The organism is Bacillus sp. FSL K6-3149, from assembly GCF_038630515.1.
GTDB lineage: Bacteria > Bacillota > Bacilli > Bacillales > Bacillaceae > Bacillus > Bacillus pumilus.
Genome location: NZ_CP152034.1, coordinates 3,511,024 through 3,568,694, shown reverse-complemented (window position 1 = coordinate 3,568,694; position 57,671 = coordinate 3,511,024). Strand labels below are relative to the sequence as shown.

The 57,671-nt window shown below is 41.3% G+C and carries 54 protein-coding genes (2 of these 54 only partly in view); 35 read left to right on the top strand and 19 right to left on the bottom strand.

Going from position 1 to position 57,671, the window contains the following annotated elements; all coding sequences use genetic code 11:
- Window positions 1-761, bottom strand: partial view of a histidinol-phosphatase HisJ gene (hisJ, locus tag MHB83_RS18170; protein WP_342496530.1) — the 5' portion only. 55 nt of this gene lie to the left of the window's left edge; the window shows 761 of its 816 coding nt (coding positions 1-761); the start codon lies at window positions 759-761; its stop codon lies off the left edge, out of view.
- 340 nt (window positions 762-1,101) lie between these two features.
- Between hisJ and ezrA the strand changes: the two genes are divergently transcribed.
- On the top strand, window positions 1,102-2,805 hold the full coding sequence (gene ezrA / locus MHB83_RS18165) for a septation ring formation regulator EzrA (protein ID WP_342496529.1): 1,704 nt from the start codon (window positions 1,102-1,104) through the stop codon (window positions 2,803-2,805).
- Window positions 2,806-2,845: 40 nt separating this feature from the next.
- Here the strand turns inward: ezrA and brnQ (MHB83_RS18160) are convergent, their stop codons facing one another.
- A complete protein-coding gene (gene brnQ / locus MHB83_RS18160) occupies window positions 2,846-4,189 on the bottom strand; it encodes a branched-chain amino acid transport system II carrier protein (protein ID WP_003216733.1) in 1,344 nt (447 codons plus the stop codon).
- A gap of 208 nt (window positions 4,190-4,397) precedes the next feature.
- Window positions 4,398-5,741, bottom strand: a complete 1,344-nt coding sequence (gene brnQ / locus MHB83_RS18155; RefSeq protein WP_050943561.1) for a branched-chain amino acid transport system II carrier protein — start codon at window positions 5,739-5,741, stop codon at window positions 4,398-4,400.
- A gap of 200 nt (window positions 5,742-5,941) precedes the next feature.
- Between brnQ (MHB83_RS18155) and MHB83_RS18150 the strand changes: the two genes are divergently transcribed.
- From MHB83_RS18150 to MHB83_RS18130, 5 genes are all read left to right on the top strand, one after another.
- A complete protein-coding gene (locus tag MHB83_RS18150) occupies window positions 5,942-7,084 on the top strand; it encodes a cysteine desulfurase family protein (RefSeq protein ID WP_106033050.1) in 1,143 nt (380 codons plus the stop codon).
- A 4-nt stretch (window positions 7,085-7,088) separates the two neighbouring features.
- On the top strand, window positions 7,089-8,294 hold the full coding sequence (gene thiI / locus MHB83_RS18145) for a tRNA uracil 4-sulfurtransferase ThiI (protein ID WP_137055349.1): 1,206 nt from the start codon (window positions 7,089-7,091) through the stop codon (window positions 8,292-8,294).
- A gap of 89 nt (window positions 8,295-8,383) precedes the next feature.
- On the top strand, window positions 8,384-8,596 hold the full coding sequence (locus MHB83_RS18140) for an alpha/beta-type small acid-soluble spore protein (protein ID WP_003216385.1): 213 nt from the start codon (window positions 8,384-8,386) through the stop codon (window positions 8,594-8,596).
- A gap of 225 nt (window positions 8,597-8,821) precedes the next feature.
- Window positions 8,822-10,402, top strand: a complete 1,581-nt coding sequence (locus MHB83_RS18135; RefSeq protein WP_003216281.1) for an acyl--CoA ligase — start codon at window positions 8,822-8,824, stop codon at window positions 10,400-10,402.
- Window positions 10,403-10,532: 130 nt separating this feature from the next.
- The gene (locus MHB83_RS18130) at window positions 10,533-11,147 is read left to right on the top strand and encodes a LysE/ArgO family amino acid transporter (RefSeq protein WP_310024154.1); all 615 of its coding nucleotides are present in this window, start codon (window positions 10,533-10,535) and stop codon (window positions 11,145-11,147) included.
- Between the two features lie 111 nt (window positions 11,148-11,258).
- Here MHB83_RS18130 and MHB83_RS18125 read toward each other — a convergent pair whose 3' ends face one another.
- On the bottom strand, window positions 11,259-11,690 hold the full coding sequence (locus MHB83_RS18125; protein WP_034620625.1) for a MarR family transcriptional regulator: 432 nt from the start codon (window positions 11,688-11,690) through the stop codon (window positions 11,259-11,261).
- Window positions 11,691-11,807: 117 nt separating this feature from the next.
- On the opposite strand from MHB83_RS18125, the gene MHB83_RS18120 reads away from it, so the two are divergent.
- Window positions 11,808-12,395 carry an NAD(P)H-dependent oxidoreductase gene (locus tag MHB83_RS18120; protein ID WP_050943566.1) on the top strand — a complete coding sequence of 196 codons (588 nt, stop codon included), beginning with the start codon at window positions 11,808-11,810 and terminating at the stop codon, window positions 12,393-12,395.
- Between the two features lie 104 nt (window positions 12,396-12,499).
- On the top strand, window positions 12,500-13,852 hold the full coding sequence (locus MHB83_RS18115; protein WP_310024158.1) for an amidohydrolase family protein: 1,353 nt from the start codon (window positions 12,500-12,502) through the stop codon (window positions 13,850-13,852).
- A gap of 40 nt (window positions 13,853-13,892) precedes the next feature.
- On the opposite strand, the gene MHB83_RS18110 is transcribed toward MHB83_RS18115, so the two are convergent.
- Window positions 13,893-15,830 (bottom strand): ABC transporter permease, encoded by a 1,938-nt coding sequence (locus tag MHB83_RS18110; RefSeq protein WP_310024160.1) that lies wholly within the window; start codon window positions 15,828-15,830, stop codon window positions 13,893-13,895.
- Window positions 15,820-16,581 carry an ABC transporter ATP-binding protein gene (locus MHB83_RS18105; protein ID WP_003216695.1) on the bottom strand — a complete coding sequence of 254 codons (762 nt, stop codon included), beginning with the start codon at window positions 16,579-16,581 and terminating at the stop codon, window positions 15,820-15,822. The genes MHB83_RS18110 and MHB83_RS18105 overlap by 11 nt, the downstream gene beginning before the upstream one ends.
- A gap of 322 nt (window positions 16,582-16,903) precedes the next feature.
- On the opposite strand from MHB83_RS18105, the gene MHB83_RS18100 reads away from it, so the two are divergent.
- Together MHB83_RS18100 and MHB83_RS18095 are read left to right on the top strand one after the other, a co-directional pair.
- Entirely contained in the window at window positions 16,904-17,248 is a 345-nt protein-coding gene (locus tag MHB83_RS18100) for a PadR family transcriptional regulator (RefSeq protein WP_003216467.1), read from the top strand.
- Entirely contained in the window at window positions 17,239-18,486 is a 1,248-nt protein-coding gene (locus tag MHB83_RS18095; protein ID WP_335355726.1) for an FtsW/RodA/SpoVE family cell cycle protein, read from the top strand. The genes MHB83_RS18100 and MHB83_RS18095 overlap by 10 nt, the downstream gene beginning before the upstream one ends.
- A 70-nt stretch (window positions 18,487-18,556) precedes the next feature.
- Here MHB83_RS18095 and MHB83_RS18090 read toward each other — a convergent pair whose 3' ends face one another.
- From MHB83_RS18090 to MHB83_RS18055, 8 genes are all read right to left on the bottom strand, one after another.
- Window positions 18,557-19,561, bottom strand: a complete 1,005-nt coding sequence (locus MHB83_RS18090; protein WP_335355725.1) for a sensor histidine kinase — start codon at window positions 19,559-19,561, stop codon at window positions 18,557-18,559.
- Window positions 19,561-20,250, bottom strand: a complete 690-nt coding sequence (locus MHB83_RS18085) for a response regulator transcription factor (RefSeq protein WP_148660152.1) — start codon at window positions 20,248-20,250, stop codon at window positions 19,561-19,563. Before MHB83_RS18085 ends, MHB83_RS18090 begins: the two co-directional genes overlap by 1 nt.
- Before the next feature lie 110 nt (window positions 20,251-20,360).
- On the bottom strand, window positions 20,361-21,281 hold the full coding sequence (locus tag MHB83_RS18080) for an iron-hydroxamate ABC transporter substrate-binding protein (RefSeq protein ID WP_003216500.1): 921 nt from the start codon (window positions 21,279-21,281) through the stop codon (window positions 20,361-20,363).
- 201 nt (window positions 21,282-21,482) lie between these two features.
- Window positions 21,483-22,082, bottom strand: a complete 600-nt coding sequence (locus MHB83_RS18075; protein WP_058015072.1) for a response regulator transcription factor — start codon at window positions 22,080-22,082, stop codon at window positions 21,483-21,485.
- On the bottom strand, window positions 22,079-23,215 hold the full coding sequence (locus tag MHB83_RS18070) for a sensor histidine kinase (protein WP_003216252.1): 1,137 nt from the start codon (window positions 23,213-23,215) through the stop codon (window positions 22,079-22,081). Before MHB83_RS18070 ends, MHB83_RS18075 begins: the two co-directional genes overlap by 4 nt.
- Before the next feature lie 116 nt (window positions 23,216-23,331).
- A complete protein-coding gene (locus MHB83_RS18065; RefSeq protein WP_310426559.1) occupies window positions 23,332-24,387 on the bottom strand; it encodes a fatty acid desaturase in 1,056 nt (351 codons plus the stop codon).
- A gap of 189 nt (window positions 24,388-24,576) precedes the next feature.
- Window positions 24,577-26,019: a DEAD/DEAH box helicase gene (locus MHB83_RS18060; RefSeq protein ID WP_342496528.1), complete on the bottom strand. Its 1,443-nt coding sequence runs from the start codon at window positions 26,017-26,019 to the stop codon at window positions 24,577-24,579.
- 100 nt (window positions 26,020-26,119) lie between these two features.
- A complete protein-coding gene (locus MHB83_RS18055) occupies window positions 26,120-26,923 on the bottom strand; it encodes an NAD kinase (protein WP_003216672.1) in 804 nt (267 codons plus the stop codon).
- 445 nt (window positions 26,924-27,368) lie between these two features.
- Between MHB83_RS18055 and sppA the strand changes: the two genes are divergently transcribed.
- The 14 genes from sppA to MHB83_RS17985 all read left to right on the top strand — a co-directional run bounded on the left by sppA (window position 27,369) and on the right by MHB83_RS17985 (window position 40,924).
- Complete coding sequence (gene sppA / locus MHB83_RS18050) at window positions 27,369-28,370, top strand: signal peptide peptidase SppA (protein WP_050943576.1); 1,002 nt, start codon at window positions 27,369-27,371, stop codon at window positions 28,368-28,370.
- A 14-nt stretch (window positions 28,371-28,384) separates the two neighbouring features.
- A complete protein-coding gene (locus tag MHB83_RS18045) occupies window positions 28,385-28,906 on the top strand; it encodes an RDD family protein (protein WP_050943577.1) in 522 nt (173 codons plus the stop codon).
- A gap of 99 nt (window positions 28,907-29,005) precedes the next feature.
- Entirely contained in the window at window positions 29,006-29,713 is a 708-nt protein-coding gene (locus MHB83_RS18040) for a DUF2953 domain-containing protein (protein WP_106032619.1), read from the top strand.
- A gap of 14 nt (window positions 29,714-29,727) precedes the next feature.
- Entirely contained in the window at window positions 29,728-30,180 is a 453-nt protein-coding gene (ytfJ, locus tag MHB83_RS18035) for a GerW family sporulation protein (RefSeq protein WP_003216488.1), read from the top strand.
- Between the two features lie 112 nt (window positions 30,181-30,292).
- Window positions 30,293-30,793, top strand: coding sequence for a thiol peroxidase (tpx, locus tag MHB83_RS18030; protein WP_003216787.1), 501 nt, complete (start codon window positions 30,293-30,295; stop codon window positions 30,791-30,793).
- Window positions 30,794-30,881: 88 nt separating this feature from the next.
- On the top strand, window positions 30,882-31,856 hold the full coding sequence (locus MHB83_RS18025; RefSeq protein WP_003216620.1) for a class I SAM-dependent methyltransferase: 975 nt from the start codon (window positions 30,882-30,884) through the stop codon (window positions 31,854-31,856).
- 229 nt (window positions 31,857-32,085) lie between these two features.
- The gene (locus MHB83_RS18020; RefSeq protein WP_003216471.1) at window positions 32,086-33,270 is read left to right on the top strand and encodes an acetate kinase; all 1,185 of its coding nucleotides are present in this window, start codon (window positions 32,086-32,088) and stop codon (window positions 33,268-33,270) included.
- Window positions 33,271-33,553: 283 nt separating this feature from the next.
- Complete coding sequence (locus tag MHB83_RS18015) at window positions 33,554-34,069, top strand: molybdenum cofactor biosynthesis protein B (protein WP_342496527.1); 516 nt, start codon at window positions 33,554-33,556, stop codon at window positions 34,067-34,069.
- Window positions 34,070-34,241: 172 nt separating this feature from the next.
- Complete coding sequence (locus MHB83_RS18010; RefSeq protein WP_003216486.1) at window positions 34,242-35,453, top strand: argininosuccinate synthase; 1,212 nt, start codon at window positions 34,242-34,244, stop codon at window positions 35,451-35,453.
- On the top strand, window positions 35,450-36,823 hold the full coding sequence (argH, locus tag MHB83_RS18005; RefSeq protein WP_003216440.1) for an argininosuccinate lyase: 1,374 nt from the start codon (window positions 35,450-35,452) through the stop codon (window positions 36,821-36,823). The genes MHB83_RS18010 and argH overlap by 4 nt, the downstream gene beginning before the upstream one ends.
- Before the next feature lie 118 nt (window positions 36,824-36,941).
- The gene (locus tag MHB83_RS18000) at window positions 36,942-37,844 is read left to right on the top strand and encodes an aminoglycoside phosphotransferase family protein (protein ID WP_342496526.1); all 903 of its coding nucleotides are present in this window, start codon (window positions 36,942-36,944) and stop codon (window positions 37,842-37,844) included.
- A gap of 106 nt (window positions 37,845-37,950) precedes the next feature.
- On the top strand, window positions 37,951-38,706 hold the full coding sequence (locus MHB83_RS17995; RefSeq protein WP_050943582.1) for an SDR family oxidoreductase: 756 nt from the start codon (window positions 37,951-37,953) through the stop codon (window positions 38,704-38,706).
- Between the two features lie 66 nt (window positions 38,707-38,772).
- The gene (locus MHB83_RS17990; protein ID WP_321999455.1) at window positions 38,773-39,456 is read left to right on the top strand and encodes a metal-dependent hydrolase; all 684 of its coding nucleotides are present in this window, start codon (window positions 38,773-38,775) and stop codon (window positions 39,454-39,456) included.
- A 145-nt stretch (window positions 39,457-39,601) separates the two neighbouring features.
- Entirely contained in the window at window positions 39,602-40,924 is a 1,323-nt protein-coding gene (locus MHB83_RS17985; protein ID WP_003216834.1) for a CBS domain-containing protein, read from the top strand.
- 55 nt (window positions 40,925-40,979) lie between these two features.
- Here the strand turns inward: MHB83_RS17985 and MHB83_RS17980 are convergent, their stop codons facing one another.
- Window positions 40,980-41,282 (bottom strand): YtpI family protein, encoded by a 303-nt coding sequence (locus MHB83_RS17980; RefSeq protein WP_003216665.1) that lies wholly within the window; start codon window positions 41,280-41,282, stop codon window positions 40,980-40,982.
- 147 nt (window positions 41,283-41,429) lie between these two features.
- Between MHB83_RS17980 and MHB83_RS17975 the strand changes: the two genes are divergently transcribed.
- Window positions 41,430-42,371, top strand: a complete 942-nt coding sequence (locus tag MHB83_RS17975; protein WP_253622344.1) for a bifunctional oligoribonuclease/PAP phosphatase NrnA — start codon at window positions 41,430-41,432, stop codon at window positions 42,369-42,371.
- A gap of 51 nt (window positions 42,372-42,422) precedes the next feature.
- Here MHB83_RS17975 and MHB83_RS17970 read toward each other — a convergent pair whose 3' ends face one another.
- The 3 genes from MHB83_RS17970 to MHB83_RS17960 all read right to left on the bottom strand — a co-directional run bounded on the left by MHB83_RS17970 (window position 42,423) and on the right by MHB83_RS17960 (window position 43,559).
- Window positions 42,423-42,608 (bottom strand): hypothetical protein, encoded by a 186-nt coding sequence (locus MHB83_RS17970; RefSeq protein WP_003216400.1) that lies wholly within the window; start codon window positions 42,606-42,608, stop codon window positions 42,423-42,425.
- A 109-nt stretch (window positions 42,609-42,717) separates the two neighbouring features.
- The gene (ytrI, locus tag MHB83_RS17965) at window positions 42,718-43,221 is read right to left on the bottom strand and encodes a sporulation membrane protein YtrI (RefSeq protein ID WP_003216226.1); all 504 of its coding nucleotides are present in this window, start codon (window positions 43,219-43,221) and stop codon (window positions 42,718-42,720) included.
- Window positions 43,218-43,559: a YtrH family sporulation protein gene (locus tag MHB83_RS17960; protein WP_034661856.1), complete on the bottom strand. Its 342-nt coding sequence runs from the start codon at window positions 43,557-43,559 to the stop codon at window positions 43,218-43,220. The genes ytrI and MHB83_RS17960 overlap by 4 nt, the downstream gene beginning before the upstream one ends.
- 137 nt (window positions 43,560-43,696) lie before the next feature.
- Between MHB83_RS17960 and dnaE the strand changes: the two genes are divergently transcribed.
- The 7 genes from dnaE (at window position 43,697) to MHB83_RS17925 (ending at window position 54,131) form a co-directional block, all read left to right on the top strand.
- Window positions 43,697-47,032 carry a DNA polymerase III subunit alpha gene (gene dnaE / locus MHB83_RS17955; protein WP_342496525.1) on the top strand — a complete coding sequence of 1,112 codons (3,336 nt, stop codon included), beginning with the start codon at window positions 43,697-43,699 and terminating at the stop codon, window positions 47,030-47,032.
- 141 nt (window positions 47,033-47,173) lie between these two features.
- Window positions 47,174-48,406 (top strand): malic enzyme-like NAD(P)-binding protein, encoded by a 1,233-nt coding sequence (locus MHB83_RS17950; protein ID WP_050943586.1) that lies wholly within the window; start codon window positions 47,174-47,176, stop codon window positions 48,404-48,406.
- Window positions 48,407-48,710: 304 nt separating this feature from the next.
- On the top strand, window positions 48,711-49,586 hold the full coding sequence (gene accD / locus MHB83_RS17945; protein WP_050943587.1) for an acetyl-CoA carboxylase, carboxyltransferase subunit beta: 876 nt from the start codon (window positions 48,711-48,713) through the stop codon (window positions 49,584-49,586).
- On the top strand, window positions 49,571-50,548 hold the full coding sequence (accA, locus tag MHB83_RS17940) for an acetyl-CoA carboxylase carboxyl transferase subunit alpha (protein WP_003216264.1): 978 nt from the start codon (window positions 49,571-49,573) through the stop codon (window positions 50,546-50,548). The genes accD and accA overlap by 16 nt, the downstream gene beginning before the upstream one ends.
- A gap of 342 nt (window positions 50,549-50,890) precedes the next feature.
- The gene (pfkA, locus tag MHB83_RS17935) at window positions 50,891-51,850 is read left to right on the top strand and encodes a 6-phosphofructokinase (RefSeq protein ID WP_012010865.1); all 960 of its coding nucleotides are present in this window, start codon (window positions 50,891-50,893) and stop codon (window positions 51,848-51,850) included.
- A 27-nt stretch (window positions 51,851-51,877) separates the two neighbouring features.
- Complete coding sequence (gene pyk, locus MHB83_RS17930; RefSeq protein WP_003216573.1) at window positions 51,878-53,638, top strand: pyruvate kinase; 1,761 nt, start codon at window positions 51,878-51,880, stop codon at window positions 53,636-53,638.
- A gap of 103 nt (window positions 53,639-53,741) precedes the next feature.
- Entirely contained in the window at window positions 53,742-54,131 is a 390-nt protein-coding gene (locus tag MHB83_RS17925) for an FxsA family protein (RefSeq protein WP_003216718.1), read from the top strand.
- Between the two features lie 25 nt (window positions 54,132-54,156).
- Here the strand turns inward: MHB83_RS17925 and ytvI are convergent, their stop codons facing one another.
- Complete coding sequence (gene ytvI / locus MHB83_RS17920; RefSeq protein WP_106035235.1) at window positions 54,157-55,275, bottom strand: sporulation integral membrane protein YtvI; 1,119 nt, start codon at window positions 55,273-55,275, stop codon at window positions 54,157-54,159.
- Between the two features lie 100 nt (window positions 55,276-55,375).
- Between ytvI and MHB83_RS17915 the strand changes: the two genes are divergently transcribed.
- The 3 genes from MHB83_RS17915 to icd form a co-directional block, all read left to right on the top strand.
- Window positions 55,376-55,840 (top strand): DUF441 domain-containing protein, encoded by a 465-nt coding sequence (locus MHB83_RS17915; RefSeq protein WP_044139290.1) that lies wholly within the window; start codon window positions 55,376-55,378, stop codon window positions 55,838-55,840.
- Between the two features lie 375 nt (window positions 55,841-56,215).
- Window positions 56,216-57,334 (top strand): citrate synthase, encoded by a 1,119-nt coding sequence (gene citZ / locus MHB83_RS17910; RefSeq protein WP_008346063.1) that lies wholly within the window; start codon window positions 56,216-56,218, stop codon window positions 57,332-57,334.
- Between the two features lie 149 nt (window positions 57,335-57,483).
- Window positions 57,484-57,671, top strand: the beginning of a protein-coding gene (gene icd, locus MHB83_RS17905; RefSeq protein ID WP_003216780.1) for an NADP-dependent isocitrate dehydrogenase. Its footprint extends 1,084 nt past the window's final position; the window shows 188 of its 1,272 coding nt (coding positions 1-188); the start codon lies at window positions 57,484-57,486; the stop codon falls past the right edge of the window.

Here is a 57,671-nt window from a genome sequence, read left to right as displayed (position 1 = left end):
GCTTGATGGGCATCAGACCCAAAAATGAGCGGAATTTTTTTCTGTTTTGCAAGATCAATCATCCATTGATCTAAATAGATACTTCTGGCATATGTTTTACGAAGACCTGATGTATTAAAATCTAAGGACATGCCTTTTTTTGCCGTTTCTTCAAGACAAAGGGTGACCTTTTGACAAAGTGCAGAAGTCATCTCAAATGGGAAAAGCAGTTTGAATTTCTGCACAAGGGTGATATGACCGATTCTATTTGGCTTATAGCGACCTAAAGATGATAGAATAGAAGAATGAATTTGGTCATAGTAGCTTTGATAGACCTGTTCGATGCTGCCATAGAGGCTTATTAGCTGCTGGAAGGCATGCTCGTCAAAATCAAGGCAAATATAATCATCTCCAGCAGGAAGAAAGTGAACAGATAAAATGCTATCGTCTAGTTCTGGACCATAGCAGTCTAAAAAGGCACTTGTTTCCTCTTCATACTCTTTGATATAGTCAACCTCAAGCCCAGTTTTTACTATTAATTGGCCTTTGTATTCCTGTTTCAACTGATCCAATTTCGTTATATACGAGTCAAGTTCTTGGAGCTTCATGGCACTATCCTGCTCTGGTGTTGGATCTTGAAACGATGGAGGCAGAGGGGCATGCTCGGTAAAGGTTATGGAATCAAATCCCTTTTTGATGGCTTTTTCAATATAAGAATGAAAAGAATCAAGCGAGCCGTGAGGGCAAAACGGTGTATGTAGATGTGCATCTTGCTTCAGCATGTCGTCACCTCTTGTCGATATTTTGAAAAACGTCATGTTTATCAGCGAAAATAATGAAAAATCATGACCAAAAATGCTGGTTACATGGTATCATAATAACAATGAAAACGACAGCTTCCGCATACATAAAAGCAGGTCACATGGATACGTGTGATCAAATGATAGAAAGCGCTCAAATACTTTCTTGAAAAACATACTTACAACCGTGAATGGATGGTATTGGAAAACATACGATCCTGTTTATAAAAAGACAAATGCAAAGCGGACACGAAAGGGTTCTCAGGTCTACTCGGGACACTTTTACCCTGACATCACTTAGATCACAACAAGGGGGCTCATTATGGAGTTTATCATCGGTTTAATTGTCATTTTGCTTGCTTTGTTTTCAGTCGGTTATTTCCTCAGAAAAAATATATATAAAGAGATTGACCGATTGGAAGCATGGAAAATTGAAATTTTAAACAGATCAATTGTAGAAGAAATTTCAAAAATCAAACACTTAAAAATGACCGGAGAAACAGAGCAGTTTTTTGAAAGATGGCGTGCAGAGTGGGACGATATCGTCACAGCCCATCTTCCAAAGGTAGAGGAGCTATTATATGACGCAGAAGAGTATTCTGATAAATATCGATTCTCCAAAGCCAAGCAGGTTCTAACGCATATTGAGGATTTGCTGAGTGCTGCTGATTCGAACATTGAAGACATTTTAAAAGAAATTGCAGACCTTGTCACAAGCGAGGAGCAAAATCGCAAGGACATTGAAAAGGTCAAAGAGCAATATCAAACGGTTCGAAAAAATCTGCTTGCGTACAGCCATTTGTATGGCACCCTTTATGACAAAATGGAGCAGGACTTAGATGAGGCCTGGGAAGGGATTAAGCAGTACGAGGAAGAAACAGAAAACGGAAACTACATGAAAGCAAGAAAGATTTTGCTTGAGCAAGACCGCAGACTCGACCAGCTTCAACTATATATCAATGATGTACCAAAGCTTATTGCAGACTGCAAACAAACCGTACCAGGTCAGCTGACGAAGCTGAAAGACGGATATCAAGAAATGTCGGAAAAAGGCTACAAGCTGGAGCACATCCAGATCACGAAAGAGCTGGAGACTTTAAACAAACAGCTTGCGAGAGCGGAAAAATTGCTCATTGATGAACTCAATTTAGAAGAGGCATCAAGCATTCTGCAAATGATTGATGATGCGATTGAGACGCTGTATGATCAGCTAGAGGCGGAAGTAGAGGCAGGTCAGGAAATTAAAAGCAGAATGCCTGAGCTCACAGAAGCATTCGAAAAGCTCGAGCAAGATCACACACAAACAAAGGCAGAAACGGCTCTTGTGAAAGAAAGCTACAAGCTGACAGCAGGAGAACTCGATCAACAGAAGGCATTTGGAAAACGTTTAGAAGAAATTGAAAAGCTGATGAAACAAATCCGTGAGAAGCTTGATCGTGATCACGTGGCATATTCATTATTAATGGATGAAATCAATCAGCTGGACACCTTTATCGAGGATGCAAAAGCATTGCATGACACATTTAAAGGTCATCTCCAATCATTAAGAAAAGAAGAATTACAAGCGAGAGAAACACTGGCTGAGCTCAAAACCATGCTGACAGATACAGTACGCCAGCTGCATAAAAGCAATATTCCAGGTGTACCTGCTGAGATGAAAGAGCGGGCTGAAAAAGCGCAGGAGATGATTCATCAAGTGCACGAGCAGCTGGAAAACCTGCCACTCAACATGCCGGCTGTAAATCAGCAATTAAAAGATGCTTCTGACACAGTCAAAAATGTTGTGGATGAGACAGAAGAAATACTTGGTAAAGTGGATCAAATTGAACGAATCATTCAATATGGCAATCGCTTTAGAAGTCAAAACCACATTCTTTCAGAACAATTGAAAGAGGCTGAACGAAGATTTTACGCCTATGATTACAACGGATCATTTGATATAGCAGCAGCGGCTGTTGAAAAAGCATCACCCGGAGCTGTTCAAAAGCTGTTAGCTCAGCAAGAAAAAGAGTATCAGCATCAATAAAAAAGCTGAAGTCCTATCAATGGACTTCAGCTTTTTTATATTATGACGCTTGTTTTTGACGCTCTTCTGAAGCAGAAGAAGTGAAAAGAGAGATTACAAATCCGATCACGATTCCAAGTATTGCAGGGACAATCCAGCCTATGCCAAGGTCATATAAAGGCAGTATTGATTGGAAGACGTCTTTTATTGGATCGATTGGAAGTTTCGCTGCTGCTAAGCCGTCAAATAAGCTAACGCAGCCTGTTAAAATTAAAGAGAGAGCATATACAGGTCTTCTATGTCCAAGCCACTTATCAGCAAGTGACAAAACAATGATCACAATCGCTAGCGGATAAATCGCAGTTAAAACTGGTACAGAGAAAGCGATAATATGAGCAAGTCCAAAATTCGAAATGATAAAACTGAATAATGTCACGAGTGTAACGACCATTTTATACGAAAGCTTAGGTAGTAACTTCGAGAAATACTCTCCGCATGATGTAACGAGGCCGATACTTGTTGTTAAACAAGCAACCGTAATCGCAGCACCCAACACAATATTTCCTAAACTGCCAAATAGGAATTGAGAAGACTGAGCCAAGATTTTACTGCCATCTCCAACAAAACCAATGGCGTGTGTACTTGAAGCACCTAAATAAGCAAGAGATAGATAAACAAACGTTAATCCGCAAGCTGCAATCAGACCTGCTTTGATACAAGCAGATGTCAGTGCCTTTTTACTTGTCACACCGCGTCCTTTAATGGCGTTGATGACAACAACCCCAAACACTATAGAAGCAAGAGCATCCATGGTTTTATAGCCCTCTAAAAATCCTTTGAAAAATGATCCGTTGCTATAGGATACATCAGGTGTGCCAATGACGCCCATCGGCGTTAAAATGGCTTTGACAATAATTATAAGAATGATCGTAAATTTAATCGGTGTTAACACTTTCCCTACACGATCTACAATCTTCGTTGGATTTAGAGCAAGATAATACGTAATACCAAAAAAGACAAGTGTGAATAAAAGAAGGGAGAGCCAAGCTGGTACACCTGCTAAAAAGGGTAATGCACCAATTTCATATGAAACCGTTCCTGTTCGAGGAATAGCGAAAAGCGGCCCAATAGATAAATATAAAATGACGGTAAACGCTGTTCCAAAAGCTGGGTGAGCTTTATCAGCTAATCCTTTCGCATCTCGACCTGTTAAAGCGATCGCAATAATCCCTAGAAGAGGTAAACCGACACCTGTTAATAAAAATCCGCCCATTGCTTTCCATACATTTGTGCCAGCATATTGCCCAAGTTCTGGTGGATAAATCATATTTCCGGCGCCGAAGAATAGAGCAAATAACATAAAACCTATAATAACTGTATCTTTCGTCGACAATGTTGCCTTCATTGAATATAAAGCCTCCAATATTATGTTGAAATATTCTGTTAATTAGTTGCTAAAACCGTTCTTCATTAACATTCACTAATTATAAAGGATGTGCGTCTGATGTCAACATGTGTTTTCGTACAAAAGTCATGAATTTTTCTATTTTAGTATATGGAGGACAATAAAAAAACATCCCCTTCATCTTTGGAAGGGGATGCTTGAAGCATGATTATGATGCGAGCTGTTTAGGCGGGCTAGTCAACATAGAGATGAGTACGCCAATACCTGCGCCGATAATTGCTGGTACGACCCATCCAATGCCCAAATCGTAAAATGGAATGAATGCATCTAAGAAGGCAGGCAACCCACCGAGATTGATTTTGGCAGCTAATAATCCATCAATGATGGCAAAGAAACCAGTAAAGATGAGGGATACTACATAAATCACTCGTCTACCGTTAATCCAGCGGTCAAGGAATGACAATAAAATAATGACAATTGCCAGTGGATATATCGCTACGAGTACAGGGACCGATAGAGAGATGATTTGTGCCAGTCCAAGGTTTGCAACCAATGTGCTAAATAAAGAAACAATGAGTACGACTGTGCGATAAGAAAGTGCTGGGAAAAGCTTAGAAAAATATTCGCCGCATGATGAGACAAGCCCAACACTTGTTGTGAGACAAGCAAATAAAATGGCTACACCAAGGACAATGTTACCAGCAGAACCAAATAAAAAGTTTGCTGATAGTGAAAGCAGTTTGCCGCCTTCATTTGCCCCAACCATTCCGGTTGTATCAGGACTTGAAGCACCGACATAAGCAAGCGAGATATACACTAGTGCTAGTCCAGCTGCTGCAACAAGGCCAGCTTTTATACAGGCCGCCGCAAGAGATTTGCGCTCTGTGATACCTCTTTCTTTAACAGCTGTCACAACAACGATTCCAAATACGAGAGAAGCGAGAGCATCCATTGTTTTATAGCCCTCTAAAAACCCAGTGAAGAGAGGGTTTGCTTTATAAGTCGCATCAGGCGCACCGATTATTCCCATCGGTGTAGCTATGGCTTTAAATACAATAATTGCAATGACCGTTAATAAGATAGGTGTCAACACTTTGCCGATTCGATCAACAAGCTTTGAAGGGTTCAAAGCGAGCAGATACGTAATCGTGAAAAACACAAGGGTGAATAAGAAAAGCGGTACCCATGAAGAGGTTTGTGTTTCAGATAGAAACGGTGCTAAACCAATCTCGTAAGAAACCGTACCTGTTCGCGGGATAGCAAAAAATGGTCCTATGGATAAATACAGAATGACAGTGAAAATGGTTCCAAATATAGGATGGGCTTTATCCGCAAGGCCTTTCGCACCGGTACCTGTAAGGGCGATAGCAATAACTCCTAGAAGCGGAAGACCAACTCCTGTGAGTAAAAATCCACCGATAGCAAGCCAAACATTCTCACCTGCATATTGTCCAAGGACAGGCGGGAAAATCATATTTCCTGCGCCAAAGAATAATGCAAAAAGCATTAAACCAATGGCTAATGTCTCTTTTATACTTAAACTATTTTTCAAAATAGTTCCTCCTTATCCAATGTAATGTGCTAAATTTAAATATTCTGACAATTTAGGTGTTTATGTGCCAATTGCACTATGCATGATATAGTGAAAATGAAAAGTTGTCAACTGCCATTTTCAGAAAATTCTCTGTCTGACTTCATTATGGTAACATATAAATGCATTTATTTTTAAAGCTTTTTGTAAGGAGTCCAAGTATGATTTATCTCGATAATAGTGCAACAACAAAACCGTACCCTGAGGTTTTACAAGTATATCAGCAAGTGAGTGAACGTTTTTTTGGGAATCCGTCTTCGCTACATCAGCTTGGAATTGATGCGAGCCGCTTGCTAAGTGAAACGAGAAAACAAATCCTTCACTATACAGGTTTGAAACAATATGAGGTTATTTTTACTTCTGGTGCAACAGAAGCAAATAACATCGCCATTAAAGGAGCAGCTCTCGCCAAAATGAATCGGGGGAAACATATTGTGACAACAGCAATTGAACACCCGTCTGTCATCGAATCGTTTGAACAGCTGAAGGCTTTATTTGGTTTTGACATCTCCTATATTCAAGTAAATGAGCATGGCCATGCAGATATGAATCATTTAAAAGAAGTGCTTCGCCCTGATACAGTGCTTGTCAGCATGATGCACGTCAATAACGAAACGGGTGCCACCCAGCCAATTGAAGAAGCTGCTGGCATGATTCGTGAGCATGCTGAAAATGCCCTATTTCATGTCGACGGGGTGCAGGGAATGTGCAGAGTAGCACTTAATAAACAACTGGATGTGGATCTTTTGACGATATCTGGCCATAAAATTCATGGCTTAAAAGGCACAGGAGCGCTCTTTTTAAAGAAAGGTGTAGTGCTTGCCCCTTTTATCACAGGAGGAGAGCAGGAATTAGGCCTACGTTCAGGTACCGAAAACCCTGCTGGTGCTGTCAGCTTAGCAAAAGCCATGAAACAATCATTCGAGCTGCAAAAAAAACATCATGATGAAATGTTAAACTTAAAAACGCAGCTGCAAAAGCAGCTTGGAGAAATAGAAGGTATTGTCATCAACACACCGCTGACGCAAAGTGCGCCGCACATTGTGAATTTTTCAGTACCAGGTATTCAAATTGAGGTCCTTCTTCATATGCTTGAAAAAGAAGGCATGTATGTTTCGACAACATCTGCCTGTTCAGCCAAGAAAAAAGAGCCAAGCCAAGTTCTCCTAGCGATGGGGAGGCCGGAAGAAGTGGCAAAAAGCAGTATGAGAATCAGTTTGACGTATGGACAAGGACCCGAACTAGCGCCGCAAATCATCACATCGATCGCACAAAGTGTGAAAAAATTAAAAGGAATGAGATAACAGCATGAAATATGATCATATTTTAGTCCGTTTTGGTGAAATTTCAACAAAAGGAAAAAATAGAAAGAAATTTATTGAAAAACTAAGGCAGCATATCCGGTTTGTATTAAAAGACTTTGAAGCATTAAAGTATGCATCTGACAGAGACCGCATCACGATCATGCTGAACGGTGAAGACCCTGAACCGATTTCAGAACAGCTTAAAGGTGTATTTGGCATTCAGAGCTTTAGTCTGGCGGTGAAATGTGAGACAAATCTCGATGCCATCAAAGAAGCGGCACTCACAGCGGTACAGGAAGTATATGAACAAGGAGATACATTTAAGGTCTCAACGAAACGCTCTTATAAGCAATTTGAACTTGATTCAAATGAAATGAACCGGGAAATTGGCGGACATGTGCTGAAGAATACGGAAAACTTAACGGTCAATGTCAAACAGCCGGATGTACATTTGCGCATTGAAATAAGAGAACATGCGACATACATTACATTTAAAGATGTCAAGGGTGCAGGCGGACTGCCAGTGGGTTCAAGCGGAAGAGCGATGCTCATGCTTTCAGGCGGCTTTGACAGCCCAGTTGCCGGCTACCAAGCGATGAAACGCGGAATTCAAATTGAGGCCGTCCATTTCTTTAGTCCCCCATATACAAGTGAACGTGCCAAACAAAAGGTCATTGATCTTACAGAATGCTTAGCTGCATATGGGGGCGAAGTGAAGCTTCACATCGTACCTTTCACAAAAATTCAAGAGCTGATTCACAAACAAGTACCTGAAAACTATACGATGACATCAACAAGAAGAATGATGCTGAAAATCGCAGATAAAATAAGAGAGAAGCGTGATGCTCTTGCGATTATTACCGGTGAAAGCCTTGGACAAGTCGCAAGTCAGACACTTGAAAGCATGTATGCCATTAACCATGTAACCAATACACCAATCATTCGCCCGCTTATTGCGGTTGATAAGAATGACATTATTGAAGAAGCGAGACGAATTGGCACATACGATACAAGTATTCAACCTTTCGAGGATTGCTGTACGATCTTTACGCCGCCGTCTCCTAAAACAAAACCAAAGCTTGAGAAAGTAGAACGCTACGAAAGCTTTGCTGATTTCGAGCCAATGCTTGATGAGGCAGTGGATCAAATCGAAACGATCATCGTCACAAATGAGAAGAAAACGGCAGACGAATTCGCTGATTTATTCTAAAATAAAAATTTCATAATAATTACCATAAAATCGATCGCATGAAGTCATGTGTTTCTACACATTCTATATTCACAAGGAGGTGAGAACACATGGCTCAACAAAACAGACAAAGCAGTTCTAATCAATTAGTCGTTCCAGGCGCTGCACAAGCGATCGACCAAATGAAGTATGAAATCGCTTCAGAATTTGGTGTAAACCTTGGACCAGAAACAACAGCTCGCGCTAACGGATCAGTTGGTGGAGAAATCACTAAACGTCTTGTATCTTACGCTCAACAACATATGGGTGGCGGATCTTTCTAAGACACACAATTAAAAAGCTATGGCTTAGGAGCGGGATCATTCCCGCTCTTTTCTTTTTGTACATAAAAATAGTTTGAATATTTACAAAAAAGAAGACGGAATGAAAAAATTATGGCATAATACTAGGAGTAGGTCCTAATTCAAGCATTTTTCAGTTATGAATGTTAGAATAGGTAAATTGAAACATGTTTCGTTTCATAGAAAGAGGCTAAAAGGAGCTGTACCATGAAAAGAGAAGACTTAATTGCACCAGAACAATATAACTTAGTCAGTGAGATTGAAGCGTTCAGTCATGACAAGGAGAAAAAGGCCCTGCACTGGCAGGATGGAAATGGCTACGAAGCACATGTGACGTATGCATCTTTAGTGGAAGAAGCAAATAAAATTGGTCATGTATTATTAAATGCAGGCTTTAAAAAAGGCGATAAAATCATTGTGATGGTGCCGCGCATGCTAGAGGCATACAGCATTTATTTAGCGATCTTGAAAACAGGAATGGTCGTCATTCCTTGTTCAGAAATGCTGCGTGCAAAAGATTTAGATTACCGAATTGAACATGCAGAAGCAAAGGGAGCGATCGTTTACTCTTCATTCATTCAATCGTTCGACGGAACCAATCAGCCAAACGATTTTAAAACATTCTCAATCGGTGAAAACGATCATGGCTGGACAAATATTCTTGCGGAAAAGGATCACCAATCAAGCGAGCTTCCAATGGCTCCAACAACACGCACAGACATGGCGTTCTTATCCTATACATCTGGTACAACAGGCAACCCAAAAGGGGTTGTTCATACACATGGCTGGGCATATGCACATTTACGCACCGCTGCCAAAGCATGGCTCTCCATTAATGAAGGAGATAAAGTATGGGCGACAGCAGGACCAGGCTGGCAAAAATGGGTGTGGAGCCCACTCTTATCTGTGTTAGGAAGTGGCGCAGAAGGCTTTGTATACGGAGGAAAATTCAATCCAAATACGTACTTAGAGCTGCTTCAAAAAAATGAAATCAATGTCCTATGCTGTACGCCGACAGAATACCGATTTATGGCGAAAGTAGATGACTTAAGTCAGTACGAGCTGCCAAAATTGCATAGTGCCGTTTCTGCGGGAGAGCCACTGAACCGTGAAGTCATTGATACATTCAAAAAGCATTTCGATATAGAAGTACGAGATGGCTATGGCCAAACAGAAAGCACACTGCTCGTAGGGGTGCTAAAAGGAATGGACATCAAGCCAGGCAGTATGGGAAAACCAACACCTGGAAACGAAGTCGAGATCATTGATGAGGACGGCAGCGTATGCGCTCCTGGAGAAATTGGTGATATTGCGGTTCATCTTGAAACGCCGGCTTTATTTAAGGAATACTACAAAGATGAAGAGCGTACAAAGGCGCAGCGCCGCGGGAATTACTTTATTACGGGTGACCGCGCAAAAAAAGACGAAGATGGGTACTTTTGGTTTGAAAGCCGTAGAGATGATATCATCGTCAGCTCAGGCTATACCATTGGACCGTTTGAAGTAGAAGATGCACTGATCAAACACGCAGCAGTCAAAGAATGTGCGGTCGTGGCTAGCCCTGATGAAATCAGAGGATCAATCGTCAAAGCATATGTCGTCCTACGTGATGGAACTGCACAAAGTGACGAGCTAATCAAAGAGCTGCAAACGCATGTGAAAAACACAACAGCACCTTACAAATACCCAAGAGAAATCGAATTCATCGACGAGCTGCCAAAAACACCGTCAGCGAAAATTCGCCGTGTCGAGCTGAGAGAAAGAGAACTTGCACGAAAAGGATCTTGATGAATAAACGAAAAGCGTTTGGATGAAAGCATCCAGCGCTTTTTTTATGGAAAATCAAATCTGCTGGAAGCGATCATGATGTTTTATGTTAAAATGTGAAGAAATTGCTGGAAAAGGAGAATGTTAGAAGATGTTCATTGCCATCATTCATGGAATCGTGCTTGCTTTTGGCCTCATCTTACCATTGGGCGCACAAAATGTATTTGTGTTTCAGCAAGGAGCGCTTCAGCCGCGATTATATCAGGCTTTACCTGTCGTTATCACTGCTGCTCTTTGTGATACACTATTAATTGCATTAGCTGTCATTGGTGTTTCTGTTGTGGTGTTCACCATTCCTGTACTGCAAATCGGTCTTTATATCATTGGGTTTTGTTTTTTAGTTTATATGGGATGGTCCGTGTGGAACACAAGCTCATCAACAGATGCTAAAGAGAAGCAGGAATTCATGCCTGCGAGAAAACAAATTGTCTTTGCCTGTTCAGTTTCACTTTTAAATCCCCACGCCATTCTCGATACCATTGGTGTGATTGGAACAAATTCGCTTCAATATAACGGGGCAGAAAAATGGGCATTTACACTCGCTTGTATCATCGTGTCCTGGTTATGGTTTATTGGGCTCGCTCTTTTAGGGAAAATGCTAGGGAAGTTAGATACAAACGGTAAGTGGATGAACCGTATCAATAAAGCTTCAGCGGTCATGATCTGGCTTGTCGCGTTATACATTGCCTATCAATTGATTGTATAAAAGTACATAGAGAAAAAAGCGAGAAGCGTTTGGGTAGATGAGAGCCCGCGCTTTTTTGTATTTTGACGTTTAGCCACCTTTGCATGAGCGTATCGCTCATGCCTTTTTAGGTTATTTTTTGAAAATCGTTTGATTTAAAAGACGGAAAGCTTGTACGATATCATCCATTTGTTCTATATCCGAGGAAGTTAGGCTGTCTAATAGCATCCCTTCGATATGCTGAAAGGCTTCGTTCATACAGGCACGGCCTTTGTCAGACAGCATAATGACATGTTTTCGTTTGTCATCACGGTCTTCTTCTCTATCAATGAATTGTTTCTCGTGCAGTTTTTTAAGTTCTCTGCTGACATTCGGAAGAGACATGTGCTGACAGTCGGCAATTTCACTAGGCGTAAGCGGTTCGCTGACAGCTAGTTGCTCTAGTATTAAGTATTGTAAGGTCGTTAAGTTAGCTGGTTTGACTTTGTTCATCAGGTCATGTTTTAGTTCTGAAAAAGTAGAAGCAAATGCTACGAATTCCTTGAAGAAATGGGGATGTTTCATGTTTATCACCTCCTACGTAACATACCAAAATTATTATCAAAAAACAATTATCATTTGACAACTATTTAACGGAGGTATATCATTTGGTTATCAAATGATAATAAAAGGAGATCATACATGAATGTACTCATTATTTATACTCACCCCCATCACAATAGTTTAAATGGTGCTTTTTTAAAAGAAATCATGAAAGGCAGTGAAGAAAATCCACTAGTTCATGAAGTGAAAATCATCGATTTATACAAAGAAGAATTTGATCCTGTGCTGATTTTTAATAAAGAGAAAAAAAGGCGTGACATGCATAAAGACCCTGACATTCGGATGTATCAGGAGAAGATCAAATGGGCGGACAAAATCGTGTTCGTATATCCTATTTGGTGGGGAAGACCTCCAGCCATGCTGCTTGGCTTTATTGACCGCATGTTTGCTGCGAATTTTGCTTATCGTCAAACAGGCGGGCTGTTTCCAGAAGGATTGTTAAAAGGAAAAAGTGCTGTTTGTGTATCGACGATGCAAGGGCCAACCAACTACCCTTTGTTCTTTTTGCAAAATGCACACAAGATCTTAATGAAACGAGCCCTTTTACACTATGTCGGAATCAAACCTGTGAAGTTCTTTGAGTTCGGCATGATGGAAAGCCCAAAAGGAAAACATGACGTCAAATTAAAACGTATCTACAACTATTTCAGAAAAATCAGCTCATAAAATAGTTAGCGAAGTCACTTTTCTTCTAATTCAATCCTTTTATGTTTTAAAATAACAGTGAGGGTGGGAGAACTCTTCCTCGTCATTTGAAAAGGGGGATAGGGATGAAGAAAACATTGTTTAAAGATGCAGCGCTTTTAACACTTGATCCAACTTTAGGTTTTTTAGAAAAAGGAGATTTATTAATTGAAGGGACACACATTTTAGAGGTCGGACCTTTCATTGAAGCAAATGATGCTGACATCGTCGATGCGTCCGATATGGTGATCATGCCAGGGCTTGTGGATACACATCGCCATGTGTGGCAGTCTGTCATCAGAGGCATAGGCACAGATTGGTCGTTGCAGACATATTTGAGCAAAATCTATTATGGAAACTATGGTGCGATGAGACGCCTATCCGATGATCGAATCGCAAATTATTTAGGGGCATTAGAGGCATTAGATGCAGGAGTGACCACATTTCTAGACTGGACGATGATCAATTCAATGGATCATACAGAAGAACTCATCGGAGGTTTGAAAGATGCGGGCATTCGAGCTGTTTTTGCTTTCGGTTCCTCTGGAGATGCCGAGTATTGGGATAGGGAGAGCACGCTCACCAATATGGAGGACGCAGCACGCGTGAAAAAAGCGCATTTTCAATCATCAGATCAGCTTTTGACGATGGGGCTTGCGATTCGTGGACCAGAGTTTTCTTCATGGGAAACTTCAGTATTTGAAATTGAAACAGCCCGGTCTCTAGATGCTCTATGCAGTATGCATATTGGCTTTGGGAACTGGGGAGCGGAGGATCGTTCAATTGAGCGGCTTCACAAAGCGGGATTACTTGGACCTGATCTCAACATGGTGCATATCAATGCAATCGATGCGGATCAAATGAAGATGCTGGCAGACAGCGGAAGCTCCATATCCATTACACCTGAAATTGAGATGATGATGGGTCACGGTTATCCTGTCACAGGACTTGCGATCGAACAAGGTGTTCTTCCAACGCTCGGTGTAGACGTGGTCACAGCGACAGGCGGTGATTTGTTTGCTCAAATGAAATTTGGACTTCAGGCAGAGCGCGCGCTCCAAAATCAATCATTGCTGATGGAGGGCATTATGCCAGGACCTGAACTTGGGATTTCTGCTCATCAAATGCTTGAAGCTGCGACGATCAATGGAGCTCGTGCATTACAGCTTGATCATAAAATTGGCTCGCTCACACCTGGAAAAGAAGCTGATTTCATCCTGATCGACCGAACAAGCATGAATCTTCTGCCGATGACAGATCCGGCTGGAGCGGTTGTCCAAACGGCACACCCTTCAAATGTTGATTCTGTCTATGTGGCTGGAAAAGCAGTGAAACGAAACGGAAAGCTTGTCGGTGTGAACCTAGAAGAGGTCAAACGGAAAGCTTATGCGGCAAGAGATCATATTCTATCGCATAAGTTTGAATCAACTCCATCATAAACAAATATATCCCCATAGGCAGTGGCCTATGGGGAATAAATTACAAGGATTCTTTAATGACCTTTTTGTAATACTGGACAGATAGGAATCCGAAGATAGAATATAACACCGTATAAATCGACATGACGATGAGCATTGGTGTCCACAGTTCACCGCCGAATAAAAACCAGCCTGACTGTACGGCAAAGTAGCTGTGCAGCAATCCGATGATGAGCGGAATCCCAAAGTTAAATAGCTGTTTGAGTCGTATGCCTTTTAATAGATCTTTCTCTGTAAAGCCAAGCTTACGTAAGATCGTGTACGAGCTTTGTTCTTCTTCACTTTCATTCATCTGTTTGAAGTATAAAATACAGCCTGATGTGACAAGGAAGCTTAAACCTAAAAATCCAACCACAAACATCATCAGTCCCATTGTTTGCTTTTGCTGCTGAGCTGAAGCTAATTGAGACATGCTGTTGTCACTTAGTTTTAAAGATGTAAACACATCATTGGCTTGTTCAAGATTTTGATCATCTTTTATATTGATTGCGTTATATTGGTTATTCTCAAGCTGCAGTTTAGGATCTTTCTGCTGGTCAAGCTGCTCAAAAACACTTTGACTTACGACGGCAACAGGCAGACCGCCAAAAGTGAACTTGTAAGAGATGATGTAATCTTTCTTCATATCAATGACTTTTAAATCAAGCGGTTTCTTGATAAGAAGTTTCACATCACCTGAGCTTTGAATCGGCATGAATTTCTTCAATATATCACTGTAGCCGCTTAAAATGACTTCGTTGTTCTCCACATGAATATGAGGTGCATTTTTCTCACTGATCACAGACAGTGTCAAGACTCCTGGATCCTTCTTCAAACTATCTAATTCCGAATCCATGATCTTCTTTGCGTCAAAATCCGCTTGAATGACCTTGAACTGCTTTTTTTCATATGCAATATGTTTGTCAGAAAGTGCACGAGCGAAGGTATTGGCTTCTTTCTCTGAGCCCATGACAAAATGTGATGGAATCTGTTGTTCAGCCGTTTTTTCTGCTGAGTAATAGGAAATGTAGCTTAAAGATAACAACCCGATGGCAAGAGCAGATACGGTTGTAATAATCGTTAAAAGCAGTGCATTTGATTTTAATCGGAACATAATAGATGACAAAGACAGGACTTCATGAATGGCGAGATAGCCATTTTTTCTTTTACGTACGATATTGGCAATGAAAGAAACAGAGCCTTTATAAAAAAGAAAGGTACCGATAATGACAGAGGCTAGAATATAAATCATGGCTAAAAATAATTCAAGTATAGACGTATATGAGCCGCTAAAAAGCTGAGAAGAAATATAATAGCCTGAGCTGATCAAGGCAATACCGAAAACCCCAATGATGATTTCAAACACAGAGATCTTTTTCACACGCTGCTCTGTAGAAGACGTGGTTCGAAACAAAGATAAAATTGTCTGTTTACTAATAAACCGTCTATTTCTTAGCATAATTAATCCATAGATGATGAAAAAGACGATAAGTGTCTGCAAAAGGGCCATGCCTGAAAAATGCAGGTTGGCGATGGCGTTCACGCCGGTTACTTTAAATAACACCATCAGCATGAGCTTTGAACCGACAAATCCAGCTATGATGCCAACAGCCATTGAGAACACGTAGAGGATAAAATTTTCTGCATTGAGCAGTTTGGCAATTTTTTGTTTCGTCATGCCAATGAGCTGCAGGAGACCTATTTCTTTCCCTCGGCGTTTAATAAAAATGCTGTTCGCATATAACAGGAAGATCCCAACGATGGCAATAAGCAGGACCGAAGCGGCTTTAATCGACGCACCGCCTTTAATGGACCCTTTTACATCATCAAGTGCTGGTGAGTACTGCAAGGTGACAAAGGAAAAGTAGAGCGCCACACTAAACACGAGAGCAAACACATATAAATAGTAATTCTTCAAATTTTTCTTCAGGTTACGGAGAATGAGCTGATTAATGTTCATGCTTCACACCGCCTAAAACACCTTGCGTTTTCATAATATCCTCGAAAAACATCTTTCTCTCTAAAGCACCTTTATTCAACTGAGTATAAATCTGTCCGTCCTTGATAAAAATGACGCGTCTTGAATAGCTGGCTGCAACAGGATCATGTGTCACCATGACAATGGTCGCTTTTCGTTTTCGATTGAAATCTTGCAGTTTATTGAGTAAATCAGATGCAGATTTGGAATCAAGCGCTCCAGTAGGTTCATCTGCGAAAATCAGACTTGGCTCATGAATGAAGGCACGAACCGCTGATGTCCGCTGCTTTTGTCCACCAGAGAGTTCATTCGGATATTTGTCTCTTAGTTCATAGATGCCCATGTCCTCCGCAAGTTGTTGAAAACGTTCGAAAGCTTCTTTCTTCGGCGTTTTGGAGATGGATAATGGCAAGAGGATGTTCTCTTTGACCGTGAGTGTATCAAGTAAGTTATAATCCTGAAAAACAAAGCCAAGTTGCTTTTTTCTGAATTCTGCGAGCTGCTGATCTTTCATTTGTGTCATCTCAACATCTGCGATACGAATTGATCCGCTGGACACATGATCAATAGAGGACAATACGTTCAGAAGGGTTGTTTTCCCCGAGCCTGATGGCCCCATAATACTGACAAATTCTCCGGCTTCAATGGTCAAATCAATGCCACTCAGCACCTCTTGTTTGTTGAATTTATTTCCGTAGCTTTTATATATTTTGCGAGCTTCTAAAATGTTCATTTGTCGATCCCCTTTTCTATTTAATTGATATCTCTAGTATAAAAAGAAGCCCGCCGGACTTCCTTCGATTTGGCGAACAAAACAGACGAGCATGTGACATTGTTGTCACATGCTTGTTTTTTTAAACGGTTCATATGTTTTGTTTAAGTTTGTTTCTGATCATCACACATTCATTTTATCTGTTTTTCATTCTTATGTATCAATCTTCTTGGATTTTTCTTGGTATGAAGACGTTTAGGAGCTTTACACGGTCATTTTAATCATGTATGATATGCATATTAAATATATGCATAGTAAATCTATGTATTAGGAGTGACCAGAAATGAAAGTAAGTAAAGAGCTTTTAAAGGGAAGTACAGCTACCCTGATTTTAAGCTTGTTAAATGAAAAGCCAATGTATGGATATGAAATGATCAAAGCATTGGAGGAGAAGTCTGAAGGTATTTTCAGCTTTAAAGAAGGAACAATCTATCCGATTTTGCACAACTTGGAGGGGAAAGAATTCATTATCTCTTACTGGGGCGAAGGGAATGGCAATCGGAAAAGAAAATATTACAAAATAAATGAACAAGGAAAAGCATTTATGCAAGAAAAGAAAGAAGAATGGGATGTTTTCAAAAATGCAGTCGATGGCGTGTTGAACGGAGTGAAAATCGCATGGGATTAGAAAAAAAGTTTGAAAAATATATGAAGAATGTATGTAAACGAGTCAAAAATAAAGATGTCCATTCGGAAATCAAGCTTGAACTTATGGATCATCTATACACGCTAAAAGAGGAAGCGATGAATGCTGGGATGTCTGAAGAAGAGGCGGTGGATCAAGCGCTAGAGCAAATTGGGGATGCGGCCATTCTTGGAGCGCAGCTTCATGAAACACATAAAACCGAAATGGATCTTAAAATGTTTCTTCTTGTATTAGCCGCTTGTTCTTTTGGACTGCTTATCATGTACTTTTTGCAGTTTCATTCGGGGTTTACAACTCTACAAGACATGAATATTTTTTATAAAAGTCTCGCCTTTTATTTAGTTGGACTAGTGCTTATGTTTGTTTTATTTTCCTTCGATTATCGGCGCTTATTGAAATACTCCTGGCATTTATATATAGGGACGCTTGGAATGGTGCTTCTGACGATGATTTTTGGCATAAGAGTAAACGGTGTTCTGTTTTTAAGATTAAGCGATATCTCAATCAATTTGACGGAGGTCGTACCATTTCTTGTGGCTGTTTCTTTAGCAGGTATTTTTCACTCTTGGAATTGGGAGAATGGTCTCAAAGCTTGGCTTGGAGTAGGGATTATGGCTTTACCAGTTATTCTAATCAGTGCGATTGGTTTTCTTCCTGCGACCGTTATCTGTTTTGTCATGTGTTTAACGATGATGTGTGTGTCTAGTGCTAGTTTAAGGCAAATCATTCCGCTGGCAGCAGCAGGCGGTATATATCTAATGTTTGAAATGTTTTCTCTTTTTCAAGCAGGTAGACAACTTTACACAGTCCATCAATTTAGTTCAAACGGACTTCAAATCATTCCTTCTGCAATGTCCGAGGTTCACACTGATTGGATGTTTACATATATCATTTTTTCATTTGGCTGGCTAGCAGGAGTCGTTGTACTTATGTTGTTTGTCATTTTTATTTACCGAATCTTTCATACAACAAAACGCGTAAAAATGGCTTATGGAAAAATGCTGATGACAGGTTTTGCAGCTGTGTTTGCAGCAAAATTGATTTTAAGCATTGTTACTAATTTCGGCTTTCTGCCTTTTTCTGGATTGTCCATGCCTTTCATGAGCTATGGCGGTTCTCATATTCTGCTTGAATTGATGGCTGTTGGGATGATTTTAAGTATTTATAGACGTAGAAAGGTGGAAGATATTGTGCGTCAAGAGGCAGAGAGCATTTCTTAAATAAAAGAATGAAATCTCTTCGCACTAGCTTGGGAGCCAGATGCGAAGAGATTTTGATTCGTCTGTTTTGTCACATGCTCGCAATATGCACAAAATCATTCTTTTTCGGAAAGATGAAGGTGAAGGTTGTGCCTTGATCTATCGTGGAGTTGACCTCGATCTTGATATGAAGAGCGTCTGCTCCTTTTTTTGTTAAATAGAGTCCCATTCCTGTTGAGGCTGTGTCATTGTGATGTCTAGTTGAGGTAAAGCCTTTTTCAAAAATACGTGGAAGGTCTCTTGGGTCAATTCCTCTGCCTTGATCTGTAATCGTCAGCATCACTTGGTCATCCATTTTCTTGCTTTCAATGGCAATATCGGACGATTGGCTGTACTTGACTGCATTTGTGAGTACCTGTCTGATCATAAAGGATAACCATTTTGTATCACTTAATACGTGACGTTCTTCTAGCGTGAGTTCAAAGCCGATCCCTTTTTGCATGCACCATGATTGGAGCGCTTTGATTTCCTTCGCTATGATGCTTTGCAGGTCCAGCTGTTCAATAAATAAATCATTTTCGATATGACGTATTCTGCTTTGATGCAGCTGGGCATCGAGTAATAAATGAATTCTGAGCCATTCGTACGTCATATTTGATTTCAGCGGCTGCTCTGTTAAGCGGTCAATCATCAAGTGCATCGCTGTGAGAGGTGTCTTCACTTCATGTATCCATGAGAGTAATTCATCCTTCTCTTCTTCAAGGGCAATTTGCTGTTCTGCTGCCATTTTTCGGTAGCGGGCAATTTGCTCAGACGTCGCATCATGTACAAGCTGTTCAAATGGGGAAGATGGCGTGAGCCGCATTGGATGATCAATATGGTCATCCCATTCTTTCAGCCGCTCATAATACGCCGTTTCTTTACGGTATCGGAAAAAGAGAAAGCCGATCATGAAAAACGTAGATAATAACACAATATAAAAAAGAGATGCCATTGGAATGGTCGTATCCAAATAAGCAACAAACAGAATGAGGAGCTGCAAACTAAGAAAGAACAGAATCCAGCTTCTTCGTTCTTTTAAAAATGCGTGCAGCATCATTGATCATCCTTTTCCTTTGCAAGATAGCCTTGGCCCACTTTTGTTTCAATGTAGGTGCCAAGGGAGATCTCATCTAGTTTTTTTCTAAGGCGATTGACGTTCACAGTAAGTGTATTGTCACTGACAAACCGTTCATCCTCCCACAGTGCTTGAATGAGTGATTCCCGGCTGACAATATGATTTTTATGCTGGATCAATTCCTTGAGAATAAACAGTTCATTTTTCGTTAATTCAACTTCACCGTGATCATTTGTGACGGTGTTTTTTTCTAGATCAATCGTAGCGCCGCACCATACCTTTAAGCTAGCCGGTTCTGCATTATAATCATGCACGCGGCGAAGAACGGCACTGACTTTGGCAATAAGCACGTCAAAGTGAAAGGGCTTTTGTACAAAATCATCGGCACCGAGCTGCATTGACATGACCATATCAGCAGGATGGTCACGTGAGGAGAGGAAGATGATTGGTACATTTGAATGATGCCGAATCATCCGGCACCAATGAAAGCCATCGTATTTTGGGAGCTGTATATCGATAATGACGAGATCAGGCTGAACAGAAGTGAATTCCTGCATCACCTGTTGAAAATCGTGAATCCCATAAACATCATAGGACCAGTTGACTAAACGTTCTTTGATTTCTTGGAAGAGGGTTGTATCATCCTCAATGAGTAAAATTTTAAACAAAACCAGCACCACACTTTTTGTATTCGCTTGTATGTCATTGTAGCGGAAAAAAGATGCTGCCGCTAGAAGCAGATAAGAAAAAAGCAAGGGAAGGGCTCCCTTGCTTCAGTTTATTTACCTAAAAAGTGCTTTTTAAAGAATGATAGTTGATACTCAAGTGTGAGCGGATCATTAAAATAGAATTCTTCTGCATTTGCCACATACACACGATGTTTTTTCACAGCTGGGATGGACTTGTAAATTTCACTGTTTTGATAGGAATTGTCCATTTCGCTGTTTTTACTAATGATCATATAGTCTCCAGCAAATTCAGGAATAACTTCTTGTGAAACCGCATAGTAGCCAGCCTTTAATGCTTTTTCTTTCACTTTTTCAGGCATTTTTAGTTTCATTGCTTGGTAAAGAATTTCTGTGCCGCGGCCCCATGCATCTCCAAACACGTAAAGATCTTTTGTGCCACTTTCAAACACAGAAACCGTCGCATCCTCGCCGATTTTTGCTTTAATTTCTTTTCCAGCTTCAGCTGCGCGTTCTTTAAAATCTTTTACCCATGCTTTGGCTTCTTTTTCTTTGTTTAATACTTTTCCAATTTCAATATGCTGCTGTAGGTAATCGACTTTGTTATACGTAAACAAGACGGTTGGTGCAATTTTTTTTAGTTTTTCTACATTTTTTGTATTGCTTAAGCCAATGATGACATCAGGCTTTAGCTTCATGATTTTTTCGACATTGGCATCCGACACTTCTTCCACATTTTTTAATTCCTTTTGGAAGCGTGGGTTCTTTTTTGACCAAGAGTCGACGCCGACCAGGTTCACACCAAGTGACATGACATTACCAGTGTAAGAACCAAGTACAACGACACGTTTTGGGTGCGCTGGCAGCTTCACAGGGCCATTTTCAGATTCATATGTAATTTTGTCTGATGATGTTGATTGATTTCCTTTATTTGAGGAAGAGCTGCTGCTATTGCCACATGCGCTCAATGCAAGTACAAAGATGAGCATCAGAGGGAACAATATTTTCTTCATGAATGTAGACTCCTTTGAAATCGGCACATTAGCCGGGTATTTGATTGTATGAGTGATAATGATAATTATTATCACTTGGATATCATATCATAGAAGTGCGGTCTGTTGTCAATTACATTTTGATAGTTTGTGATAAAAAATAGGAGGGGAGATTTTTGGTAGAAAAAAAGATCAAGGCAGCATGTGTCCTGATCTTTTTTCTTATTTAAACCAGCCTTTTTCTTTTGAGCGTGTAATGGCTTCAATGCGGTTTTTCACTTCTAGCTTATCTAAAATAATGGAAATGTAGTTTCGGACAGTGCCGCTTTTAATGCTGAGCTCCTTCGCAATTTCTTTTGTGTTTTTGCCGTCGGCGACGAGTTCAAGGACTGATTTCTCTCGATCTGTTAAAGGGTTTTCGTCACTATATAAGTCTTCCATTAATTCAGGGGCGTACACCTTTTTCCCTTTCATCACACTGCGAATGGCACTTGCCAGATCTTCACTTGGACTATCTTTCAGCATATAGCCGCTGACGCCAGCTTTGAGCGCCCTTTGGAAATAACCAGAGCGGGCAAAGGTCGTTAAAATGATGATTTTTACATCTGTTCCTTTGAGCTCTTCCGCTGCATCAAGTCCCGTTTTTCCTGGCATTTCAATATCCATTAAGCAAATATCAACAGGGTGTTTTTTGGCAAAATCGATGGCGTCCTGACCGTTCGTACCTTTCCCAACAACCGTCATATCGTCTTCTAAATCAAGAAGTGAACCGAGCGCACCGAGCAGCATTTGCTGATCTTCTGCGATAAAGATGTTGATCATTTCATCCCCTCCTTGTCTTTTGCTGCTGAATCATTTGGAATGCTCATGATCAGCTTTGTTCCGTCCTTTGTCTCAATACGCAGGCGCCCATTTGCAAATTCCAATCTTTCTCTAATTCCTAAAAGGCCATGCCCCTTCATTGGAGAGAGTGGATCATCGCCTTTAAATGTCCCGTCATCCTCAACGGTGATGATAGCTTCCTTTGATTTTTGATGAATGGTGACTTTGCAAACGGTCGCATCACTATGTTTGACGACATTTGTCACGGCCTCTTTGATGCACATGCTTACAATGTTTTCGTTAAGAAGAGAGATGTGTTTTGGCGCTTCCTTTTCATCATAAATCAATTCAATCCCCGCTGCTTCGAGAATTTGCTCGATGTTCGACATTTCATCCTTGATCCGAATACCTTTCATGGAGGAAACAATTTTCCGCACTTCATTGAGAGACGTTCTGGCTGTTTGCTGGATGCTTTTCAGTTCGGCGCGTGCCTGCTCTGGGTCTTTATAAACCAGTTTTCGGGCAAGATCACTCTTTAAACCGATGAGGGAAAGCTTTTGTCCAAGGGTATCATGCAGATCACGTGCAATGCGCTGCCTTTCTTCAATTTTTACAAGGTCAGCGATCCGTTCATTGGCATCTTCTAATTTCTCTTCGAGCCGTTCACGTTCCTTCCTGCTTCGAATGCTGAGAGGGAGGAGAATGGCACTAATGAGTGTAATGAGAACCAAGGGGATTTGCGTGAGAAACCAGCCCTTTTTTAAGATCAGACTGAAGTTTACAGCAATGGCGGCGCTCCCGACATGAATATAGTATAAGATATAGAAAGGTACTTTTCTTTTAATATGCCCATTGAAATAGGCGATGCAAAAAGCGAAATAAATGTAGCTGTAGAGCATGACATAGCCAGTAGAAATCGCAATCAAGAGAAGGCCTAATACATATAAAGACCAGCCTTTTGCGATAAAGGCAAAACGATAGACAGCGAAAAAGACAACGTTCAAAATAATGCCGATTACAATGCCTAAAGTCGAAGGAGCCTTAATGATAAAATAAAAGGGAAGGATGAAAAAAATGGCCCATATATAGGGAGAAATCCCATGTAATTTTTGAATTTTTAACTGTTTTTTCATCCGTGTGCCACCTTTTCCGTTTTCGTTCTTTTTCCTTACTTTATCAAATTCAACTTATGGTTGCATCCTGTAAATGACAACAAGCTCCTTCTAGTGTAAGAAAGAGCTTGCACCAATTATGCATTTTTCTTTAGAATGTCTCCTTTAATGACAGGTGCGGGCATCTTCTTAGATTGCCGTGCTTCTTTAAAGGTAACGAATGCTTTCGTTTCTTCATCCCAAAGTCTAAATTTCATTGATTCGATACTTGTTTTTAAAGTGATGGTTGGAACATTTTGAAGCGGCTCACTATGATCATGTGCATGTTCCAAGTGATAATTCGGTACCCTCGGACTTAAATGATGAACATGGTGATAGCCGATATTGCCTGTTAACCACTGAAGAAGCTTTGGCAATTTGTAAAAAGAACTGCCTTCTACTGCCGCCTGCACATAATTCCAATGTTCATCTTCTTCAAAGTAAGAATCCTCAAATGTATGCTGCACATAAAACAGCCATACACCGATTGATCCTGAGATCAGGAAGATTGGACCTTGGACAAGCAGGAACTCCTGCCAGCCAAAAAGTAGACACGTTGCAGCTGCTAGCGCAATGATGCTCACATTTGTGAAATACGTGTTCCAGCGCTCTTTTTTACGAGCATTTTTGACGTTGAAACGGTTTTTTAAGAGAAAAACAAAGATCGGTCCTAAAATAAACATCACAAAAGGATTACGATAAAATCTGTAGCGGAATTTCGTCCATGCAGATGCTTCTTGATATTCTTTGACTGTCAGGAGCCAAATGTCACCAGTACCTCGTTTGTCTAAATTACTGCTTGTGGCATGGTGAATTGAATGATCTCTTTGCCATTGAAGATAAGGGAAAAGGGTGAGTACACCCGTTATGAAACCAAACAGGTGATTCAGCGGCTTCTGTTTAAAAAAGGATTGGTGGCAGCAGTCGTGAAAAATAATAAAGACACGTACTAAAAAACCAGCTGCAATAACCGCAAAGAAGAGGGTTAAAAGGTAGGAGATGTTCAGGCTATAATAGGCAAGAAACCAAAGCCCCAAAAATGGAATAAATGTATTAAGGAGTTGCATGATACTTTTTTTTGAATCAGCACCAGAGAATTGGCCAACTTGTTTTCTTAAAGTGGCTTGCTGCTGTGTGTTTGTTGAAGTCGTCATGAACGTTCAAGTCCTTTCCGTTTCTTTCTACTTCAAAGTATAGAAGGAAAGGTGTCATGCTCATAGTAGCACCCATCATGTATTCGATATGACATTTGTCATGTTGATTGCAGGAAAGGCTGATGGTATCAGGGTTTGTAAGCTTATTTTATTTTAAATAAAAAAGTAAAGGCGATTCGCCTTTACTTTTTATGAACGTGCTTCATGAACTTTTAACTGTTTGCCTTTAATGGTTGTGTGGCGCATAGCATTTAGCACAAGAGGGCCTTTGCCGTTTAAAATATCGACATATGTTTTCGTATCTTGAATGGTAATAATCCCAATGTCATCAAAGGCAACGCCTTCTATTTTGGCAATGGTCCCAACGAAATCAACGGCCCGCAGCTTTTTTTTCTTCCCACCGTTAAAATAAAGCTTCATAATATCTTTCTCAACGCCCGCCTGTTTATTTTCCTTTTGAACTGGCGTTTCAATCTTTTCTTCAAAGCCTTCTACATGCGGCTCTGCATCTTCCTTTGTTGGATAAGGCTGCGTTTTGAAATCAATACCTGCTTCCTGCTTTAATTCATCAATTAGAGGTTTTGCATTTTTCGTCATAAACGCAATGGTTTTTCCGCTTTTTCCCGCTCTGCCTGTTCTTCCTGTTCGGTGAATATAGCGCTCTTTTTCATAGGGGAGGTCATAATGAATCACATGTGTCATGTCACTGACATCAATGCCCCGGGCTGCTATATCGGTTGCGATCAAATAACGGAATTCCCCGTTTTTGAATTCATCCATAACAGCGAAACGGTCTTCCTGTCTCATGCCTCCATGAATTTTGTCACAAGGCACATCCCAATCATCCAGCTTCATCGTGAGTTCATTGACTCGATCCTGTGTATTACAGAAAATAATGCAGCTATCTGGATTTTCAATGACGATCGTACGCTGAAGAAGAGAGAATTTCGCTTCTTCTTCCGTTTCAATCACGGTGTGGGTGATTTGTGGTACAGACGTTTCCGCGCGTGCAATTTCAATTACTTTTGGTGATTGTAAAAACTGTTCACTTAATTTCTTCATCTCATCAGACATGGTCGCTGAAAAGAGCATTGACATGCGCTTTGGCGGCAGATACTCAATAATAGAAGAAACTTGCTCAATAAATCCCATGTTCAGCATTTCATCCGCTTCATCTAACACGAAAAATTTAAGGTTTTCTAAGGAAAGAGTACCTTTCTCAAGGTGATCCAAGACTCGTCCTGGTGTTCCGCACACAATGTGGTTTTTTTGTGCAAGCTCTACTTTTTGGGCTTGAAAAGGGGCTTTTCCATAAATGGCTGCGGCTTTAATTCGTTTCAATCGTCCAAGGCTTGTAAGGTCCTGTTTTACCTGCATGGCGAGTTCTCGCGTTGGAACGAGGATGAGGGCTTGAGGTTTATTTTCAGCCCAATCGACCATTTCACAAATCGGCAGACCATAGGCTGCGGTCTTCCCGCTGCCAGTCTGAGATTTGACGATCAGATCCTGCCTTGTAAAAGCAACGGATAATGTCTCGTGCTGAACAGGTGTAGGTGTATGGAAGTGAAGTGCTTTTAGCGCTTGTTTTAAATCATCGCTTAATGGATATTGATCAAATTGTTGTAATGTCATCGTGTTCTCCTTTTCGTACATTCATACTTGTGACATCATACCATAATCATGACCGTGAATGAAAAAACATGAAAAAAAGCCCCATAAAGGAGCTTTTTGATTAAAGGAATCTGCGTTTTACTTTTTCCCAGTAGGAGTTGTCTTTTAATTTTACCGTTTTAATGACTTTTCCTGAAAGGCCGATGTCGATTTGTTTGACGTGTTTTGTGCCAAGCGCTTCGTTATCAAGCCCGATAATCGGATGGTCGTTTCCGTCCTGCACAACCTTCAGCGTTAGCTTGCGGTCACTGCTTAAGATGAAAGGAGCGCCCAGTGTACGGTACGAGTTGTTGTTTAGCGATGCAAGCTCTGTGACTTGCATACAAGGGAGCATCGGATCAACCACGGCACCGTTTACCGATTTATTGTAGGCTGTTGAGCCAGTCGGAGTAGAAATAATCATTCCGTCTCCTCTAAATGTTTCAAAGTGGAAATCATCTATATACACATCGATCACAAATGTTTTAATAATACTTGAGCGGATCGACAGTTCATTTAAGCAATGAAATTGATTGGTACTGTCAACGCTTACATCAATGATCGGATATTTTCTCACTTCAATCTGTTCAGTGTTCATGGCATCAATCATTTTATCAAAATGTTCTAATGAAAAATCGCAGTATAGATGCGAATTCTCTGTTTTTGATACCCCTACATATAAGCAGTCATCCCGGAAGTTCGTTTTGCGGACTGCTTGAAGAAATGTGCCATCTCCGCCAATTGAAGCAATAATATGGGCATCCTCTGCACGCTTGACGACTTGAAAGCCTTGATCGGTAGCGAGCTTCTCCAGAGAAGAAATGTGTCCATCCAATTCATGATCTTTTTTGTAAAAGAAAAATACATTGCGACGATTGTCTGTCATTGACGTTCTCCCCTTCGTTGTCAAAAGTAGATTTAGAGTAATAAAGGGCTTACATATGAAGCCTTGCTCACATTTTACACTTTTTTCATATGAAAGTAAAAACATTAGAAAAACCTTCATGATGGTGGCATTCATTTTTAGAAATGAGTCAATGTAAGGGATTTGAAAAGGGCAAAATTTGAGCATAATTGAATAGCTGTTTTCTTATGAAAGAGTGTATTAGGTGTTTTGTTGTGGTGAAGACCTAGCCTAATAGGTGCAGAGAGAGGATAAAAAAGCCAATTTTTCGTCACACGTATCTCTTGGCAGACGATGTAAAGTTGATCGTGAAAGAAGAGAGGTGCTATCATATGATGAAATGAAATGTAAAAAAACCACAATTCCTGTGAAACATTTCATGTGAATATTCGTATCAATGAAGAGAGACAAAAAGGAGGAGAAAAAGATGAATGCGAAAAGATGGGTAGCGTTAATCATTGCACTTGGAGTTTTCGGATTTTCAATTGTGATTAGTGTCACGACGGCTTTGTATGAAAGCTTCAATGACAATAAAATGAGCTATCAATTTGGGGATGAAATAGAAGAGAAGGTACTAGAGGATGGAAGCGGTGCTGGAAAAATAGCGGTTCTTGAGATTAATGGAACCATTCAAGATAATGGCGGCGCATCAAGTCTATTAGGCGGAGAAGGCTATGATCATCGTGCATTCCTCAAGGAACTAGAAAAAGCGAAAGATGATGCTTCAGTAAAAGGTGTACTGCTACGCGTTAACTCTCCTGGCGGCGGTGTCTATGAAAGTGCAGAAATACATAAAAAATTAGAAGAAGTGAAAAAAGCGAAGAAGCCGATTTACGTCTCCATGGGCTCTATGGCAGCTTCTGGCGGCTACTACGTATCAACTCCAGCCAAAAAAATCTTTGCTTCACCTGAAACATTAACAGGATCGTTAGGTGTGATCATGCAAAGCTTGAACTATTCAAAGCTGGCAGACAATTTAGGTATTAAATACGAAACAATTAAGAGCGGAAAATTCAAAGACATCATGTCACCAAATCGTGACATGACAAAAGATGAGCGCGACATCATGCAAAGCATGGTGGATAATTCGTATGAAGGATTTGTCAAAGTGATCTCTGAAGGACGCGGCATGTCAAAACAGAACGTCAAGAAAATTGCTGACGGCCGGGTCTATGACGGAACACAGGCGAAATCGAACGGATTAGTCGATGAGCTTGGATATTATGAAGATGCAATCAAAGCAATGAAGAAAAATGAAAAAGGGTTAAAAGGAGCGACAGTGATCAGCTATTCTCAAAGCTTTGGCTGGAACTCTCTCTTCAATATGAGCGCAAGCAAACTCTTTAAAAGTGAAATTGATTTTCTCAATCTAAAAGAAACACTGGCTGGCTCAAATGGGTCTAAACCGATGTATCTCTATTCAAAATAAAGGAGGGATCATAGATGGATTCTACATTCGATGAAGTAACCGAAAGCCGTAGCCAAGAAGAATCGAATCCGGCTCTTGCGAAACGTGCAGTGATTGAAGCACAGGCGTTTGCAGGCTTTTGGATTAGGTTTTGGGCGTTTATTCTTGATTGGCTCGTCGTCTGGGGTGTCAACCATTTGACGGTTTCTCCAATCTTTAGTCTGTTCGGCTGGTCCAAAGGAGGAGGATGGTTTTCTCCATTCTCCGTCACAACGACGATTGTATTCCTGCTTTATTTCGCCATCATGACGAAATTCTTTCAGCAAACACTTGGGAAAATGGTGTTTGGAATCAAAGTGGTCTCACTTCAGCCTGAGAAGAAGCTGGCATGGGATGTCATTTTCTTTAGAGAGATTGTAGGACGCTATATCAATACGCTCTTTGTTCTCTATGCTGTTGTTGGATTCACACCGAAAAAGCAAGGGGTTCATGATTACTTTGCTGATACGGTGGTCGTCCATGAACACCTATATGAAAAAACAGAAGCAAACGTATAATCAGAGGAGTTTGGCCGGGTACCGGTCAAACTCTTTTTTTTATGATTGGGTATAAAATCCAGAATGAGAGCCATAATCGTAGAGGAAGCATCATTTGTTATGAAGGAAGTGAGCACAGTGCTTTACGTTTGGATCGCAGCTTTTTTGTTCCTTGGAATCTTATTAATCTTCATGAAAGTGACCATTTCACTGGATTATTCACATGCAAATGACGATGATCATCTTGCACTGAAGATCATCACCTTATATGGAATCATCAGACTCAAAAAAGACATTCCGATGGTGAGGGTCAATCCAGAGGATCAAACGATTGATATACGTGAAAAGAAAATGGCGAGCGCCAAAACCCCTAGTCACGAAAAAGAATCCATACATAAAAAAGTGGGAAAACGTGATATGAAGCAAATCCTTCATCAAATGGAGCGCATCACAAAAGAGATCGTCGATTTAAACCGGATCATGCGTAAATTCTTCATTCGCATGAGAATTGTATCGTTTCACTGGTCAACATGGATCGGCTTTCATGACGCCGCTTTGACAGGTGTAGCAGCCGGCGGTGTATGGTCAGTGAAAGGAGCACTACTTGCCTTTATGCAGGAGCATCTCACCTTTAAGCATAAACCGGTATATGAAGTCATTCCTGCCTTTCAGCACAATGTGTCACAGACCCAGTTTACATGTATAGCTTATTTTCGTATTGGACATGCTATGCTTGCAGCCATTCGTTTACTTGTTCATTGGTTAAAAGGAAGAAAGGCGAGAAAAAGTGCCTCTCTTCAAGCAACGAAGAATGAATCATCTGTTTAAGGAGGAACCCGAAAATGGCAGATCATCCAATCCAAGGTCTTATGAAGACAGCGATGGAAAACTTAAAAGAAATGATAGATGTGAATACGATCATCGGCGATCCAGTCGAAACCCCTGACGGCAGTGTCATCCTCACTGTGTCGAAGGTTGGTTTTGGATTTGCAGCCGGCGGCAGTGAATTTAACGGGAACCAAAAGAAAGAAAAACGTTCTGATGATCAAGAACGAAAAGAACCGAGACTCCCATTTGGCGGAGGAAGCGGCGGAGGTGTGTCTATTACACCAATCGCCTTCTTAATTGTCGGAACAAACGGCGTTCGAATGCTTCATTTGGATGAACATACACATCTGCTTGATAAAATATTGGATTCTGCTCCTCAAGCAATTGAACGTCTTCAGCACATGTTTAAGAAGGATGAACGGGAGAACCGTCATAAAGAACGAAAACTAGATGACATAGACCTTTAAAAAGTTAGCTGCGCTGCAGTTAACTTTTTTTTCAAAAGCGAAGATTAGGCTTTGCAGTTTTTTGCTTTCTCTACTATGATAGAACCATACATTTGATAAGGGAGGAATTGTTTTGGCATCGATCACATTTAAAGGGAGTTCTGTCACGCTTGTAGGAAATGAAGTAAAAGTAGGCGAGCAGGCTCCGGATTTCACGGTATTAACGAACTCACTAGGGGAAGTTTCACTTTCTGATTTAACAGGAAAAGTGACGATCATCTCAGTGATTCCTTCTATTGATACAGGTGTGTGTGACGCACAAACAAGACGTTTCAATGAAGAGGCAGCCGGTTTAGGTCCGGTCAATATCTATACAATTAGTGCAGACCTTCCATTTGCACAAGCACGCTGGTGCGGAGCAAACGGAATTGAAAATGTCGAAACATTATCTGATCACAGAGATATGTCATTTGGTGAAGCATTCGGTGTGTATATGAAAGAATTGCGTTTATTGGCGCGTGCAGTTTTCGTATTAGACCCTAATGGGAAAGTGGTTTACACTGAATACGTAAGCGAAGCAACGAATCACCCAAATTATGAAAAAGCCATTGAAGCTGCAAAATCACTGTTATAAAAGCAGCATCGACAAGAGCTCCGGCTTCATACTGGGGCTCTTTTCAATGAGAACATATAGCTTTTAACAAAGCGAGGAGAGAAAAGCATTGCAGAAAGATCAAGTAAGTACGATTTTCGAGCTGCTCGATACAGCTTCTATTCGATTAAAAAAGGACCAAAGCATTTCCTATATTGAGGCATTAGCTGAAGCAGGAGAAGCCTTTTTCCAAGCAAATGATCGAGACGGTTTACTAAAGGATTTAATAGAGAAAGCAGATTTTGCCTCTTATGATCATGAGCAGATTCGTAAAGCGTTTCAGCTCGCCGTATTGAAAGGACAAAAGGATATTTCCCATCCAAATCGTCAGATGACACCAGATACGATCGGGCTGTTTGTCAGCTACTTGGTGAATAAATTTTTAGAAGGACAAAAAGAGCTAGTTGTCTTTGATCCAGCAGCAGGAACAGGGAACTTACTGCTTGCTGTCTTAAATAATCTGACTGCAGAAACAAAGCGCGGCTTTGCGTCTGAAATTGATGATGTCCTCATTAAAATTGCATGGGCACAGGCGAACTTGGAAGAGAAGGAAGTCGAGCTTTTCCATCAAGACAGTCTTGAGCCGCTTTTGATCTCTCCAGTAGATGTCACTGTATGCAGTCTGCCAGTTGGTTATTATCCAAATGATGAGCGTGCAGCAGACTATGAATTAAAGGCAAAAGAAGGACATGCCTTTGCGCATTATTTATTTATTGAACAAAGCCTTCGTTATACAAAAGAAGGCGGCTTCTTGTTCTTCATCATTCCAAACGATTTGTTTGAAGGAAAAGAAAGCGTGCAATTAAAGGACTTTATCAAAGATCATGCATATATGAATGCATTAATTCAGCTGCCGGTCTCCATGTTCAAGGACAAAAAGCACGCCAAAAGCTTGTTTGTGATGCAAAAGAAAAAGGAAGGGCTCGAAGCACCAAAACGGATGCTGTTTGCCAATCTACCGTCTTTCTCACAAAAAGAATCAATGTTGGGTGTAATGAGAAAATTAGACCAATGGTTTATAGAAGAAAAAGAAACGAAAGAATAGCCAGAGTGATGTCTGGCTTTTTTATTATTCAGAAAATATCGACTTATCGATGTAAGCGATAACAGTTCGAAGGTGCACTTGAAATGCAAAGTTTTCAATGTTTAAATGAAAAAGTCAGATATTTTTCGGACTTATCGTTAAACTATAAAAGACCCGTCATACAGGTTGAATATAGCACCGGAAAAAACGTGAAACCTTATATAACAACTGAGTAAAAGGAGCGACAAGAATGTCTAAAATTATTGCAATCAACGCAGGAAGCTCATCTCTTAAATTCCAATTGTTCGACATGCCAGAAGAAACCGTTTTAACAAAAGGTCTTGTTGAAAGAATCGGAATGGACAACAGTATCTTCACGATTTCTGTAGATGGAGAAAAGAAAACAGAAGTCACAGATATTCCAGATCATGCAGTAGCGGTTAAAATGCTACTTGAAAAACTAATTGAATTTAACATCATCAAAGACTTTAATGAAATTGATGGCGTAGGACACCGTGTTGTTCACGGTGGAGAGAAATTCAGCGACTCTGTTCTTTTAACTGATGAAGTCATCAATGACATTGATCAGCTTTCAGAGCTAGCACCACTGCACAACCCTGCAAACGTTGTAGGAATCAAAGCATTCAAACAAATTCTGCCTGACGTACCAGCGATTGCTGTGTTCGATACAGCTTTCCACCAAACAATGCCAGAGCAGTCTTACCTATACAGCCTTCCGTACGACTACTACAAAAACTTTGGTATTCGTAAATACGGATTCCACGGGACAAGCCATAAGTTCGTAACAGAGCGTGCATCAGAGCTATTAGGCCGTCCTCTTGAAGAGCTTCGTCTGATTTCTTGTCACCTTGGAAATGGTGCGAGTATCGCAGCAGTTGAAGGCGGAAGATCAATTGATACTTCAATGGGCTTCACGCCGCTTGCGGGTGTTGCAATGGGTACACGTTCAGGTAACATTGACCCTGCTCTTATTCCATTTATTATGGAGAAAACAGGACATACAGCTGAAGAAGTACTTTCTACTTTGAATAAGAAGAGTGGTCTTTTAGGTGTGTCTGGTCTATCAAGTGATCTTCGTGATATCGAAGAAGCAACAGAAGAAGGAAACGACCGTGCAGAAGTAGCTCTTGATATTTTTGCAAGCCGTATTCATAAATACATCGGTTCTTATGCAGCGAGAATGAATGGCGTAGATGCGATCATCTTCACAGCTGGAATCGGTGAAAACAGTTCAGAAGTTAGAGCACGTGTCCTTCGTGGCCTAGAATTCATGGGTGTTTACTGGGATCCTTCTCTTAACAACATGAGAGGCGAAGAAGCATTCATCAGCTACCCGCACTCTCCTGTAAAAGTGATCGTGATTCCAACGAACGAAGAAGTTATGATTGCAAGAGACGTTATGCGTTTAGCGTAATCAAAATGAAGAGCTCAGCGTGTAGACAAACCCTCGCATTCGTTGTCAGTCCTGCGCGCTGGTGCTCACGAATGACAAATTCGCTCCGCGCCAGTGCTCGTCCTTCCTAGACTGCAAAGGTTTTCTATCACGCTGAAAAGAAGACAAAGGGCTAAAATCAACATCATTTTAGCCCTTTGTCTACAATCTAAGCTCTTTTCCAATAAGGAAAAGAGCTTTTTTCTGTTAAAAGCAGCATGCTATAATGTTGTCCAATACGAAGCAAAAGGGAGCGGTGCGAAAAATGAGCGTGACAGAACATAAACGTGAGGCGAAAGCGAGGCTTTATGTGAAAATCATTACGGTCAGCGACACAAGAACGAAAGAAACAGATCAAAGCGGCCGTCTAATGATTGATTTGCTTAAAGAACAGGGACATCTCATTCTTGCATACGATATTGTAAAAGATGACATTGGAGCGATCCAAGACGCTGTGCTAGAGGGAACAAGCGAACCAAAAATAGATGCTGTCTTGTTAAACGGGGGCACAGGAATTGCCGCAAGGGATGTCACCATTGAAGCGATCACCCCGCTTTTCTCCAAGGAGCTGCCTGGCTTTGGCGAAATTTTCCGCATGCTAAGCTATACAGAAGACATCGGTTCAGCCGCTATCTTGTCCCGTGCCGCGGCTGGGGTCGTCAATCAAAAAGCTGTCTTTGCCACACCAGGTTCTACTGGAGCTGTTCGTTTAGCCATGACAAAACTCATCATTCCAGAGCTTCCTCACGTCTTACGAGAGCTTGAAAAGGATCAAAAATAGTCCAAAATGACTCTGCCAAGAAAATTTGGCGGAGTTTTTTTCATAAAGGGGTTGAAAAAACAATTTTTCCTTGTTACAGTGTATACATACTAAATGCATGTTTATAAATTAAAACTTATTTTTATGCAAAAACATTCACAGAATCAAAACAAGTGAGAGGAGCTTTTCAATCATGTCACAAAATAAAAAAGTCGTATTAGCATATTCCGGAGGTCTTGATACCTCTGTTGCAGTTAAATGGTTACAAGAGCAAGGATACGAAGTCGTCGCTTGCTGCCTAGACGTAGGTGAAGGAAAAGACTTAGCATTCGTTCAACAAAAAGCACTTCAAGTCGGAGCGGTTCAGTCTTACATGATTGACGCAAAAGAAGAATTCGCAGAGGAATTTGCACTAACTGCCTTACAAGCACACACGATGTATGAAGGGAAATATCCGCTTGTATCTGCATTATCTCGTCCACTTATTGCAAAAAAACTAGTGGAAGTCGCAGAGAAAGAAAATGCAGTAGCGGTTGCGCACGGATGTACTGGAAAAGGAAACGACCAAGTCCGTTTTGAAGTATCCATTAAAGCGTTGAATCCAGACCTAGAAGTTCTTGCACCAGTGCGTGAGTGGAAATGGTCTCGTGATGAAGAAATCGATTATGCACAAAAACATGGTATTCCAATTCCGATTAACTTAGACAGCCCATATTCAATCGACCAAAACCTTTGGGGCAGAAGTAACGAGTGCGGCATTTTAGAAGATCCTTGGGCTGCACCGCCAGAAGGAGCGTATGATTTAACGACGCCACTTGAAAAAACACCTGACACACCTGAAATCATTGAAATCACGTTTGAAAAAGGAAAACCAACAGCTATTGATGGTATTCAGTATTCCTTATCAGATCTTATTCTTCATTTAAATGAAGTCGCTGGTCAGCATGGGGTTGGCAGAATCGACCACGTTGAAAACCGTCTTGTAGGCATTAAATCTCGTGAAGTGTACGAATGCCCAGGTGCTGTCACACTTCTAAAAGCACATAAAGAGCTTGAAGACTTAACGCTAGTGAAGGAAGTCGCACACTTTAAGCCAATCGTTGAACAAAAAATGGCTGAATTAATATACAACGGATTATGGTTCTCACCTCTTAAAGGAGCACTAGATGCTTTCTTACAAGAAACACAACAGAACGTAACAGGTGTTGTACGTGTAAAACTATTTAAAGGCCATGCCATTGTTGAAGGACGTAAATCACCATATTCACTTTATGATGAAAATTTAGCAACTTACACAAAAGCAGATGAATTCGATCATGATGCAGCGGTAGGATTTATTAACCTTTGGGGCTTACCAACAAAAGTGAACAGCATCGTGAATAAAAAGGAGCAGGTTAAAGCATGAAAAAGCTTTGGGGAGGCCGATTTCAAAAAACACCAGAAAAATGGGTCGATGAGTTTGGCGCGTCCATTCATTTCGACAAACAATTAGTCAAAGAAGATCTGACCGGCTCCCTTGCTCATGCAAGTATGCTGAATACATGCGGTATCCTGGGCGATGACGAGGCCGCTGCCATTAAAGATGGACTGAATACGCTCATGAAAAAGGCAGAGGCAAATGAACTCGAATTCTCAGTGGATTATGAGGACATCCATTTAAACCTTGAAAAAATGCTCATTGATGAGATTGGTCCGCTTGGCGGCAAATTGCATACAGCGAGAAGCCGGAATGATCAGGTTGCCACTGATATGCATTTATATTTGAATAACCAAGTAGAGCATATCATTGAACTGATCTCTTCCTTTCAAACAGTGCTTGTGGAAAAAGCAGAACAGCACGTTGAAACGATTTTTCCAGGTTATACGCACTTACAGCGTGCACAGCCTATTTCCTTTGCGCATCATATGCTCGCCTATTTCTGGATGCTAGAGCGTGACAAAGCGCGTTTTCAAGATTCTTTGAAACGAATTAACGTGTCTCCACTTGGATGCGGGGCGCTAGCAGGAACGACATTCCCAATTGATCGTGAATATACAGCGGAGCTGCTTGGTTTTGATCATATTTACGAAAACAGCCTTGATGGCGTAAGTGATCGGGATTTCATTTTAGAGTTCTTGTCTAACAGCAGCCTTGTCATGATGCACCTCTCGCGTCTTTGTGAGGAAATCATTTTATGGTGCTCTCAAGAATTCAAATTCATTGAGCTTGATGACACATATGCAACAGGCAGCAGCATGATGCCGCAAAAGAAAAACCCGGATATGGCAGAATTGATCCGCGGGAAAACAGGCCGTGTGTATGGCAACCTGATGGGGCTTCTCACCATTATGAAAGGCTTGCCGCTTACGTATAACAAAGACCTGCAAGAAGATAAAGAAGGCATGTTTGATACAGTCAAAACCATCGCTGGCAGCCTGCAAATCTTCACAGGCATGATTCAAACAATGACAGTGAACGAAGATGTCATGAAAAAAGCAACGAAAGAAGATTTCTCAAATGCGACCGAAGTGGCAGACTACCTTGCGAAAAAAGGCATGCCATTCCGTGAAGCACACGAAATCGTTGGCAAGCTCGTGTATACATGCATTCAAAAAGGCATCTACTTAAGTGATCTTCCGTTTGAGACATTTACAGAAGCGAGCGATCTTTTTGAAGAAGACATTTACACCGTTCTTGATCCTTATGTTGCTGTTGAAAAAAGAACAAGCGCAGGTGGAACTGGATTTAAACAAATTCAGCTCGCTTTAGAAAAAGCAAAAGCCTGCCTAGCATAACTGACCAAAACCATTTGTTTATACGGATGGTTTTTTGTCTTGGGAAAAGGAAATTGATCATCATTAGAGAAGTTGAAAGCATACCAGTGCCAAGCTAAAGAGGGAGTGACAGCAGTTCATGAAGAAAACGCTTCAGGCTTTGTTTGACCAGCCCATCGCCTCAGTTAAGACGTTAGGAGAACAGTACGACGGACGGGCCAATGATGTGTGGCTGATCTCCTTACAAGACAAAACGGAATATGTGGTGAAATCTCCTAAAATGACAAAAGCAGAAAGTGAATTTGTATATGGGATCAACATGATCTATGGGGTCAATGCCGATATGGGACAAGAGCATCTCGATCAAATCAATGAAAAGCTGGCTCTGACGAATTCCTTTCATATTCCGGAAGTTGTTCGTAAAGTGAAGATGGCGGGGAGACATTATGATGTCATGGAAAAAGTAGAAGGAACACCTTTAACATCTTTTAAGGGACGTTCATCAGATTTCTATATGGATTACGGGAGGAAACTAGCACATCTTCATTCACATCGAACTCACTCCTTCGGTACTATATACGGAGCAGAAAAGAGGCATTTGAGTGAATTCCATGCTCTTTTAAAAAGGGCTGTGTCTAAACTTATAAGCCGCTATTACGCTGATCAGCCTGAATTTCAGTGCTATGGAGAAATGGTGCAGCAAAAGCTAGACCACCTCAGTCCTCCTGATTCAGCCAGTCTCATTTTAATTGATTTAGATCCGTCGCAATATATTGAAAAGTATGATCAAGTGACGAGTCTAGTTGATACGGAATACGTCGTATTTGGACCAGCTGCGTTTGATTTTATTGCATTGGAATACCTTTTGACGAAAGAAGCTGCACACGATGTTCAGTTGGGCTATGAAGAGATTTGCCCGCTTCCTCGCCAGCTTTATGAGGTGAGAGAATGCTACCGTTTTGTTTCGCTGCTTCTTGATATTCATGGCTCGTGGGATATCCAAAAGTGGATGAATCATCCTTCATTTTTTCATTCTAAATAGAAATAGCAGAAAGGGTTCATAAGTGCGCCAGATGCTGGTTTATAGTAAAGTAAAGATAACAAAAGAAACACATGAACTTGCAACCTTTGTTTTAGGAGGAGATTGTGTGCGACACGCATTAATAACAGCGGGTTCTAAGGGACTTGGCAGGAAAGTCACCGAGTCTTTACTGAATATGGGGTATTCTGTGACAGTAAATTATCGAAGTGATGATGAAGCTGTGCGCCAGATGAAAGAAGAATTGCAGCAATATGAAGAGAAGCTTCAATTTGTCCAAGGTGACGTGACAAACAAAGAAGATTTAAAAAATATGGTCGAGCTGGCAGCCGAGCGATTTGGGCGGATCGATGCCTTGATTAACAATGCCGGACCTTATATTTTTGAACGAAAAAAACTAGCGGATTATTCCGAAGATGAATGGTATCAAATGATGGAAGGCAACCTATCTGCTGTGTTCCATTTGTTCCGTATGGTCATCCCAATGATGAGAAAGCAAAGCTTCGGCCGAATTGTCACATATGGCTTTCAAGGCGCAGACCATGCGCCGGGATGGATGCACAGATCAGCCTTCGGAGCAGCAAAAGTGGGGCTGGCGTCACTGACGAAAACCATTGCGATTGAAGAAGCCGAAAATGGCATCACAGCCAATATGGTTTGTCCAGGCAAAATCGTTGGAGACATGAAAGAATCGACAATAGAAGAAGCGCGCCAGATGAAAGACGATGAAACGCCGATTGGCAGGTCTGGTACTGGAGAAGATATCGGGCGCATCATTTCCTTTTTATGCGATGACCGCTCTGATCTGATTACAGGAACCGTTATTGAAGCAACAGGTGGTCTTAACGTCATTCACAGACATTAAGTTTTTCAGTTTTTTATACAGGGAATAGATGAAATGAGATCAAATTCGAAAGGTGGATATACTCACATGAAAGCTACATATCACGGACATTCAGTCGTACACATTGAAACAAACGGATACCATATTTGGATTGATCCATTTTTAAATGGAAATAAGCACACAGATATCAAACCGCAAGATGTCAAAGCGGATGTCATTTTGCTCACGCACGGGCATGGAGATCACGTCGGTGACACCATTGAAATCGCCAAAAACAATGATGCGCTCGTTATTGCTCCATTCGAGCTTGCCACTTATTTAAGCTGGCAAGGGGTGAAAACGCACCCGCTTTCGATTGGAGGCGGACGTGAGTTTGAATTTGGTAAAGTGAAGCTCACTCAAGCGTTCCATGGTTCTGCTATCATTGATGAAGATGCCAAAACGATTACGTATACAGGCATGCCATCAGGTATTCTATTTACCGCAGAGGGCAAAACGATTTATCATGCCGGAGACACTGCACTCTTTTCAGATATGAAGCTGATCGGTGAGCTGAATCATATTGAGCTTGCATTCCTTCCGATCGGTGATAACTTCACGATGGGACCGGACGATGCAAGAATCGCAGCCGAATGGCTTCGGGCGAAGCAAGTCGTGCCAATTCACTACAGCACATTCCCGCCGATTGAGCAGGACCCACATGCATTTGCAGACAGCCTCCATGGCGGCGTCGGTCATGTGTTAAACAGCGGAGAATCGATAGAGATTTAATCAACATAGCAAAAAGTCGGCACTCAAATGCCGGCTTTTTTGTTTACATGTATCGCGCTGAAAAAAGACAAATTGCTATTAAAAGCCTCCTGCCCTTATAATGAAAGTTAGATGAAAACGCTGAAAACAAAAAGGGTGAACGGGATTGGCGACAAAGCATGAACAAATTTTATCGTATATTGATTCATTAGAAGTCGGAGAGAAAATTTCTGTCCGGCGTATTGCGAAAGAAATGAAAGTGAGTGAAGGGACCGCTTACCGGGCTATCAAGGATGCTGAAAATAAAGGATTCGTCAGTACCATTGAACGAGTTGGTACCATTCGAATTGAACAGAAGAAAAAAGAAAATATTGAAAAACTGACATATGCAGAAGTGGTCAATGTGATTGACGGACAGGTGCTTGGAGGACGAGCGGGCTTACATAAAACATTAAACAAATTTGTCATCGGAGCGATGGAGCTTGATGCGATGATGCGCTATACGGCAGCTGGAAACCTGCTAATTGTCGGAAACCGGATCAATGCCCACAGACAAGCATTAGAGGCAGGAGCAGCTGTGCTGGTCACGGGCGGCTTCTCAACAGATGATGAAATCATTCAGCTCGCAGATGAGCTTGAGCTGCCGATCTTATCGACAAGCTACGATACATTTACCGTAGCAGCTCTCATAAACCGGGCCATTTATGACCAACTCATAAAAAAAGAGATTGTGCTTGTGGAAGATATTTTAACGCCGATAGAACGAACAGTGTATTTATCACCAGAGGATAAGCTTGAAAAATGGTATGAAAAGAACTATGAAACTGGCCACGGACGCTTTCCGGTCGCAGACGACCAAATGAAAATTCACGGCATTCTCACCTCAAAGGATATCGCGGGGCATGACCGCTCCACACCGATTGAAAAGGTCATGACGAAAAACCCACTGACAGTCATTGGCAAAACCTCTGTCGCTTCTGCTGCTCAAATGATGGTATGGGAAGGCATTGAGGTGCTGCCTGTTGTAGATGATTATGCGAAACTGATTGGAATGATCAGTCGTCAGGACGTGCTGAAGGCGCTTCAAATGATTCAAAAGCAGCCGCAGGTCGGAGAAAAACTGGATGATGTTGTCTCAAGAGGGTTTAAAGAGACCGATACAGAAAAACCAAAGGCAGATGCCGTGTATCAATATGAGGTCACACCACAAATGACAAACCAGCTTGGAAACATTTCATATGGCGTGTTCACGCAAATTTTAATTGAATCCGCCAACCGCTTCTTAAAGTCTCATAAAAAAGGGGAGCTGATTGTCGAAAGTCTCTCTGTCTACTTCTTAAAACCGGTTCAAATGGAATCCACGATACAGATCAAGCCAAATATTTTAGAAGTAGGACGCAAGTTTGGAAAGCTGGAAGTGGAAGTTTATCATCAATCGAATATCGTCGGTAAAGCGATGCTGATGGTGCAGCTCATGGAGAGAGGATAATCTGCTGAAAAAGACAAAGGGCTAAAATAAACATCATTTTAGCCCTTCTCTCTTATTATGCGTGATCTTTTTCGCCTTCCTTTAAAAAGAGCGGAAGGTAATGCTTGTAGGCTTTATATCCAGCCCACGTACTGCCGATACCGACAGCAACAAAAATAAATCCAATGACAAATGCGAGTGACGAGCGGTTTAAAAATAATTGATTCACACCGAAGAGCAGGACAAAGCAGCCAAGTGCCATACTGGATTTCGCCGACCAGAATTTCTTTTCGACTGGGCGGTTCGTACGTACATTCTTTGCTTTGTAGTATAAATAAAACATGGCAGAACAAATAATAAACACAATCAAAACAAGCATGTGCCAAGCCTCCATTGTAAGTGGTTACAACCCTATTTTAAACGTAAATAGGCTTGCTTACTAGAATAAATTGTCTATTCCTCACTTTTCCGTCAGGATAGATTATGATTTAATAATAAAAAGAGTATCGGATAAGAAGGAGTTTTTATGAAAAAAGAACTGATTAGAACCATATCATTATATGACACCATCATCATTCATAGACATGTAAGACCAGATCCTGATGCGTATGGATCGCAGTGCGGCCTTACGGAAATCTTGCGTGCGACCTATCCAGAAAAAAATATTTATGCGACAGGAACCCCGGAGCCATCCCTTTCATTTTTATATGAACTTGATGAAGTGCCGGATGACGTGTACAAAGATGCCCTTGTCATTGTCTGCGATACAGCCAATCAAGCAAGAATTGACGATCAGCGCTATTCAATGGGCAATAAGCTGATGAAAATTGACCATCATCCAAATGAAGATCCTTATGGTGATTTACTTTGGGTGGATACAGAGGCAAGCTCTGTGAGCGAAATGATTTATGAATTGTACTTAGAGGGGAAAGAAGAAGGATATCAGCTGAATACAAAGGCGGCAGAACTCATTTATGCCGGCATTGTAGGAGACACGGGCCGCTTCCTTTTCCCAAACACGACGAAAAAGACGCTCAAATATGCTGGTGAACTGATCGAATATCCATTTTCATCTTCAGACCTTTTCAATCAATTGTATGAGACGGATCTGAATGTCGTGAAATTAAATGGCTATATTTTTCAACATATTTCTTTGTCAGAGAATGGAGTCGCTTCTGTTTTCATTAAGCAGGATATTTTGGAATCGTTCCAAACGACAGCGCAGCAAGCCTCACAGCTTGTTGGAACACTTGGAAATATTGCAGGGATTAAGGCATGGGTCTTTTTTGTGGAAGAAAATGATCAGATTCGTGTTAGATTCCGTTCGAAAGGCGTCGTCATTAATACCATTGCGAAAAAATATCATGGCGGCGGCCACCCGCTTGCAGCTGGTGCGTCTATTTATGATTGGGCCGTGGCAGATGAGATTTTGCGTGATTTAGAAGAAGTATGTAAATCATCATCATGAGAGAGGGGGGCTTCAAGTCCCCTCTCTCTTTTTTTGTCATGGAGAAGAGGGTTACTTGCATACAGGGATAAACCAGCAGCCGATGTCAGTTGAATCTTCATAGGCTTGGAGATTTTGATGCTTTAATTCTTTTTTAATTAAATGAGCCATCATTTCTGTCTCAGCATAAGCACACATGCCGTCCTTGATCCGGCTTGCTTTGTCTCGTGCCATTTGACGATAGCTATAAACCTCCATTGTCCTCACCTCTTTCTGTTTTAGATCTCGTTCTACTTTTAGTGTATAAAAATTAAGGGGGAAAAGCGATCATTGAGGGCAGAAATTCATAAAAATTCCACATGATCATTTATTCAGCAAATGAAATGCGCACTTCAAGTGAAAGCTTTGTATAAATTGTCAGCTCTGTCACTTTGGCACGGTATGCCTTTTCCCGAATGGTATATTCTTTGTTTTCGACCGTGCGTTTTAATAATTCCTTTGTTTTATAGACACTTTCAATATCCTTTGTAATAACCTCTGAGATATCCTCCTTGACCTGATCTTCAAATTTTAGCGTATCTGGCTCTGGGATTTTATATTGCTCACGATTGACGAGATGGACATCTACGCTTTGGATCAGCAGCCGCTTCTTATTATCCTCATTTAACTTATGCAAATCTTCCCGATAGAGTGTGATTTGTTCTTTCAGACTGTCCATATGGTGCTGCTGGCTTCTCAGCAGTGTCACCTGCTTTTCCTGAAAGGTTCCGTATGTAAAGAGGAAAATGAGCCAGCTCACAATCGCGCCAAACATCATCCCCGCAAAAAAACGCTGCCAGCCTGGACGTTTGTACAGCTCCGGCACCCTCATGATGACACATGCTCCTGTGTGAGCCACGTGATAATAAGATAACCCGTTTGCGCACCGCCCATGGCAGAGACAATTAATAAAATCTGCTTGAAAATATCACGCGTGTTCCCTTCAAAAATACCTCGTTCAAAGCTATAAACAGCATCAAACGTTCCGCCGATAGCTGCGACAAGCGCCCAAATCTTTAAACGGTTGGCAAGACTTGTAATAATGGATAAAGGCGGCTGACCAGACAAATAAGCACCAACACCGCCTATAATGGCACCACCCAAAATGACCCCAAGTGCAATAAAATAACAGCTAATAAAATTTGGAATAAAAGCTTCCTTCACATCCATTTTGTCCACCTCACTCTATTCAATATATGGTGCGTGCGGGACAAGTATGAACGGACAGAAAAGAAAGAACATTTGTTTCTCATCGCATCGCGTTTTATAATGAAAGAATGACTTTAGACGAAAGGAGTGGATTAAGCATGTCTTATGTTCATCTTCAGGTCCACAGTGGATACAGCTTATTAAGCAGTGCAGCAAAAGTAAAGGAGCTCGTGCTGAAAGCGAAAGAACTTGGCTGCAAGGCGCTCGCTCTTACCGATGACCATGTGATGTATGGAACGGTTGAATTTTATAAGGAATGTAAAAAACATGGCATCAAGCCTGTCATCGGTTTAACAGCTTCTGTCTTCATAGATGAACAAGAGACAGAGGCTTATCCCTTGGTACTCCTTGCCAAAAACAATGAAGGCTACCAAAATTTGATCAAGATCAGCAGTGTGCTGAAATCAAAATCAAAAGCTGGACTGAAAGAGAAATGGCTGAAAAGCTACCACCACGGGCTCATTGCCATCACACCAGGCGTTTCTGGTTACATTGAAACGCTGCTTCAGCATGATCAGCTAGAAGAAGCGCATGATGCGGCGAAACAATTGAAACATATTTTCGGTGAGGGACATGTGTACATCGCACTTCAGCCATTTCAGCAAGACGAATCGCTTGCCCGTAAACTGAGGGACGTCTCAAAAAGTGCCGACATTCCTCTTGTTGCGACAGGAGATGTCCACTACATCAACATGGAAGACAAAACGGCCTATACGTGTTTAAAGGCTATTAAAGCAGGGCAGCAGCTGCCTGAGGTTGAGGAAGACCGAGCAGAAAAGCATTTCAGAACCTTTGAAGAAATGAAGGAATGGTATACGCAGGATACGGAGCTGCTATCAAGAACGGTGGAGATCGCAGACCGCTGTGAAGTCGATTTAAATCTTGGGCAGACAAAACTCCCATCCTATCCGACCCCTGATCAATCAACAGCAGATCAGTTTTTACGCAAAGTGTGTGTAGAAGGGATGAAGCAAAGAAAGATTGCTTCAAATGACGCGTATGTGAAAAGACTTGAGTACGAACTGAGCATTATCCAAAAAATGAATTTCAGTGATTATTTTCTCATCGTGTGGGATTTTATGAAGTATGCCCATGACCAAGGCATTGTCACAGGGCCGGGCCGGGGATCGGCAGCAGGTTCACTTGTTGCATATGTTTTGTTTATTACAGATGTTGATCCGCTCCGTCACGGTCTGTTATTTGAGCGTTTTTTAAATCCTGAGCGAATCAGTATGCCTGATATTGATATTGATTTCCCCGATACGAGAAGAGATGAAATCATTTCTTATGTAAAAGACAAATACGGAGACATGCATGTGGCGCAAATTGTCACGTTTGGAACCCTTGCAGCAAAAGCAGCCTTAAGAGATGTCGGACGTGTGATGGGGATTGATTCAAAGGCAGCGGACCGTCTCGCAAAGCTGATTCCATCAAAGCCAGGAACGACGCTGAAAGAAGCGCTAGCTGCATCTCCTGAATTAAAAACAATGCTCCAGCAGTCCGAAGAGCTCAGGCAAGTCTTTCAAACTGCTTTAAAGGTAGAAGGCTTGCCAAGACATACCTCGACACATGCAGCCGGCGTTGTGCTGAGCGAGGAGCCGCTGACAGAGATTGTTCCTATTCAAGACGGCCATGATGGTGTGTATTTAACGCAGTATGCGATGAATTATTTAGAAGATCTTGGGCTTTTAAAGATGGATTTCTTAGGACTAAGGAACTTAACCTTAATTGAATCCATTAAAAACCAGATTGAAAGACAGGAAAACGTCCACATTAACTTTAGTGACATTTCATATGAAGATCAGAAAACATTTGAATTGTTATCAGCGGGAGATACGACTGGGATTTTCCAGCTTGAATCTCAAGGAATGCGTCAGGTGCTGAGACGCCTTAAGCCCTCTAGTTTAGAAGACATCGTGGCAGTCAATGCCCTCTATCGCCCAGGTCCAATGGAGAATATCCCGCTTTTTATCGACCGTAAGCACGGCAGAGTCAAGGTCTCTTACCCGCATCCTGATTTATATGACATTTTAAAAGACACATATGGGGTCATCGTCTATCAGGAGCAAATTATGCTGATTGCAGCGAAGATGGCAGGCTTTCAGCTTGGCGAGGCAGATCTATTAAGAAGAGCTGTTTCGAAGAAGGATAAAAAGGTCCTTGATGAAGAGCGGAGCCATTTTGTTGAAGGATGCCTAAAAAAGGAGTATCCTGTTAACATTGCAAATGACGTTTATGACTTAATCGTCAAATTTGCAAACTATGGTTTTAATAGAAGCCATGCTGTTGCATATAGCATGATTGGCTTTCAGCTTGCTTACTTAAAAGCGCATTATCCGTTATATTTTATGTGCGGACTTTTAACGAGTGTGATTGGAAATGAAGACAAAGTCGCTCAATATTTCTATGAGGCAAAGGAAAAAGGGATATCTGTGTTGAAGCCTTCTATTAATAAGAGTGAATTTCCATTTACGGTTGAAAAAGGGGAGATCCGCTACAGCTTAAGAGCGATCAAAAATGTCGGAGTGTCAGCTGTAAAGGATATATACAGGGCAAGACAGGAAAAGCCGTTTGAAGATTTATTTGATTTTTGCGCAAGAGTATCAGCAAAGAGTGTCAACCGAAAAACGATTGAAGCGCTCATTTTTTCAGGGGCGATGGATGAGCTTTATCCAAATCGTGCTTCGTTATTGGCATCAATAGATATTGCATTAGACCACGTGTCATTTTTAAATCCAGATGATCAGCTCGACTTTCTAGGGGATACAACCTTCTCCATTAAGCCAAAATATGCGGAGATAGAAGAATTGCCGCTAGTCGATCTCCTGCAATTTGAAAAAGAGGCACTTGGACTATATTTATCAAATCATCCTGTACAAGCGTACCGAGATCGCTTAAGAGAGAATGGTGCAGTGGACATCATCAGACTTTCCTCCTATATAAAGCGAAAGGTCTCAATGGGTGGTCTTTTGACAAAAGTGAAATCGATTCGAACAAAAAATGGACAATCGATGGCATTTATCACATTTGGGGATGAAACGGGAGAAATGGAAGGCGTCGTCTTTCCAGAGCAATTTAGAAAGCTGTCCCCCTTACTTGAGGAGGGCGCCATGCTTTATGTTGAAGGCAGAATAGATGTCAGAAATGACAGCAGCCAGATCATCGTGCAAGAAGCCGTTCTGCTTGAAGAGATGGGCACACAAAGAAAAGAGTCTGTCTACATTCGAGTGAAAGAAGAAAATCATACGCAGGAGCTGCTAGAGCAAGTAAAGCGGGTGATCTCGATGCACAGCGGAGAAGCAGATGTCTATTTGTATTATGAGAAGCAAAAAAAGACAGTGAGACTTCCAGATGCATACAAAGTTCATGCAGATCATGCTGTCATTTTCCAGCTAAAAGAGCTACTCGGTGAACAAAACGTTGTGATTAAATGATGACAAATCGCCTGAATATGTTTTACAAATTCACCTATTGTGTTATCATTTTAAAGATTCTGTGTATTTAAAACTGCCAGTATGTGCTTATCAACTTAGCAATTCATTAAATCATTTTCCACTTGAAGGAGTGTTCATCACATGTCATTAAGAGAAGAAGCATTACATATGCACAAAGAGAATCAAGGCAAACTTGAATCAAAATCAAAAGTACAAGTGAAAAATGCGAAAGACTTGAGCTTGGCTTACTCACCTGGTGTTGCAGAACCATGTAAAGATATTTATGACGACACAAGCAAAGTGTATGATTATACAATGAAAGGCAATATGGTCGCTGTTGTCACAGACGGAAGTGCTGTTTTAGGGCTTGGAAATATTGGTGCAGAAGCATCTCTTCCAGTCATGGAAGGAAAAGCTGTATTATTCAAAAGCTTCGCTGGCGTTGATGCCTTCCCAATCGCGCTTGCGACAAACGATGTAGACAAAATCGTTGAAACAGTAAAGCTTCTTGAGCCAACGTTTGGCGGTGTCAACCTTGAAGATATTGCAGCTCCAAACTGCTTTATTATCGAAGAGCGCTTGAAAAAAGAGACAAACATTCCAGTGTTCCACGATGATCAGCACGGAACAGCGATTGTGACAGTAGCTGGACTTGTAAATGCACTGAAACTGTCTGGAAAATCAATGTCCTCTATCAAAGTGGTGGCAAACGGCGCTGGAGCAGCGGGAATTGCGATTATCAAGCTTCTATATCATTTCGGTGTACGTGATATCATCATGTGTGATACAAAAGGCGCAATTTACGAAGGCCGCCCGAACGGTATGAATGCAGTGAAAAACGAAGTGGCTAAATTCACGAACCAAGACCGTAAAGAAGGTTCATTAGAAGAAGTGATTGAAGGCGCTGACGTCTTCATTGGGGTTTCAGCAGCAGGCGCTCTAACAAAAGAAATGGTTGGCAAAATGGCAAAAGATCCTGTCATCTTCGCAATGGCGAATCCTAATCCAGAGATCATGCCAGAAGATGCACATGCAGCAGGCGCAAGTGTTGTAGGAACTGGCCGTTCTGACTTCCCGAACCAAGTAAACAACGTACTGGCATTCCCAGGAATTTTCCGCGGAGCACTAGATGTACGTGCAACCCACATTAACGAAGAAATGAAAATTGCAGCCGTTGAAGCAATTGCTTCTCTTGTTTCAGATGATAAATTGTCAGCTGAATACGTCATCCCTGAACCATTTGATGCACGTGTAGCACCAGCGGTAGCAAAAGCAGTAGCAAAAGCAGCAATGGAAACTGGTGTTGCAAGAATCAAAGTCGACCCAGAAGAAGTCGCTGAAAAAACAAGAAAATTAACGATTATCGGCGAATAATCAATTGGAAAAGTGTGCACGTTCTTTCTGAAATTGGAGGAAAGACGTGCACCATTTCCTCTCATACGCGAAAATTTTTTCATCCGGAATGATATTTTTTTGTAGACGTTCACAATTCACATATATCAACTGCTCAGCGCCCCAAACACATACTCATTTCTCATCAATTCCCCACTGAAAAAATTGAATGAAGGATGACAGCGTTTGACAAAAAAAGTACAATAGTTTCGGTACAGTTATGACATGTCCTATAATAGTGGATGTGCGTGTAAAGAAAAAACCCTTCAAAAAGGGAGGTAGTCATTTGTCAATCAAAAATATTTTCAGTAAAAAGAAAAAATATGCATCTGTACCCTCTGAACAGGCAAGTCAAGATGTGCCTGAAGGCATCATGACCAAATGTCCGCAATGTAAAAAAATAATGCTCACCAAAGAACTAGATAAAAATTTACGTGTTTGCATGAATTGCGGTAGACATTTGCAAATGAATGCAAAACAGCGTATTGACAGCCTTGTTGACGAAGGCACATTTGAAGAATTTAACGGGCATCTGATCTCAGAAAACCCGCTCGGATTCCCAGGCTACGAAGAAAAGCTTGAGAAAGACAGAGAAAAAACGTCTTTGAATGAAGCCATTGTCACAGGTCAAGGTGAAATTGAAGGCAAGCCTGCTGTGATCGCTGTCATGGATGCCACATTCCGTATGGGCAGCATGGGCTCAGTTGTTGGTGAAAAGATCACACTTGCGATCGAGAAAGCAAAAGCGGACAAGGTGCCATTTATCATCTTTACTGCATCTGGCGGAGCGAGAATGCAAGAGGGGATCCTCAGTCTTATGCAAATGGCAAAAACAAGCTCAGCATTAAAGCTGTTCAGCGAGGATCAAGGTTTGATTATCTCTGTGATGACGAACCCAACAACTGGCGGTGTATCAGCTAGTTTCGCGTCTCTTGGTGATTACAACTTTGCAGAACCTGGTGCTTTAATTGGGTTTGCAGGTCGTAGAATCATTGAACAAACCATTCGTGAAGACCTGCCAGAGGACTTCCAAACGGCTGAATTTTTAATGAAGCATGGTCAATTGGATGCTGTCATTCATCGTGCAGAGATGAAAGAAACACTAGGCCGAATCTTAGCATTACACAGCACAGGAGGTGAACGAGAGTGGCTGGAGAACTAGAATTTGAAAAACCTGTCATTGAACTTCGAGCGAAAATTGATGAACTGAAAAAGTTCACACAAAACTCAGAAATGGATTTAAGTGCAGAAATTGAGCGTCTTGAAACACGTCTGAGCAAACTTGAAGCAGACATTTATACAAATTTAAAACCGTGGGACAGAGTACAGATTGCTCGTCATGCGATGCGCCCAACAACTCTCGATTACATTCAAGAGCTGTTTGACAACTTTTTCGAGTGTCACGGTGACCGTTTTTATGGCGATGATGAAGCGATCGTTGGAGGAATTGCCACGTTTAAAGGGCTTCCTGTCACGGTGATTGGCCATCAGCGCGGTAAAGATACAAAAGAAAACTTGCGCCGTAATTTCGGAATGCCTCATCCAGAAGGCTACCGTAAAGCGCTGCGCTTGATGAAACAAGCAGATAAATTTAATCGCCCGATCATTTGTTTTATTGATACAAAAGGAGCTTATCCTGGTAAAGCAGCTGAAGAACGCGGGCAAAGTGAAGCAATTGCGAAAAACCTATTCGAAATGGCAGGACTTCGTGTACCGGTTGTCTGTATTGTCATTGGAGAAGGCGGAAGTGGCGGCGCACTAGGCTTAGGCGTAGGAAACCACCTATACATGCTAGAGAATTCAACGTATTCAGTGATTTCACCTGAAGGTGCAGCAGCACTGCTCTGGAAGGACTCATCACTTGCGAAAAAAGCTGCAGAATCAATGAAAATTACGGCTCCAGACCTAAAAGAATTAGATATTATAGATGATGTTATTAAAGAAGTGCAAGGTGGAGCACACCGAGACGTGAAACAACAAGCAGCCTACATTGAAAAAACATTAAAACAGTCACTTACATCTTTGCTCAAACTAACACCTGAAGAACTAGTCGAACAAAGATATCAAAAATACAAAGCAATCGGGAAAGTATCGGTTGAAAATCAATATATTGGGGTAAACTAAATAAACGTACAGCCTTTTTGGCTGGCGTTTATTTTTTTTCATCCTTTTTCATGAAAACCGACCTCATGTAAGCGCTATTTGAAAATAATTTTCTTTTGTTTTCATAAAGTTTGAAACGTCTGAAAACCCTGATACGGTGGGCTTTAGAAGGCTGGATATTCCTCGCTTTTGAAAGAATTGCTTTCATGACTTTCTTAACTTTTGTTTAAAAACGGTTTATTTAATTGTATAATAAGTACGGTTTTAGAAATACGTATTGAAAACATCCGGTTTTGCTCATGATTGTTTTCAAGCAGTGGAAATGGTATGTTTAATTCATATATGGTCTCTGAGGTGAAAAAGATGAAGCGTATAGGAGTTTTAACGAGCGGTGGGGATTCCCCAGGAATGAATGCAGCTGTGCGCGCAGTTGTAAGGAAAGCGATTTACCATAATGTTGAAGTTTACGGTATTTATAATGGATATTCAGGTCTAATTAACGGTAAAATTGAGAAACTTGAAATAGGTTCAGTTGGCGATATCATTCATCGTGGAGGAACAAAACTTTACACGGCAAGATGCCCTGAATTCAAGACAGTTGAAGGTCGTGAAAAAGGCATTGAGAACTTAAAAAAATTCGGTATTGAAGGACTTGTTGTGATTGGCGGAGACGGTTCATTCATGGGAGCGAAGAAATTAACTGAGCTCGGTTTTCCATGTGTAGGTGTCCCGGGTACAATCGACAACGATATCCCAGGTACTGATTTCACTATTGGCTTTGATACAGCACTGAATACAGTCATTGACGCCATTGATAAAATTCGTGATACAGCCACATCTCATGAACGTACATACGTAGTGGAAGTAATGGGAAGACATGCTGGTGATATTGCTCTTTGGTCAGGTCTTGCAGGCGGAGCCGAATCTATTTTGATTCCTGAAGCAGACTATGACATGGATGAAATTATCGCGAGATTAAGAAGAGGGCACGAGCGCGGCAAGAAGCACAGTATCATCATCGTCGCAGAAGGCGTAGGCAGCGGTGTTGAATTTGGTAAGCGGATTGAAGAGGAGACAAGCCTTGAAACCCGTGTATCTGTCTTAGGACATATTCAGCGCGGAGGTTCTCCAAGCGCATTTGACCGAGTACTCGCAAGCCGTTTAGGAGCATACGCAGTAGAACTTCTTCTTGAAGGAAAAGGCGGACGCTGTGTGGGTATTCAAAGCAACGAACTCGTTCACCACGATATTTTAGATATCTTAGATAAAAAACATACAGTCGATCAAAATATGTACCGACTTTCACAAGAGCTCTCTATATAAAACGAGAAGACCTTAGGAGGAACAGTAATGAGAAAGACAAAAATCGTTTGTACAATCGGTCCAGCAAGTGAAACTATTGAAAAGCTGACTGAATTGATTGAAGCAGGAATGAATGTAGCCAGACTAAACTTCTCTCATGGAGATTTTGAAGAGCATGGTGCACGCATTGAAAACATTCGTAAAGCAGGTAAAACATTAGGCAAGGACATTGCGATCCTTCTTGATACAAAAGGTCCAGAGATCCGTACACGCACAGTTGAAAACGGCTCAATTGAGCTAGTCGCTGGTGCAGATCTTATCGTAAGTATGGAAGACATTGTTGGAAATACGGAAAAAATTAGTGTGACGTATGAAGAGTTAATTCATGATGTAGAAGTAGGCTCAACGATTCTATTAGATGATGGTCTTATTGGTTTAGAAGTGAAAGAAATTAACATGGACCGCAAAGAAATCGTCACAAAAGTCATGAATACAGGCACGCTCAAAAACAAAAAAGGTGTAAACGTACCAGGTGTAAGTGTGAACCTGCCAGGTATTACAGAAAAGGATGCCAATGATATTCTGTTCGGAGTTGAACAAGGCGTCGATTTCATCGCAGCTTCTTTTGTGAGACGAGCTTCTGATGTTCTTGAAATTCGTGAGCTTCTTGAAAAGAATAACGCGGCTGACATTCAAATCATTCCTAAGATTGAAAACCAAGAGGGTGTTGATAACATCGATGAAATCCTTGAGGTATCAGACGGTTTGATGGTTGCACGTGGAGATCTTGGTGTAGAGATCCCGGCAGAAGAAGTACCACTTGTTCAAAAAATGCTGATCAAAAAATGCAATCGCTTAGGCAAACCAGTCATCACAGCGACCCAAATGCTTGATAGCATGCAGCGTAATCCTCGTCCAACTCGTGCGGAAGCAAGTGACGTGGCAAATGCCATTTTTGATGGCACAGATGCGATTATGCTTTCTGGTGAAACAGCAGCAGGAACATATCCAGTAGAAGCTGTACAAACGATGCATAACATTGCATCACGTTCAGAAGATGCACTCAACTATAAAGCCATTCTTTCTCGCAGAAGCGAAGAAGTAGATGTCAGCATTACAGATGCCATCGGTCAATCTGTTGCACATACAGCGATGAAGCTTGACGTTGCAGCGATTGTGACACCTACGGAAAGCGGTCATACAGCGAGAATGATTTCAAAATATAGACCAAAAGCACCAATCGTAGCAGTTACAGCAAACGAATCAGTTGCGAGAAAGCTATCTCTTGTATTCGGTGTATTTGCAAAGAGCGGCTCAAAAACGACGTCTACTGATGAAATGCTTGAGAATGCAGTCGAGAAATCGATTGAAACAGGCTACGTGAGACATGGCGATTTAATCGTTATTACAGCCGGTGTGCCAGTTGGTGAAACAGGTACAACAAACTTAATGAAAGTTTATGTTGTCGGTGACATCATTGCGAAAGGTCAAGGAATTGGCCGTAAATCTGCATTTGGACCGGTTGTCATTGCGCAAAGCGGAAAAGAAGCAGAGGAAAAAATGTATGATGGTGCAATTCTTGTTGCAAACTGTACAGACCGTGATATGATGGGTGCTTTAGAAAAAGCATCTGCCCTGATCACTGAAGAAGGCGGACTAACAAGCCATGCAGCAGTCGTTGGACTTAGCCTTGGCATTCCAGTGATTGTAGGTCTTGACAGCGCAACAACACTGCTAAAAGAAGGCGAAGAGATTACAGTAGATCCGGCACGCGGAGCGATCTACAAAGGCCGTGCAAGCGTCCTTTAATTGATACACACGAGGGGAGTTGTCTGACTCCTCTCTTTTTTTATGTTACACTAAAAAAGTAAAACAGCTTTCGGGTGAAAGATACCCCATGAGGTGATATGGCTTGAAAAAATATTTGCTACTATTATTGATTCTGTTCCCTGCCGTGGAAATCAGTTTATTTTTAATATCAAGTAAAATCATTGGCATTTTGCCAACGATGCTGATGATCGTACTCACGAGTGCATTAGGTGCTTATTTTGCAAGAAAACAAGGAATCGAAGCTTTTCAAAAAGTGCAAAGAGATTTACAATATGGCAAAATGCCAGGGGTAGCGATTGTCGATGGTTTTTGCATTCTAATCGGCGGTCTGCTGCTACTCATTCCCGGCTTCTTATCAGATATCATCGGTGCGCTGCTGCTCATTCCGATGACGAGAAAGCAAATCAAGCCGCTTTTTGAACGCTGGCTTAGAAACATGTCTAATCGCAGTCGCTATACAATTATTCGCTAAAGAGACCTTGAACTGAAGGTCTCTTTTACTTTTGAATGCCGTACCGAATGTACTGATAGATATCCCTGAAAACACCTGCATTACGAAATGCTTGCCACACGACAAGGGAAGCAGGGCCAATGACGAGTCCGAGGAAACCCAACCATTTTAACCCGACAAATAGCGCCACAAGCGTGGCTAAAGGATTAAGCCCAATGGATTTGCTTAAGACTTTTGGCTCTGATATTTGTCTTTGAATGAGCACGACAATATACAAAATGCCGAGCCCGATGGCGAGTGAAAGGTTTCCTGTCATGGCGGAGTAAATGATCCACGGCAGAAAAACGGTGCCGCTCCCGATATAAGGAAGTAAATCGACAAACCCAATACATAAAGCAATGACAAGGGCGTGCTCGACTTTTAAGATGATCAGTCCAATGATGACAAGGCCGATGGTCATCGCAACAAGCAAAAGCTGCGCCTTCATAAAACCGGTAATGGCTTTTTTGATTTCAGATAAAATGGCTCGTGTATGCTGCATCCATTTTGCGGGAAAGATACGAGAACCATATTTTTTTAATGTAAACCAATCTTTCGTGATAAAAAAAGTCGCCAATGCAGAAAACAAAAGGGTTGCGGCTGCATCAGGCAAAAGACCTAAAAAAGCCGGGATGAGCTCGAGTGTTTTTGAAAGAAAAGTCCCTATTTTTGCGGCAGCTTCATCGCCTAGCGCTTGGATTTGTCCCAAAATCGATTCCTTTTGACCAGCTTGAAGTGTATTAAATTGGGCGGTTACATCATGGTACAAAGGCAGGATCTTATCTGTAAAAAACTGTTCCACAATCCCAATCATGCGATCAAGGTGACCAGGCAGAACCTTTGCCAAATAAGCACTTCCTGAAATGATTTCTGCTACTAAGAGTGTGATGAAACCGGCTGCTACTACTAAAAAGAGCAGTAGTACAATGACGACAACAAATCCTCTCGGCATTCCGGTGATCTCTTCTATTTTGCATACAGCAGGGTGAATCAGGCAGGATACAATAAGTGCAATCCAAAAAGGATATAAAAAAGGAAAAGACTGATATAAAAAGACAACCGCAAATACAGCAATGCCGATCATCATCAAACTTCGTAGAAAAATGGCCATATAGGTGTGATTCACACAATCCCCTCCAAAAAACAAGCATGTCCGATACTTCATTTTATTCAAAAAGATTAGTAATATGAAAAGGTCGCAATAAAAAGAAAGGAAGGGGCGGCGTATGTTTACTCAAGCAAATTTATTTTTGGTTCTTTTACTCGTTATTGCACTTATTGCAAAAAACAATTCATTAATTTTAGCGGTTTCTGTGCTCATTGGGATTAAGCTGATTGGTTTGGATCAAAAAATTTTCCCAGTTCTTCAGTCGAAGGGCATCAATTGGGGGGTCACCGTCATTACAATTGCTGTGCTTGTTCCTATTGCAACTGGTGACATTGGATTTAAGCAGCTTGGAGAAGCCATGAAATCCTCTTATGCTTGGATTGCACTTGGAGCGGGTATATTAGTAGCATTAATCGCAAAAAACGGTATTGTGCTACTCGAAAATGATCCGCATATCACGGCAGCACTTGTGTTCGGGACGATTTTGGCAGTCAGCTTATTTAAAGGGGTAGCTGTCGGTCCGCTGATCGGAGCAGGAATTGCTTATTTGGCGATGCAGGCTGTGAAATTTTTCAGCGGTTGAAAAGAGAGTGGTTCATGCCACTTTCTTTTTTATTTTTTTCTTGCGTGAGCTTTTGCAAAAAAACATAATTAAATATAATAAAAGAAGCAAAATCCCTTTATTCCATGCCTGATATGGAAGACTGGAAAAAAAAATATCAAAAAAAATTATAGTTAAACATTTAACAAATGTCTGATTATTGTTTATAATGGGAATAGGCTTAATTTTGAACTCATTGATCACACAAGAGATATGAGGCTAAAAGCGCTCTAACCGTATAGGTAAATGTAAGCATTTTCTTTTCTGAACCTGCCGACTTATTCGGATTGGATAGCGCTTTCAAAAAGCGAGAATTCTGCAACGAAGGGGAATCTTTTTAAAAAGGGGAGATTGAACATGACAGCAACAAGAGGTCTTGAAGGTATCGTGGCAACAACTTCATCCGTAAGCTCAATTATTGATGATACTCTTACTTATGTAGGGTACAATATCGATGATTTAACTGAAAAAGCTACATTCGAAGAAATTGTCTACCTGTTATGGCACTTAAAGCTGCCGAATGAGCAAGAGCTGAGTGAGTTAAAACAGCAGCTCAACGAAAATGCTCACATTCCGCAAGAAATCATTGAGCACTTTAAATCGTATTCGCTGGATGGGGTTCATCCAATGTCTGCGATTCGTACAGCGGTATCCTTACTAGGATTACTTGATGACGAATCAGAGATTATGGACAAAGAAGCAAATTACAGAAAAGCTATTCGCTTACAGGCGAAAATTTCTGGACTAGTCGCTGCGTTTTCACGCATTCGTAAGGGACTTGAGCCTGTACAGCCAAAAGAAGAATACAGCTATGCTGCGAACTTCTTGTATATGCTAAATGGCGAAGAGCCGTCACCAGTAGAAATTGAGGCAATTGATAAGGCACTCATTCTACATGCGGATCATGAATTAAACGCATCGACATTTACAGCGCGTGTATGTGTTGCTACACTATCAGATATCTACTCTGGTGTAACAGCGGCTATCGGTGCGCTGAAAGGACCACTTCATGGCGGAGCCAACGAAGGCGTGATGAAGATGCTTTCAGAAATTGGCGAAGTTGAAAACGTAGATTCCTATATTCATGGTAAGCTAGAGAAGAAAGAAAAAATTATGGGCTTTGGCCACCGCGTATACCGTCAAGGTGACCCGCGTGCAAAGCATCTAAAAGAAATGAGCCAGCGTTTAACAAACCTGACTGGCGAGCCGAAATGGTATGAAATGTCTGTTCGCGCAGAGGAAATCGTGACATCAGAGAAAAATCTTCCACCAAATGTTGATTTTTATTCTGCATCTGTATATCACAGTCTTGGGATTGATCATGACTTGTTTACACCAATTTTCGTGATCAGCCGATTCTCTGGATGGATTGCTCACATTTTAGAGCAGTATGACAACAATCGTCTCATCCGTCCAAGAGCTGACTACATTGGACCTGATCTTCAAACGTTTGTTCCGATCAGTGAAAGAGACTAATGTTTATAGAATAAGCGGGGGCTGATCCTCACGAAGGCCAATCAGCCTCTAGATCAACAAAAAACGAATCACGTGAAAAACTTCTTCGCTTGCAGACATCAAGCCAAGAAGTTTCAAATATTCACTACATAACCTGGGAGGTAATATCATTGTCACAAGGCGAAAAAATTACAGTTACTGGCGGCGTATTGAATGTACCAAATAATCCAATCATCCCGTTTATTGAAGGGGACGGAATCGGTCCTGACATTTGGAAAGCAGCATCAAGAGTACTTGAAGCCGCTGTAGAAAAAGCATATAAAGGTGAAAAGCAAATCACTTGGAAAGAAGTATATGC

Excerpts from the sequence above, each read along its gene's own strand:
- sppA (WP_050943576.1), top strand. The coding sequence starts at position 27,369 with ATGAATGCGAAAAGATGGGTAGCGTTAATCATTGCACTTGGAGTTTTC.
- MHB83_RS18040 (WP_106032619.1), top strand. The coding sequence starts at position 29,006 with ATGAAGGAAGTGAGCACAGTGCTTTACGTTTGGATCGCAGCTTTTTTG.
- MHB83_RS18100 (WP_003216467.1), top strand. The coding sequence starts at position 16,904 with ATGAAAGTAAGTAAAGAGCTTTTAAAGGGAAGTACAGCTACCCTGATT.
- pyk (WP_003216573.1), top strand. The coding sequence starts at position 51,878 with ATGAGAAAGACAAAAATCGTTTGTACAATCGGTCCAGCAAGTGAAACT.
- MHB83_RS17975 (WP_253622344.1), top strand. The coding sequence starts at position 41,430 with ATGAAAAAAGAACTGATTAGAACCATATCATTATATGACACCATCATC.
- MHB83_RS18070 (WP_003216252.1), bottom strand. The coding sequence starts at position 23,215 with ATGAAAAAACAGTTAAAAATTCAAAAATTACATGGGATTTCTCCCTAT.
- MHB83_RS18075 (WP_058015072.1), bottom strand. The coding sequence starts at position 22,082 with ATGATCAACATCTTTATCGCAGAAGATCAGCAAATGCTGCTCGGTGCG.
- MHB83_RS18055 (WP_003216672.1), bottom strand. The coding sequence starts at position 26,923 with ATGACAGACAATCGTCGCAATGTATTTTTCTTTTACAAAAAAGATCAT.
- MHB83_RS18010 (WP_003216486.1), top strand. The coding sequence starts at position 34,242 with ATGTCACAAAATAAAAAAGTCGTATTAGCATATTCCGGAGGTCTTGAT.
- MHB83_RS18045 (WP_050943577.1), top strand. The coding sequence starts at position 28,385 with ATGGATTCTACATTCGATGAAGTAACCGAAAGCCGTAGCCAAGAAGAA.
- MHB83_RS17970 (WP_003216400.1), bottom strand. The coding sequence starts at position 42,608 with ATGGAGGTTTATAGCTATCGTCAAATGGCACGAGACAAAGCAAGCCGG.
- brnQ (WP_003216733.1), bottom strand. The coding sequence starts at position 4,189 with ATGAAGGCAACATTGTCGACGAAAGATACAGTTATTATAGGTTTTATG.
- ytrI (WP_003216226.1), bottom strand. The coding sequence starts at position 43,221 with ATGAGGGTGCCGGAGCTGTACAAACGTCCAGGCTGGCAGCGTTTTTTT.
- MHB83_RS18060 (WP_342496528.1), bottom strand. The coding sequence starts at position 26,019 with ATGACATTACAACAATTTGATCAATATCCATTAAGCGATGATTTAAAA.
- MHB83_RS17990 (WP_321999455.1), top strand. The coding sequence starts at position 38,773 with ATGAAAGCTACATATCACGGACATTCAGTCGTACACATTGAAACAAAC.
- dnaE (WP_342496525.1), top strand. The coding sequence starts at position 43,697 with ATGTCTTATGTTCATCTTCAGGTCCACAGTGGATACAGCTTATTAAGC.
- MHB83_RS17950 (WP_050943586.1), top strand. The coding sequence starts at position 47,174 with ATGTCATTAAGAGAAGAAGCATTACATATGCACAAAGAGAATCAAGGC.
- MHB83_RS18150 (WP_106033050.1), top strand. The coding sequence starts at position 5,942 with ATGATTTATCTCGATAATAGTGCAACAACAAAACCGTACCCTGAGGTT.
- MHB83_RS17960 (WP_034661856.1), bottom strand. The coding sequence starts at position 43,559 with ATGGATGTGAAGGAAGCTTTTATTCCAAATTTTATTAGCTGTTATTTT.
- MHB83_RS18095 (WP_335355726.1), top strand. The coding sequence starts at position 17,239 with ATGGGATTAGAAAAAAAGTTTGAAAAATATATGAAGAATGTATGTAAA.
- MHB83_RS17915 (WP_044139290.1), top strand. The coding sequence starts at position 55,376 with ATGTTTACTCAAGCAAATTTATTTTTGGTTCTTTTACTCGTTATTGCA.
- ytfJ (WP_003216488.1), top strand. The coding sequence starts at position 29,728 with ATGGCAGATCATCCAATCCAAGGTCTTATGAAGACAGCGATGGAAAAC.
- pfkA (WP_012010865.1), top strand. The coding sequence starts at position 50,891 with ATGAAGCGTATAGGAGTTTTAACGAGCGGTGGGGATTCCCCAGGAATG.
- MHB83_RS18115 (WP_310024158.1), top strand. The coding sequence starts at position 12,500 with ATGAAGAAAACATTGTTTAAAGATGCAGCGCTTTTAACACTTGATCCA.
- ezrA (WP_342496529.1), top strand. The coding sequence starts at position 1,102 with ATGGAGTTTATCATCGGTTTAATTGTCATTTTGCTTGCTTTGTTTTCA.
- MHB83_RS18130 (WP_310024154.1), top strand. The coding sequence starts at position 10,533 with ATGTTCATTGCCATCATTCATGGAATCGTGCTTGCTTTTGGCCTCATC.
- citZ (WP_008346063.1), top strand. The coding sequence starts at position 56,216 with ATGACAGCAACAAGAGGTCTTGAAGGTATCGTGGCAACAACTTCATCC.
- MHB83_RS18110 (WP_310024160.1), bottom strand. The coding sequence starts at position 15,830 with ATGAACATTAATCAGCTCATTCTCCGTAACCTGAAGAAAAATTTGAAG.
- MHB83_RS18090 (WP_335355725.1), bottom strand. The coding sequence starts at position 19,561 with ATGCTGCACGCATTTTTAAAAGAACGAAGAAGCTGGATTCTGTTCTTT.
- MHB83_RS18020 (WP_003216471.1), top strand. The coding sequence starts at position 32,086 with ATGTCTAAAATTATTGCAATCAACGCAGGAAGCTCATCTCTTAAATTC.
- MHB83_RS18015 (WP_342496527.1), top strand. The coding sequence starts at position 33,554 with ATGAGCGTGACAGAACATAAACGTGAGGCGAAAGCGAGGCTTTATGTG.
- MHB83_RS17980 (WP_003216665.1), bottom strand. The coding sequence starts at position 41,282 with ATGCTTGTTTTGATTGTGTTTATTATTTGTTCTGCCATGTTTTATTTA.
- MHB83_RS18120 (WP_050943566.1), top strand. The coding sequence starts at position 11,808 with ATGAATGTACTCATTATTTATACTCACCCCCATCACAATAGTTTAAAT.
- MHB83_RS18065 (WP_310426559.1), bottom strand. The coding sequence starts at position 24,387 with ATGACGACTTCAACAAACACACAGCAGCAAGCCACTTTAAGAAAACAA.
- MHB83_RS18000 (WP_342496526.1), top strand. The coding sequence starts at position 36,942 with ATGAAGAAAACGCTTCAGGCTTTGTTTGACCAGCCCATCGCCTCAGTT.
- MHB83_RS18125 (WP_034620625.1), bottom strand. The coding sequence starts at position 11,690 with ATGAAACATCCCCATTTCTTCAAGGAATTCGTAGCATTTGCTTCTACT.
- MHB83_RS18140 (WP_003216385.1), top strand. The coding sequence starts at position 8,384 with ATGGCTCAACAAAACAGACAAAGCAGTTCTAATCAATTAGTCGTTCCA.
- argH (WP_003216440.1), top strand. The coding sequence starts at position 35,450 with ATGAAAAAGCTTTGGGGAGGCCGATTTCAAAAAACACCAGAAAAATGG.
- thiI (WP_137055349.1), top strand. The coding sequence starts at position 7,089 with ATGAAATATGATCATATTTTAGTCCGTTTTGGTGAAATTTCAACAAAA.
- MHB83_RS18105 (WP_003216695.1), bottom strand. The coding sequence starts at position 16,581 with ATGAACATTTTAGAAGCTCGCAAAATATATAAAAGCTACGGAAATAAA.
- MHB83_RS18135 (WP_003216281.1), top strand. The coding sequence starts at position 8,822 with ATGAAAAGAGAAGACTTAATTGCACCAGAACAATATAACTTAGTCAGT.
- MHB83_RS18080 (WP_003216500.1), bottom strand. The coding sequence starts at position 21,281 with ATGAAGAAAATATTGTTCCCTCTGATGCTCATCTTTGTACTTGCATTG.